This is a genomic window from Clostridium fessum (assembly GCF_003024715.1).
GTDB lineage: Bacteria > Bacillota > Clostridia > Lachnospirales > Lachnospiraceae > Otoolea > Otoolea fessa.
In genome coordinates, this window is record NZ_PYLO01000001.1 from 633601 (window position 1) to 690332 (window position 56732).

The following is a 56732-nucleotide window of genomic DNA, read 5'->3' on the forward strand; positions in this document are numbered from 1 at the left end:
CTGCTTTACCCCGTTGGCAATGGAAACGACCGTCTCGTCCGTAAATAACGACGGATCAAAGCCCTCATAATAGGTAACCGCCTCTGCCAGGTTATTGTTGCGGTATGCCTGCAGCATTTTGACGAGCTTCGCATACTGGTTCAGAACGCTGTCATTGCTGTTGAGCATCGTATCCAGCTTGTTCTCCGCCTCTTCTTTGTCCTTTTTCGAGGTCTCAATGCTCTCATTTAAACTGTCAATCTCTTCATTTTTCTGATTGAGCTGCTCGTTGTACTGGAGCATTTCCTGCGTATGTGCATTATTTGCCTGCTTAATCTTGGCTGGCATCACCAGGAAAAAGATAACTGCCGCGCCCAAAAGCAGTCCCGCGCCGATATTGAGCACCGACTGCAGTCCCGTATTCTCCTTGTACGTCGGCGGCATAATGACATCATCATCCTGCATCTGGCGGTGGGAAAATGCATTTTTCAGCTTTCTCCGCTCGATATCCGCCTTGCCGGTATGTTCCTTAACAATCTCCATATACCAGTTCGCCTTGGGATTGTTTTTATCAATCTTGAGTACCTTATACAGGGATTTGCCCGCTTTCGTATAATCCTCATGACTAATATGCAAAAGAGCCAATAGAAGATGCGCTTTTACAAATCTCGGATTAGCTTCTACAACTCTTGTAAGCTGTAAGGTCGCCAGATCGTCGCTTCCGGTCTGCGCCTGCAGAAGCGCCTGATTATATTTCTGAATCGTCGCGCTCGCCTGATCCAGACGATCCTGCTTGCGCTGAATCTGGTCTAAATAATAATCAGCCCGGTTATCCTGCTCCTTAAAGTTCATGCTGATAACCCACTGCACCAGCGCCTCCGACACCTCACCCATCTCATAATAGATAAGTCCGAGAAGATTTCTGGCATCAATATGATACTTGTTCAGGTTCAGGCATTTTTTCAGATACTCGACCGCCCCTGTTAAATCCCGTCTCTTTGCCCGTTCCAGCCCGGCATTGTAAAAGCTGTTGGAAATCAGGCGAATTTTTCTTGTTCGATCCATCATGTCCGCCTATTCCTTCATATGTTTTAAAAGTTCCATCATAATATCCGACATATCTGTCAGGTCACTCTTCACGATCGCCTCGCCGACCTCCTCGACCTCCAGACTCGGTTTAAAATGTTCGATTTCTTCTTCGAAATTGATTGTCATTCCTTCGCCACTCATGTTTTTCCTCCAGAGTTTCTTCCTTTATTACATGGATATACATTCCCGCTAATCTTACACCATTCTGGCGGTGCTGTCAAATCCAGTTCGGGAAATCTTTTTCTCCAGCTCTCCGATTAAATACAAAGAACCCACACAGAAGCAGGTATCCTCCGGACGTTTTTCCTGAACCAGTGTCTGATAAGCTGTTTTTACATCTGGTATACTTTGAACCTCACAGCCATCTGCCACCCGGTGTGCTGCTTTTTCCATCGCCTCCATCGAAAGTGCCCGCGATGTATATAAATGAGTCAGCACCAATCGATCCGGCTTCAGTTTCCGCATCAGTGTTTCCAGCATCGATTCATAATTTTTATCTGAAACGGCTGCAAACAGCAGAAAAATCCGACCATCTTTCCCGGACTCTTCTCTTCTGCGCGCTGCCACCTCTGCCGCCGCGCCCACAAACGCACGGATTCCGCCCTCATTGTGAGCGCCATCCAGATAAACTCCGTCCTGGATCTCCTCCATGCGTCCGTGCCATACCGCATTCCGGATGCCCGCTGCCGCTGTCTCCCCGTCCACTGCAAGAAGCCGCGCCGCCTGGTAAGCGATGCAGGCGTTGACTGCCTGATATTCCGCTTCGAAGGGAATAAACAGACGCTGGCTTTTCTCTTTTATCATCAGAATCATCCCGCCATGTTCCCGCCGAAGATCCGTATACACTGCCGGGCTGATCGGATATGCCGGACAGGAAAGTTCCGCCGCCCGATTTCTGATAACAGCCGAAGCCGCCGCATCCGTATCATCGTACACCACCGGCATATTTTTTTTCAGAATTCCCGCCTTTTCGCCCGCGATCTGTGTCACCGTGCCGCCCAGGTATTCCATATGGTCAAGGCTGATCGAAGTGATAACCGTAAGCGCTGGATGCTCGATGCAGTTCGTTGCATCCAGCCGTCCGCCAAGCCCCGTTTCCAGAATCACATACTCCGGCTTTTTCCGGCGCACCATCCACATGAACATCAAAAACAGATATTCAAAATACGTCGGATGCCCCAGTCCTTCCTGCTCAAAATGAGCATATGATGCCTTAACCGCCTCAAACGCCTCCAGGAACAGTGCATCGTCTGCTTCCTGTCCATCAAAAGAAAAACGCTCCGTCACGCGCACCAGATGAGGAGACGTAAACCGCGCCGTCCGCTTCCCGGCTTTCTGCAAAACCGCATCGAGAAACGAGCAGACCGACCCTTTTCCATTTGTTCCGGCCACATGTACGATTCTTTCCTCCTGCGGCAATGCATTCAGGTATGAAAGCATCCTGCGAAGCCCCTCCGCCGTATGTTTTTCACTGGTAAATTTCGGTATCTCATTCAGATATGCATCTGCCGCTTCTACCGTCCATTCTTCTTGTCTCATGGCATGAAATATCCTTTCCTGGAAAACGGAAGCGGCAGTACGAACTCTGCCGTCTGCCGCCTTGTCTTTTGTATGTTATTATTTTATATCATTTGCGGAGATCATGCAAGTGGTTATATGGAATAAAGACTGTACCGTTACTGTTCACAGATAGGGATTTTCTGAACTGGAATTTCCGTGCGACACAGTTCTGATTGCATATTTTACCAATTTAAAATGTGAAGCATCGGCAAAATCCAAGGTATTTCCAATTATACAAGAAACCCCTCTTGATAATCAAGAGGGGTTCCACTCATCAGCTCCCTGCCGGACTTGAACCGGCGACCTACGCATTACGAACGAGAAGAAAAGTCTTTCCATGCTCTGTAAAAAGTCTTGAAACCATTGATTTATAAGGGTTTTTCGAATCCCATTTTCTCTATCTTTTTCTAACTTTCGGGGACTTTTTACGATTTCAGTCCCCAAACAGTCCCTAAGAAACATCACTCTACCAGATGCAGCGCGGCGCGCTCGGTGCTGCTTGTCCATGTCCTCTGAAAGCGTTCCACGCCATTTCCTCGCAGTCCATCGCCGTATATTTCTTCGTACTCTGGCAGAAACCGCGCCAGGCGCTCCCGATAGTACCAGCTCCGCAGCCGCCGGATCGCCTTGCTCTGCTTTGTCCGTGCCTCTGATGCCGTCAGACCGCACAGCCGCCCCGCCTCTTCCAGCGTGGCGCTATATTGGTACCTCGCCCGGATGATCGCCGCCTGCTTCGGCTCCAGCTCATCCACACACGCCCACACCTCCCGGCTGCATTCCTCGCGCTGGATCCGCTCTATTACATCCTCTTCCAGACTTTCAGCAGATGCAACCAGTTCGCCCGCTGTGGCATCCTCTGAACCATCGCGCCCTGTTACAGGTGCTTCCAGACTTCGCAGATTCATCATACAGGCGTTTTCCCGAAGTCCCTCGACCTGTTCAAGGGTAAGACCCATAAAGCGGCAAATCTCGGCATCTGACGCATCACAACCATGTTTTCTGTAATATTCGGCTTGATATTTCTGCATCTTCTGAATCTGTTCCAGGCAATGCACCGGGAGCCGCACACAACCGCCGCTGTTCTGCAGATAGCGCCGCATTGCCTGCCGGATCCAAGGTGCTGCATAGGTAAGGAACTTACAGCCTGCATCCGGATCGAAGTTGTCTATAGCCGGATACAATGTAAGATAGCCCTCTTGCTCTAAATCTTCCATTTCTCCGCTGTCCCGGTACTGCCAGGCAATCGACCGAATAAAGTTTTTTACCTGTCCATACAGAAGCGCCATGTTGTTTCCCACATCCTCCCCGGCCTGGATCCGGATCACAATTTCCTCGTTCGTCATGTCCTTACCCCTCTTTGTTATTTATCCCATTTTCCTGCAATCCAGCGCCCCAGCCAAACCCCAAGTACGATCGCAAGCACCTTCAGAATCTCATCCACTCTCTTTTCCTCCTTTCATCCGGCGATCAACGTATTCTTTCCCGTACTCTTCCACCGCGTAATCATAGCCGTAAATATTCAGCTCTACATCAAACATATCTTCTATTTCGCAGCGCTGCAGGCGATTAAATCTCCTTTCAAGGCTTTCTATCCTATCCATTGCCCTCTCCTTCCTCGCTCTCTCTGATAAGCCGTTCAAGCTCATCAATCCGGCGTTTCTGTTCGTCTGTGCGAATGGATGACAGAACCGCATTACAGCCAACTATGATTGTATTTCCGGTCTTGCTGTCCATTTCTCCGTTCGCGACCATGTTGATTACCCGTGATATAGTCCGGCGCACCTCCGTTGCACTGTTTGTCCGTAATCTTATTTTTCCCATCTACCACCTCACATAAAAAAAGCGCCCCGAACAATCCAACAGGAAAGCCCGAAGCGCTCTTTTATTATTCCGGCTGTGCCTGATAATAAATAGCCTTTGTTTTATTATCCAGCACAAACGCATCATAGACGATATGCCCCTCTACCAGATCGCCACTGATTCCCGGCGGATCCTGGTGGATTTTATAGTCAGCCAGTTTGGTTGGTGCTACCGTCGCGGATGGATGAGCCAGCATGAAACCGAAGTGTTCCGGAAGTCTTACCGCCGGCACCTTGATCACGTTCGTGCCGTCAAGGTTGGCAATTACGCCGCGGATCCTTAAATCGTTCCCGATCTCCGTTTCCATTGTGATATCCTTACAACGCTTCATAAGCTGGTACACTTCCGGGCTGACAACAAGCTGTCTGTCAGTCTCCGGCACTTCCTCATCATCCAGCGCCTTGCTCGCTTTCAGAATCTCCGTATAGATATTTTCAGCGGTAAGCGCTACCGCATCCGGTTTATTGCCCGCTTTCGTTGCCATCGCTTTATATGTGTATGCGTCCACTTCCGGAATCACTACCTCACGGAGCTGTCTGGCAAGTGCCTTTGCCGCTGTGAGCTGCTGATTTGTTTCGTCCTCATCCAGTTTATCAATCGTGAATGTGAACGAACGATCTCTTGTCATTTCAAAACTTTCTGTAGTGGCGTCAAGGTCTTTTGCTGTTCCGTATCTGGATGCCGCATAGTCAGAAACCGGATGGCGGACATAATCGTTCATTTCCGCGGTACTGATTTTATAAATTTTGACAATGCGGGCACCTACGAAATCAAAGTCCTGGTTCGTAAGCAGTGAAATTTTACTTTCTGCCTTAAATTTTTCGTCCGTATACGGGGCGAACTTTGTTACTAAATCAATCGACATTCATTAACTCCTTTCAGTCTAAGCCGAAAGCCTTTCGAATATCCGCCTCCTCGCCATCTTTGAGAGCGCCCGGAGTAACGCCCACCACCCGCGGGATCGGTGCTGCGTTCGGCGCCTGGATCTGCATCGCTGCCAGTTTCCCGACATTCTCCATGAACGTTTCAGCGTTTGATGTATCAAGGATATCTAACAATTCTTTCGGATATCCTGCTTCCGTCAGCTTTTCAGCACATTTCATTCTATTTTCTCGCCGGGTAAGATCCAATTCTCTTTCCTCGATAGTCTGCCCGGTGCCTCTTCTTTCTCTCGCTAATCTGTCCTGAACGATTCTATTCACTTCTTCCTGTGTGAACGTCTTCGGTTCTGTGCTATCCCCCGCTGTCTGCTGGGTGTTGTTTCCCTCTGTCTGAGTGTTAGTGTTATTTTCCATTCCATTTCCTTTCCCGTTTTACGCCCGGTGGGCTATTTTAAGCAAACAAAAAGGCGCAGAAACAACTTCGTTCATTTCTGAACTAAGCTATTCCCGCGCCATTCTATCAAAGGCTTCCACAGTTTGGAGAGTAAACAGGCACACACATTTTTTCTGTGGGGTACTATCAATGTTTTGTTTGCTATGTCTATTATACCATAATAGGGGGATATATTCAAGAAAACCATTGATTTTACAAAGGATTCCGGCTGTTTTTCAAGCCATTTCAAAGAAAAAACAGGGGATAGGCTACCTTTTCCAAGTGCCCAGTCCCCTGCCAAAATCTTATTCCATTGTCACATATGCCTTTAAGAATCTGCCGTCCTGCTTCCGAGCTACCTTTAAATTCTTCACATTCGGCGCCAGCCTTTTGAGAACCTCCTGCAGCTCCTCCGGCCGCTCATAGGATATTTTTATCTTTATCATGCTTTCCCTCCTTTACCATCGCGGTTTCCGACCCTATTTCACGAAGCAGAACGCCAGCGCAAACAGAAAATTGATAAACAACGATGCTTTCAGAAACTCCCATGTCATTCTTTCATTCATTCCTATACCTCCAATGGGGTCGCGTTTCGCTACTCCATTTATTCCTCCAAGGGTGTCACATATCGTTACTTCCCGCACTATCGCAGCGGTCAGCGGTTCAGTCTGATTAAATCTATGTAAAGCCGTCTGTACTTTCGGACATTTTTGTCTAAAAGCCGTCCCACATTCCCAATTTGGGAAGCAGCTTGAAATGTCGGAAAATCCGACTTTAAAAAAAACAGTTCGTTATTGAGTTTCTAAACTCCGCCGCTTTCGCCTCGCCCGTTCTTCCCGGACTCCATGCACAAAACCTAAATTGTAAAATAAACTTGCATCAAAGGCATTACAAAAGCGCTCGTTTTTATCCGTCCATCTTTTCCGCATTGCCTCGTACAAATCCCCCAGTTCTGTCCCCTTTATGAATACCACGTTTTGATACCGTGAAATATTTACATCCCGTTCTATGCGCGTTCTATACGCTGCTTTCTGCCGCTTCCTTGACATCCTATCCACCCGATCCAGATACCGAAGCAACGCGCGAATCTTTTCGTTTCCATGCTCCGCCACCTCGCGGCGCTGCCAATATTCCAGCGAAAAATACATCTGTATCAATTCGGCAAGCTTTCCCGCCTGCGCCATATCCGCAGTTATAAGCAGCGTATTTCTCTTGTCATAAATAATAAATTTCCCGGTTTTGTCTATAATTTTCACATTCATTCTCTTGTCCTTTCCGCCGGGCTGTGGTATTATATTCCATAGCTTTGATTATATTCTTTTGTTTCACAGCTCCGGCTGTAAGCCTTGCCCTTATGGATGCGCCAACATCCTAAGGGCTTTTTTTATTTTACTTTTTCAATCGTTCGTACAAAGCCGCCCGCTTCCGCTGGTACTCTTCTGAATCCGTATAGCCAGTGTTCTTCTTTGCTGTCTGCCTGTCACCGATGCAAGGCGTTATAGCTGAATCTGCCGTCCTCTCTTCCAGCTTCTCCGGCTCTGCTGAACGCTGCAAAGCTTCCAGCGCTGCCTTTGGTATCGCCTGCCGTTTCTGTTCCCGCTCTAAAACAATCTTGTAATCATTCATAAAGTCCCTGCGGGCGAATGCTTCGGCACCCGGATCCTCCGCCTTTCCCCAGGTAAGCAACAGACCGAACGGAACCGTTTTCCGTGTCAGCTCCGGAAGAGCGTTGTAATCTTCCTGTGTTGCCACACTTGCCCGGCAAACAATCTTTTTCCATACTTCGCCCCATGCTTCTGCTGCTAACTCGTCCAGGTTGCCTATATTTCCCCGGATTCTGGCAATAATCTGCCCCGGCTTCGGCTCATACTGATGATCCTGTGACATATACGCCCGAATACCGGCTTGCACCTGCTCAAAGGTATAATCTTGAAGAATATCCCGGTAAATGGCCGCTTTCTGCTCTATCTCTTCCGGTGTAGAATCTCGGTAACTCTCTTTGTAAGCCGTCTGAAAGAGTCCGATAATTTTAAAAGCCTGTTCCCGTGTAATCATTTTCACTACCTCCACTTATCTGTTTCTGTATGTAATCGAACGCATTAAAAGCCGCCCCTTTCTGGCTGCTTCCTCTCTGGTAACTGCCGCCCTTGTCCTGTTCCCTTTTAAGCCAATTAGTGATAAAACGCACTACCCCGTTTCGGGTTTTTCGCCTTGTCGGGTTCGCATCCGCCCACGCTTCCATGTTCCGGATCTCCTGTTCCACATCCACAGCCGGATAGGATTCTTTCCAGAAATTCAGCTTTTCAAGCGGGATTTCATAAAAGCTCTTATCAAGCAAGATAATCTTGTAGCCACTTGGAACCGGTTCTACTTCTATTGTCTCCGACTTTTTATCAGTTTTTGGCGGCGGCTGGCGTTGAGGTGTCTCTGACAGCTCTACGCAGTATATACTCTTTATCTTACTCTTATCTTTATCTTTCTCTTGATCTATATCTTTATCTATATCTTTATCTATATCTACGTTACATTGTGTGCCGTCCGCGTTACACTCCGTTACATCCGCGTTACATTGTAACGCCTGCCGCTCTCTGAATCTTCGAACCCGTTCGGCTGATACGCTTTCAGAACCAACCAACTCCAACGCCTCCGGCAATATAAAACCGTGCTCCGTTCGTTCCAGTTTCTTGTTTGCCTCCAGAAAAGTGAGTGTTTTCTTTACCGCTTCCGCGTCCTCGCCTATTTCCTCAGCTATTTCATCTTCTACGGAATCATAAACCCCTTGAAAGATGATCTCCGCGTCCTTATCGATACAGTAAAGCAGCAACTTCAAATAAATCAGCTGCATTTCTGCCCCGTCCGGCTGCTTCCTCATTTTCTTCTGGATCAGCTGCCCGAAGTAGTCACTTGGTAGCTTCATCCAGTAAAAGCGTCTATTTGCCATCGTTCGCCCTTTCTCCTGCTGCCTGCTCCGGCTCTTCGCCGTTCAACTGACTTTCAGACAGGTAATATTCATAGCCGCCCGCATCTTCCAGTATGTAGCCGCCTGCTGCCAGCTTCCAGAAGCGTACAGCATCCAGCGTATCATTCGGCAGATTCGCAAAGCGACTTTTCATGAGCCACTGACGGAGCGCCGCCCGCCGTGCTGTTATCTGCTCCGCTGTCATTTGTATCGCCTTGAAGTCTAAACGGCCTTGTTTCTTCACACGTAGCGCCATAAGATCAACTATCTGCATCTTACCGCCTCCGCTCCGTTCTGAACACGCCCAAGCGCTCCATTTCGTAGTGAATGCTGTTTAGCTTCTGCAAAAACATCCTAGAAGCACGTTCTAAATCGCCCTCATTCCCGGACAAAAGCGGGACAACCTCCCACAGCCAACAATAGGCCGCTTTCAAGTCCTCTTTCCGCTGCTCCGTCCCTGTGATGCCTAGATCGCGCGTCTTAACGTTGCACACGATACTTTCCGGCGATACTTCCGGAGCGCCCGCCCAAGCTCCAACAATGTTCACAGCCTGGCAGAAGTCCCGCATCTGGTCGTATTCCGGGCAGTCCTCAACCTTGCCACATTCGACATACTGCCGCCGGAATTCCGGTATAAGCCATGATTCTGCAGATTGCCACATTTTCTCATAAAGCTGTTCATTCATAACCTCGCCCCCTTACTGTCTCGGATCGCCGTTGTTAAGATATTCAACCAGCTTTTCAAAGTTAATCAGATACCGGCATCCCGCCGTGATATACACGATCTTCTTTTCCAAGCATAAGCACCGCAACCGGTTATAGGAAATTCCGGTTTTTTCAGATGCTTCTTTGATTGTTACCATCGTTGGTACTGTCATAGTTCTGTTTTCTCCTTTCTGATGCCCTCTGTGCATCCCAGACGCCCCAGCCCGGATCGTCTTGTTAATCTTCGATAATTTCGGTTACATCCACGCCCAGAGCGCGGGCAATAGTGTCCGCCGTCCTTTTGCTGCAGCTTTTTCCGCCTTTTACTGCCGTTATAGTACTCCTTGACAAACCTGACTTTTTTGCTAAATCAATTAGTTTCAAATCTGCATCCATCAATGCAATAACAAATTTTTTTCTATCAATTCTCGCCATTTTTTCTCTCCTTTCTCAATCATTTGCTTTAATTAAAACACAATCATCTGCTTTAGTCAAGTCATTTTATCAATCTTTTGCTTTCTTTTTTGTTTTCATCATGTTATTATTAATTTATCCCAAAACAGGCAGGAGGTTTATGTAATGACATTCGGCGATACTCTCCGCGATTTAAGACAGCAACGAGGCATGACCCAAAAGGAACTCGGAAATACACTAGGGGTTTCAGCGCAGATGATTGCACAATACGAAAACGGGAAACGAAAGCCAAAACTAGGAACATTGCAGCAAATAGCCGCTAGTTTAAATGTACCTACCGACTATTTTATAAATAGATATGACGGCTTTCAGCTCACAGATGTTGAATTAAATAATAGAACAAGAGGCTCTTTTGAAAATTTACTCACGTTGTATAGAAATGCTCGAGACAACCTAAAAGAAGAGGTTATTTTTTTAACTGCAGAAATACAAGACTTAGACGAGCGTATTGAAAAACTTGAAAAAAAGCTTCGAGAAAAACCAGATACAACCGATCCGGATCACAAATAAATCTGACCGAACGAATCGTTCTGCACTTCCTCTGTTTGTCCCAGACGCCCCAGCCCGGCAGGAACAAAAAGGAGAGTAAACGATGGCATCAATTAAAAAAACAGGCGAAAACGCCTATCAAATCGTTGTGAGCTGTGGATATAACAGCATCGGCAAGAAGATCCGCCGGAAAATCACTTACAAGCCGGAGCTGTTGACGGCTAAGGGAAACCCAAAAAGCGCGGCATCTATCGAAAAAGACGTTGCCGCCTTTGCCGCCGATTTTGAGCGCAAGGTATTAACAGGTCAGTACACAGACGGGCATATTATGACGTTTGAGAAATACGCCGCCAAATATCTGGCAGAATACGCCGAAGAGAACCAGGCACCGCGGACGCTTCAATCTACAGAATCAGCTATCAAGGAATTTATAAGCGCGTTCGGGTATATGACATTGGAAAACCTCACGCCGCTCTATTTACAGGAATATGTGAATGCGCTGTTGAAACGTAAAAAGGCAGACGGATCCGGGGAAACACTTTCATGCGGTACCGTCAAGCGCAAGGCTGCTGTTCTGTCCGCCATGCTCTCGCAGGCTATCCGCTGGAATCTTCTATCCGCGAACCCGATGGAGCGCGTACAGATAAAAGCACCAGACACACCGAAGGATGAGAAGATCGTGTTCTTCTCACAGCCGGAAGCCGAACGCTTCCTTGAAGCCCTGGAGAATCCCGCCTATTACACCGCATCCGGTAGGCTGGCGCGACCACTCGACACCACAGCGCAGCGCCTCGATGATCTCCGGGCGAACCGGCGCAGCATGACACAATATAAATTTCTCTTTTATCTGGCAATCTTTACCGGCTGCAGGCGTGGGGAACTTGTCGCCCTCACATGGGACGATCTGGACTTTACGAACGCGACTATCAGCATAGTGAAAAGCGTTTGCCGTGTAAAGAAAAAAATCATCATAAAGAGTACCAAAACGAAAAAATCTGCCCGCACTATCTCACTTCCGGAGATCGTTATCTCCCTTGCACAGGAATGGAAGAAGGAACAGGAATATTACAGGCTTTCGATTGGCTCCCAATGGAAAAACGGCGGATATATCTTTACCCGCTGGAATGGGGAAATGATGGGGCTTGAAACACCTTACCAGATTTTACACCGTGTTATAAACAATTACAACGCCACGCAGGCAGACGAAAGCGCCCTGCTGCCGCTTATTCCTCTGCACGGACTCCGGCACACCGCCGCCACTCTGCTGATCGGCTCAAACGTCAACATCCGCACGGTTGCAAGCCGTCTAGGACATTCTGACGTAACAACAACACTAAATATTTACAGTCACGCCTTGAAAGAACTAGATCGAAAAGCCTCTGACGCTCTGGCTGATACCTTATCCAAAAAGGCTAATACAAAAAATTCAGTCCCCGAATAGTCCCCAAAAACACAAAAAGCCGCCCTTTTCGGACGGCATTTTTTATATCCAGATACAAGAAAAACCCTTGATTTACAAGGGTTTCCACTCATCAGCTCCCTGCCGGACTTGAACCGGCGACCTACGCATTACGAATGCGTCGCTCTACCAACTGAGCCAAGGAAGCATTTTAATTTGAAAAATGCTCTGGAAAACCCAAAGCAACTTTCGATGACCTGTCCGGGAATCGAACCCGGGTTTACGCCGTGAGAGGGCGTCGTCTTGACCGCTTGACCAACAGGCCGTATGTTTTATAATAGAATCGAGGCGACGTGATTCGAACACGCGACCTCTGCGTCCCGAACGCAGCGCTCTACCAAACTGAGCCACGCCTCGATTACATGACGTAGTATAATATAAATTCAGGAGAATGTCAACACTTTTTTTGAAGAATTTTTAAAAATATTTATTATGTTTAATATTTCGCTATAGTTGCTTGTGTTTGCTCAATTCAATAAATTTATATTTACTTCATCAGCTTCTGAATCGTCTTGCACAGCTCCTCAACCGCTTCTTCCCCATTTCCCGCCTCTATATCATCGACCACACAGGTTTTGATATGGTTGGACAGCAGGACTTTGGAAAAACTGTTCAGCGCCGCCTGAACCGCTGATACCTGGTTTAATATATCGACGCAGTATCGCTCGTCTTCCACCATCGCCTTCACACCGCGCACCTGTCCCTCGATCCGGTTTAAACGTTTCAGCAGATCTTTTTCTTCGGTCAGATTTCTGTGTTTGTGGCGTTCCGTCTCTCCTCCCTGACAGACCTGCGCTTGTGATTCACATTTACAACAGCCCATGCTTTTCTCCTATCTTTTATCAAAATGCTGCGAAATGGCATATTAATTCCACCATTTCGCAGCTTTTTTCATCCTACTGAATCGAGTCCACCTTATAATCCTGTGCCTCAACCGCCTCTTTCAACGTATCGTCCGCCACATCCGCACTCATGCTTACGACCGCGGTTCCTTTCTCATGGCTGACCTCTGCGCTCTCCACGCCTGCCAGTGCCTCCAACGCCTTCTTTACGCGTGCCTCACAGTGTCCACACATCATTCCTTCGATATTCATTGTCTTTGTCATCGTTATTCCCTCCATATTTATATGATTTTTTTGATTCTCACTTTTTTGCATTTCTTTTGAAACAGTTTCATTTTCATTTGCTGTTTGCCCAATTGACCGGGTGTCTTCTGCCCCCGTCCTAACTGCACCTGCGTTTTCTGCTTTATCTCCACCTTTATTAGCAGCCTTCTCAGCCCTCTTCCGCATCGGATGATCCTTCGATGCATCGTGCATCTTAAACAGATTCAGCCGCAGCGCGTTCGTCACTACGCAGAAGCTGGATAAGCTCATCGCTGCAGCGCCGAACATCGGATTTAATTTCCATCCAAAGATAGGATACCACAAACCGGCTGCAAGTGGAATACCCACAACATTGTAAAAGAATGCCCAGAACAGGTTTTCGTGAATATTTCGAAGCGTCGCACGGCTTAGACGGATTGCCGCCGGAACATCACTCAAACGGCTCTTCATCAGCACCACATCCGCGGCATCAATCGCGATATCTGTACCAGCTCCGATCGCGATACCTATATCGGCACGCGTGAGCGCCGGGGCATCATTGATACCATCACCGACCATTGCCACCTTACCCTGTTCTTTCAGGCTGCGGATGACACTCTCTTTCCCATCCGGAAGTACTCCGGCAATGACTTCATCCACACCAGCCTGTGCCCCAATCGCACGGGCGGTCCGCTCATTATCCCCGGTCAGCATGACCACACGGATTCCCATGTTCTGCAGTTCCTTGACCGCCTGCGGGCTGTCTTCCTTGATGACATCTGCCACGGCAATCATACCAGCCAGACGACCATTTTTCATAAAGCACAGCGGTGTCTTGCCTTCCGATGCCAAACGCTCAAAGGATGCCTGTTCCTGTGCGGACACCGTCGTATGTCCGCTGATATAGGAAAAGCTTCCGCCTGCCAGTGAAGCGCCGTCTAACGTACCAGAAAGTCCATTTCCCGGCAGCGCCTGGAAATCAGCCGCCTCCGGCGCATCCACCTGCTGTTCTTTTGCATAGAGAAGAACAGCTTTCGCCAATGGGTGCTCACTCTTCTTTTCCAGGGAAAGCGCCAGGCTTACCAGCTCCTTCTCAGTCACACCTCCGGACGGGATGACGTCGGTCACACGCGGCTCGCCGCTGGTGATCGTACCCGTCTTATCAAGCGCTACAATGTCCATTTTTCCGGTTTCTTCCAGTGAAACAGCTGTCTTGAACAAGATTCCGTTTTTCGCGCCCATGCCGTTGCCGACCATAATCGCAACCGGCGTAGCCAGTCCCAGTGCACACGGGCAACTGATAACCAGTACGGAAATACCTCTCGCCAGTGCGAATCCAAACGTCTGTCCTGCCAGCAGCCAGACAATCGTTGTCACCACTGCGATCGTGATAACCGCCGGGACAAACACGCCGGAAACCCGGTCTGCAATCTTCGCAATCGGCGCTTTCGTCGCCGCCGCGTCGCTGACCATGCGGATGATCTGCGACAGGGAGGTATCTTCACCGACTCTCGTCGCCTCACAGCGCAGATAACCAGACTGGTTGACCGTTGCCGCCGAAACCGGGTCACCCTGTGCCTTATCCACCGGAATACTCTCGCCGGTCAGTGCTGCCTCGTTGACCGCGCTCGTTCCTTCCAGGACCACGCCGTCCACCGGGATATTTTCACCTGGGCGTACAACAAATACATCACCCTTCTTTACCTCTTCAATCAGAACCTTTGTTTCCACTCCATCCCGGATGATAACAGCTGTCTTCGGTGCCAGTTTCATCAGTCCCTTTAAGGCATCCGTCGTTTTTCCCTTGGAACGCGCCTCCAGCATTTTTCCGACTGTGATCAGCGCCAGAATCATTGCCGCCGACTCAAAGTAAAATTCATGCATGTAGGACATGACTGCCGTGTCGTTGCCCTTTAACTGTGCGTCCGTCATCGCAAACAACGCATATGTGCTGTAAATAAACGACGCGCCAGAGCCAAGTGCTACCAACGTGTCCATGTTCGGGGCGCGGTGTAAAAGTCCCTTGAAACCACTGATAAAGAATTTCTGGTTAATCACCATGATAATTCCGGCCAAAAGGAGCTGCAAAAGTCCCATCGCCACATGGTTGCCATCCATAAAGTGCGGCAGCGGCCAGCCCCACATCATATGTCCCATCGACATATACATAAGGACTGCTAAGAATCCCATCGATGCGATCAGACGGTGTTTTAAAACCGGCGTCTCCCGATCTTTTAAGGCGTCCTCTGCCTCCGACGCGCTCTGCGCCTGCGCTGCAGTGCCCTGTCCTTTCAGGGATGCGCCATATCCGGCATCTTCCACCGCATGAATCACGGTCTCCGGGGGCACATCGCCCTCGACGCCCATCGAATTTGTCAGCAGGCTGACCGAGCATGCCGTGACACCCGGCACTTTCGATACTGCCTTTTCAACCCGGCTGCTGCATGCCGCGCAGCTCATGCCGGTTACTGTATATTGCTTCATGGTCTCCTCCTATCTCTTAACTGTCCTTATAATATACCCCCACAGGGTATATGTCAACCCCAATTTCATTTATAATCTGTAACGGTTCAGTATCTTCACAGTCACGCGCAAAAAGACCCTGTCCGGAGAATTTCCCCTTACAGAGTCTTTTATACATTCGCATCTATGCCGCCCTTTGGCGGGCATAGACATTATTCCATTTTTATCTGTGCATCATCCAAACAGCACGCCCAGCACGCCGTAGGACAGAATCGACATAATCACCGTCGCCAGCGCGATACCGACTAAAATCGCGCCAAATGCCTTGCCAAATTTCATGTGAAGCAGGGATGCCACCAGTGCGCCTGTCCATGCGCCGGTTCCCGGAAGCGGGATGCCGACAAAGAGCATCAGCCCCCAGAACTCATATTTCTCGATCTGCCCTTTTTTGCTCATCGCTTTGCGTTCCAGCCAGAGCGCAATACCACGGAAACACGGAACCCTCTTCATCCACTCCAGCACATGGCGGATCAGAAGCAGGATAAACGGGATCGGAAGGATATTTCCCACGATACAGATCGGGATCGCCCGCAGGATCGGCACATTTAAGAGTGCCGGTGACGCAGCCAGAAGCCCGCCTCGAAGTTCCAGAATCGGAATCATCGAGATAATGAAGATAATTGCCTCCTTCGATATGACTCCGGATAAATTAGCTGTAAACCATTGTACCAGTGAATCCATAAATTATGCCTGCTCCCCGCTGTTATTTTCATTCTGTGCCGCAGTATCGGTGGTGTTCTCCGAAACAGAGTCCGAAGCATCCGCGTCTGGGCCAGCCGTGCCTTCTGTTTCTGCGTTGTCAACCGCCTTATCTGCTGCAGCTTCATCCTTCTCTTCAAAGATAGTCTCCTGCATCTCCTCCAGTTCTTCCGGCTCATGCACATCTGCAGATGTCGTCGAATCCATCGGCGCACCGCACCGGCTGCAGAATGCCGCATTTTTCTCCACCTTTGCGCCGCACTCCGCGCAGACTCTTGTGCCCTCTAACTCGGCAATCTCATCCTCCAGGGACGCAATCTTCACAAGCCCAGCCTGGATAGTGTGGAACTCATCTGCAAATTTCCCTTCCAGCTCGCCCTCATGTCTGTCATAGTATGCTTTTCCCAGTGTGATATATGCCTTATTAATCTTATCTTTCTCGGCGGACAACTTCGATTTCAGCTGTAATACGCCTGTAATGTCCTTTACCCGGTTCGCAGCTTCCTTGCTCTTATCGCTGATCACCTTTCCAAGTTCATCGAAAAATGCCATATTTCTTCCTCCTCTGCGGGATATGTACGCCTCAAATTTTGTTCTGCCTGATGGGACAGCGCATCGCTGTTCTAAATCCAAAGGCAGGTTCATGCAAAACCAAAGCGTCTGATATTTTCTCATAACGATTCAGCCGGTTTTTGCATCAAATACATAAACCGGCTGAACCGCTACGTTTCCCTTTATTTTAGCCCCTACGGGGGAGAAAGTCAATCTTTTGCATCCCTGAATCAACTCCAGGCAGCTTTTTTAATACGCAAACACCCGGTTCAGCCGCATCAATTCCGGTGTCAGGCCGAAGGTCGATTTCACAAACTCCGGAACCTTGCCATAGCGGAATGAGCGCCGGTAGATGCCATACTGACCCGATTCATCCATTTCATAGTCCGCCGCATATTCCCCATCATACAGGGCATTCTGACCGGCATCCACCGTATATGTCTGACCTATCTCATTTTCCTCCATTGAATTTACCGAATCCCTCAAATCATCCTCTGAAACTGCCCCTGTGTCCTCTGTACTGGACACATATACTGCAATATTGATCCCCTGATATGCCTCCGCCATTTGATTGATCTGCACCATATCATCCGAAGCGGAGTTTGCAAGAATTTCTGCAATCTGTTCCGGATCTGTAATCGTTACCTCGCGTCTGCTGTCATTCTGAAGATACTCCCGCTGGCGTTTTCCAAGCTCTGTATCTGCCGGTGCCAGCTGATCCTCCGGAATCTTGCCGCCCTGATACTGAAGCACGATTTTTTCTGTGTTTTCCGGTGTCACCTTGCTGCCGACCTCGGTACCACACTGTTCCAGAATCGCGATCGTCTCCTGGAAGGACGGATAAATCGGATAATAATCAAACTGGTTAAATGTGTCATAATAGCCGCCATTTTTACGAATCACATCAATCATCGCCTGCATCTCATTTGTCTTAAACTGAATCTCCGCGATCGGCATCTCCTCCCGGCGCATATCCGGCGTCAGAGCCATCAGCTCTTTCTGGTATGCAGCAAGAAGTGCCGCCTTCGTCTGCTCATCCGGAAGCTTCACATGGCTGCAGTCCTCTTCCTCTTTGTAATTGATGCCTGCGGCATCGTCTGCCTGTAGGGACAGCACCGGGTACATTCCCAGTTTATAGCTCTGATTTTCATAAATGGAATCTAGCTGTTCCCGCAGCTCCGATACATTGATCGTGCGGTAATTACGGTAAACGGTTTTTCCATTGTTTAGATGCCAGGACAGCACGATCGAATCATAGCGTGAATCCAGATCCGCCTCACTCATCCAATCCTGTCCGCCGTTCAAATGCTTCCGCTGTCTGGAAGCTGTCTCGATGCCCTGCGCGCCAATTTCCCGCAGGACACGGATTCCATCCTCATCCGAGATCTGCATTTTATCTGCCACATCTCCCTGGGACGCCCATTCCATTCCAACACTGTAGCCATCCCTATACATTCTCGGAGTCACATGGTAAGCCCCTGCCGCATTGTTGTCCAGCGCATCACAGTAAATACCCGCGTATGCAACCTTGTCAGCATCCGGCAGATAGCTGTCATATCCTGCCACATCCAGGCGGAACCCTAAGAAAATGGCTGCCACTGCCACCGCACTGATGACAAGCTGTCTCTTATGCGCAAACAAGCTCTTAAAATCGAAATGATAGATAATTTCGATCAGGCAGCTGGTGATGAGCAGTCCGCAGATCAAGCCAAACACGGTCCAGATATCATCATTCAGGATTGACCGGAAAATCATTCCGGAAAACAGCGTGATCGGCACAACCAGAAGGAAACGGATCACCGGCTCACTTACCTTAAATGCCATCGCTCTTCCAGCCGCCTCAGACGGGCGTTTCCGGTACAGGAACATTCCCAGACCAAAGAGCAGGGCTGCCACTGCCAATGCAATGACTGCCATCCGGGTGGGATGATCCGAACCAGTTGCCGTGCCGTACCAGAAAACCGGTGAGGTCCGCTCGCACCAGCGCAGCAGAAAATTGCCATTGTCATAAAACGTCATGAAGTATTCGGAAAAATACGTCGATACCACTGCAGCCACACCCGGTCCCCAGCTAAAAAGCACGCCGGTTCCCAGTAAACCCACGATCAGATTGCCTGTCAGAATCACTGCCAGCACAACCGTCATGTACACCAGTGTAAAAAAGCACATATGCTGTACATACCCAATCAGCAGGGTTCCCCATGAAAATGGTGCGCCCTTTACCTGCAGCATCACTCCTGCCGCCAGCAGAAATACCAGATACGGGACTGCCAGATACAGGATACCGTCCAGGCAGGTCACAGTATAAAGCATTTCACGGCTGATCGGAAGGCTGTGAAAAAAATCCGTTTTCTTTTTCGAATGGAGATACGAAAAACCGGACGCTGCCAGCACCACCGCCGTCACAATCAGGATAAATACCAGCATTGCATTCTGGATCGAATACATATGCAGCATCTCATTGGTCAGCTTTAATTTTGCTTCTGCTAACGCCACTTCGACGCTCAGTTCTTTAGACAAGTTATCCGGACGCAGCATTATGCTGGTTTCCAGCGCTGTCAGGACCGGAAACAGAAAGAAGCACAAAAGTGCGGTAAGCGCCACGCTCCAGAGACGCTGCTTCGTATTTTCTCTCATATATTTAAAAAACAAGCCTTTTGATGTCATAACCAGCCACCTCCGTTTCACTGATAAAGATCTCTTCCAGGGAAAGCGGTATCATTTCAAAAAACACCGGATGATACGCCTGTAAAATTGTCTGAATCTCCTCCCGTTTTCCGCGCACAGTAAGCGTCAGGAGACTTCCCCTCTGTTCCGTCTTTATAATATCGATTCCCTGCAAATCGCTGCTCCCCACTCCCGCCGGAAGCACACACTGAATCTTGTGAATATTTAACTTCATATCGTCCAGATCTTTTGAGAGAAGCATTCCTCCCTTGTGAAGCAGACCCACATGGTCGCAGATATCTTCCAGCTCCCGCAGATTATGGGAGGCGATGACCGGCGTGAGGTTCCGCTCGTCGATATCATTGGCAAAAAGACTCTTGACCGTCTGCCGCATGACTGGATCCAGCCCGTCAAACGTCTCGTCGCAGAACAGATAATCGGTTCCCGCGCAAATGCCCAGCAGCACAGCGAGCTGTTTTTTCATACCCTTCGAAAAGGTCTGCACCTTCCGCCGGCTTTCCAGTTCAAAATTCTTTAGCAGTTTATCAAACCGGGCTGCATCAAACTTCGGATAAATTCCCTGATAAAACACCTTCATATCTTCCGCCGTTCCATTGCTTAAGAAATACGGCTCATCCGGGATATAAAAGCATCGTGCCTTTACCTTTGTATTCTCAAATACTGTCTCATCATCAACCGTAATGCTCCCTTCGTCCGGCTTTAAAATACCGGCTGCCATCCGCAAAAAGGTACTTTTTCCGGCGCCGTTAGTTCCGATCAGACCAAAGACACTTCCATTGTGAATCTCCGCATGGATATGATCGACTGCCACTGTATCATAAAAACGCTTCGTCAGATTCTCAGCCTTTATCATTCCTGTTTCCTCCTTCCTCACTTCCATAGCTCTGGATGACCTGCTCCTGGAACTCCAGCATCGTGATGCCGGTTCCTTTTGCATCCCGGATCAGAAGTTCCAGCTGATCCCAGATCTCCTGCCGCTTCCTCTCCCGAATCTGCCGGTTATCCGCCACAAAACTGCCCCTGCCCTTAACCGAATAAATATATCCCTGGCGTTCCAGCTCTGCATACGCCCGCTGGATCGTATTCGGATTCATCGACAGCTCCGTTGCCAGACTCCGCACGGATGGAAGCTGACTGTCCTGCTCCAAAATCCCCCGGACCATCAGATCCGACAGCTTCTCAACAATCTGCTCATAGAGAGGTCGTCGATCTTTATAATCAATCAGAATCATGCTCACATTCTCCTTTCCTCCATTCTGCCCTGTATCAAAAATCATAAGTGTATTAGTTCATTTAATACAGTTATAGTATACAAAAAGGGCAGCCGATTGTCAACCGACTGCCCTCTTACGATTTTCTTAACAACCTTTTCGGTTATATCCGAATAGAAACAAACTTCTACAATCAAAGATTGATTACTGAGCCTGTGTCTCCTCAGCTGCCTCAGTCTCTTCTGCTTCAGCCTCAGTCTCCTCAGCTGCCTCAGTCTCTTCCTCAGATGCCTCTTCGGTCTCTTCCTCGGAAACTTCCTCAGTCTCTTCTGTTTCAGCCTCGGTCTCCTCAGCTGCCTCAGTCTCTTCTGCCTCTACAGTCTCCTCTGCTGCTGCAGTTGTCTCCTCTGCTTTGCTGCCGCAAGCGGTCAGAGCAGATGCTGCTACCATTGCACTCATAACTAAGATTGCTGCTGTTTTTGTAAGATTCTTTCTCATAATTATTCTCTCCTCTTTAAAACATACGATTTATGTTTTCTTGTACCTCATCGGTACGTGACCTATAATAAAAACAAATTATGTCCAAAATATGAACAGATAATTAACATTCACTAAATAAATCCCGTATTTCTTACAAAAATCGAAAGTTTTCGTAAGAAAAGTCCTTGTTTCTGTTGACTTTACATTGTTTTTTAAGGTCTTTAAATCTTAATATATATGCAGCAGTTTTCTCGTTTCAATGCTGTTTTTTTCCGATTTCCGGCTTATTTTTATTCTTTTTTCGTTTCTTTATGAACAAGGTTCTCGATTTTGTGTTTACGATTTGTTCACAATTTAGCCAAATTTGAACGGTTGGAACCGAACTGAAATTCCGTCATATATTTCCGGTAGCGAAGCGGCAGATGCATCCGCTGACAGGCTGGATTTTCCCGCTCCTTAATTCCTATCTGATGAAAAAATGCACTCCAGAGCGCCGCATATTCGCTCTGATCGGTTCTCCCGGAAAGCGCCTGCAGGGGTTCTGTCTCAGCCCCACGCATCATATACCACCGCCCCTTTCCTGTCCAGACTCCCGCTTCCTGGTGATTTTTATCATAGATAATAAATGGTTCCGAGGGCAGGCGATCTGTAAAATACGGCATCAGCAATGCCGTCACCCGGTTTTTCGGACCAATCTCAGAAAATAGTACATGATCGGAATATTCTGCAAACCGCAGAAATTCTGTCTGCAAATGCGCTTCATTGGCAACCGCACGGTTGATCTGAAAGACTGTCTGCACCGCCGGTATCTGTAAATTTTCCGTGATACGTCTCCCTGCTGCCCCTGCGCTAAACCCACAGACCAGAAAGCGGTAGACCGCCTCTGCCCGATCCTCCCGCTCACTCAGCGCCGTGCGGTAAATCCAGCTGTACGCCAGTTCTGACAGGGATCGACGCACCGAGCGCACGACTTTCTGTGCCTTGAGCCGATCCACCGCCACCTCTCGGTACTCCGAAAACAGGCTGTAATTATATTCGCCCTGTACTTCCAGCCGCACGTTCTCATGCCCTAAGCGGCTGTTCCAGGCATCATATACTCCTGTGAATATACCTTCTGGACTGTCTTCGCATACAAATACAACCATTTTTCTCTCCTCCGTCTGCTTCATGCCTGCGCCATATGAAAATCATCAAACAGCGACATCTGGCGGTACAGCCCGCTCTGTGACAACTGCCACTGCTTTCGCTTCTCTTCACTGATTAGCTGTGCCGCGATCGCATCCTCATGGATCTGCACCGGGTACATCATCCGCCCTGAACAGGTAATGAAGTATACTGCCCGCTTCAGCACAACTCCCATCTTCTTCAAATCTTCAAACCGAAGCGCCACCTGTTTTCTCGTTGCGACAATCCGCATCGCAGACTTTACCCCGATGCCCGGAACACGCAGAAGTGTCTCATACGGTGCCCGGTTTATCTCCACCGGAAACTCACCCAGATTCTGCAGCGCCCAGTCGCACTTCGGATCCAGAAACACATTAAAATTAGGGTGCTTTTCACTCAGAAGTTCCGATGCCCGGAAGCCGTAGTAGCGCATCAGCCAGTCCGCCTGGTACAGACGGTGTTCCCGCAGAAGCGGCGGTCCGTCCGGAAGATCCGGAAGCAGGCTGTCCTCATTCACCTTGATAAACGCCGAATAAAAGACCCTCTTTAATCCAAAATTCCGATACAGCGCTTCCGCGACCGCAACCATCTGATAATCACTCTCCAGAGTCGCCCCGACAATGAGCTGTGTGCTCTGACCGCCGGGGACGAAATAATTCTTGCGGTTTGAGATATTTCCCAGTCCGAAACTGCCATAGATCGATCGTCCTGGGATGACACGGGGGATCTCCGGTGTATGTGTCCTTCCAACCCTTTCATCCATTTCCCCCGGCTCTTTCGACCTCATAAATCCTTTTACCTTGTCTCCATTCCGCCCCCAATCCATCTTTGTCTCTGTCTGATTCGGACTCAGAATTCCCTTATCAGCCTGCAGACATTCCCTTTCCCCTTTTCCTATCGCTTTACCACCAATTCCATATCTCCCGTCTCCCGGAATCTGAATTTCTCCGCGCTCTTTCTGCGGAAGCCATGCCCCTCTGCTCTCCAGACGCCCTTCCTGCTCCAGCTGTCTCGCGATCCCAGTCTGGATCTGGCGCATCGGGCGCAGTATCTTGTCCCGCGTCTTTCCCGGTGCCAGGCGCGCCAGACCATCAGCCGTCGGAAGCTCCAGATTCACACTCATCCGGTCCGCCAGAAAGCCCACTCTCTCAATCAGCTCCGGATCTGCCCCCGGAATTGCTTTCACATGGATGTAACCGTTAAATCGATGGACGCGCCGAAGGCGGTACAAGGTCTGATACAGCAGTTCCATCGTGTGATCCGGTGTCTCCAGCACACCGGAACTTAAAAACAATCCTTCTATATAGTTGCGCCGGTAAAATTCCATCGTCAGACGGCAGACCTCCTCCGGCGTAAAGGAGGTACGGACCGTGTCATTGCTCCGACGGTTGACACAGTAATGACAGTCATAGATGCACTGGTTCGTAAATAAAATTTTCAGCAGGGAGATACAGCGCCCATCCGAGGCAAAACTGTGGCAGATGCCGTCCACCCGGCTGTTTCCAAGAAAGCCTTCCTTTCCCTTTCTACCCACGCCGCTGGAGGTGCAGGCGGCGTCATACTTCGCCGCATCCGATAAAATTCTTAACTTTTCTTCGATTGAAAGATTTTCCTGTATCAGCATGAGGTTCTGCCTCCTCCCGTTTCTCGAACATCCGTTCTGTATTTATCATATCACACCCTCTTTTTAAATGCAAGCTGTTTTTCGAACACACATTCTATCATCACGCACACTGTATCCGAGTCTTTCCAATTCTACGCAAAGCATTGTTAAACTTCCTCTTAAAATATAATTTCGATAACACATGACAATATTTCCGATTGTTTTCCTCGCAAGCCGCGTTTATAATAAAGAAAGATTGAAGGTATAGAATAAATTATTCTTATAGGTAGGATGAAGGAGGAGTTTACAATGGCTATTTTAGTTACTGGAGGCGCCGGTTACATCGGCAGTCATACCTGCATCGAACTTTTAAACGCCGGATATGAGGTTGTTGTCATGGACAACCTTTACAATGCCAGTGAGGAAGCGCTGCGCCGCGTGGAGAAAATCACCGGCAAGCATGTAACCTTTTACAAGGCAGATATGCTGGATCGCGAGGCAGTCAATGAGATTTTTGAGAAAGAATCCATCGATTCGGTCATTCATTTTGCAGGCTTAAAGGCAGTCGGGGAATCCGTTGCGAAGCCACTGGAATATTACCACAACAATATCACCGGAACCCTGATTCTCTGCGACGTAATGCGCAATCATGGCGTCAAGAAAATCATTTTCAGCTCCTCCGCTACTGTATACGGAGATCCGGCATTCGTCCCGATCACCGAAGAATGCCCGAAAGGCAAAATCACAAACCCTTACGGTCAGACAAAGGGAATGCTTGAGCAGATTTTAACTGACCTGCACGTGGCAGATCCGGAATGGAATGTCGTTCTGCTCCGCTACTTCAACCCAATCGGTGCACACAAGAGCGGTCTGATCGGCGAGGATCCGAAGGGAATCCCGAACAACCTGGTTCCTTATATCGCACAGGTTGCTGTCGGCAAGCTGAAATGCCTAGGTGTTTTCGGCAATGATTACCCGACTCCGGACGGAACCGGTGTGCGCGATTACATCCACGTAGTTGACCTTGCAGTCGGTCATGTAAAAGCACTCCAGAAATTTAACGATAAGCCAAACGTATATATCTACAACCTCGGCACCGGCAAAGGCTACAGCGTACTCGATGTTGTCAAGGCTTACGAAAAAGCCTGCGGCAAAACAATTCCTTATGAAATCAAGCCACGCCGCGCCGGCGATATCGCAACCTGCTACTCCGATGCTACCAAAGCGAAAAATGAACTCGGCTGGGAAGCTCAGTACGGCATTGAGGAGATGTGCGCTGACTCCTGGAAATGGCAGTCGATGAACCCGAACGGATATCGGGACGCTGAGGACTAAGAGATGAAAAAGAATGTGCTTGGCACATTCTCGCGCCGAGCGCGGTCGCTTGCGACATGTTTCTGCTTCGCGCGAGTGCGCATCATTGGCACGTTAGTGCCTTTTTGTGTAATAGGGAATTCCAGAAAATTTCCTATTACATGACAAAAGCGGCTGACAGATGTCCATCCTAACATCTGCCAGCCGCTTTTTCTGTTCTTTATTTGTGTTCCGCAAATCCCCGCCGCATTTTTTCCAGCGCCCGCTTCTCGATCCGGCTCACATAAGAACGCGAAATCCCAAGTCTGGCGGCAATCTCCCGCTGCGTCTGTTCCTTTCCGCCAAACAGCCCGTACCGGCTGCGTAAGACGATTTTCTCTGTTTCTTTTAAACACGCTTCATAGGCGCGGTAAAGCTGTTCAATTTCCTGCTTTAAAATAATGGTTTCCAGAACTTCTTTTCCTTCTGCCTCCAGCACATCCATCCGGCTGACGGTTTCTCCGTCTTTATCTACCCCGATCGGGTCATATAACGAGATATCCTTTGCATATTTTTTACCAGCACGGAAGGTCATCAGAATCTCATTTGCTATCCTCCCCCCAATGCGTTTTTGATGCACTGAGGGGATTAGTTTTTCCCAGGCGGTCATCCTCCGTATCATCATCTTCGTAATCTACATCGGAAAATGCCACCAATTCATCATTATCGTCCTCATCGTCTGTATTATCAGAAGCAGCAGAAGCGATTTCCGGGTATTCGATTTCATCGTCCTGCACACCGAACAGAACCACATGGGCATTGACTCCGTCCCAGATAACCTTACGCACGATGGTGCGGATGGCTGCTCGTTTCTGTTCTATGGTCATTTCATCAATGCCGTCCTTAAAGACAGTCAGCAGCTGGCGCATCAAGTCAAATTCAACATCACTGAGAGCGTGCTGCGTAGTCAGTCCTTCCAGCTCCTGAATACGTTTTTCAAGGGACTGGTATTCTTCGTTCAGTTGCTCAATTCGCTTTGTTACATGAGCCTTGGCAGGGCTGTCACCCATTTCCACGAGAGAATCCACCAGTGAATTGATTTTCTTCTCTGTTTCTGCCTTCTCTTTTCTCATATCGGAAATCCGCTGTTCGTAGTCCATGCGATTGCCGGTATAGAATTTTCGGCTCTGCTCCAACTGACTGACAAAAGTCTCCTTATCATCTGCAAGCATTTTTACCTGTTCGATGATTGCCATATCCAGTGTATTGCCGTTTGCGTTTTTGCTGTTGCACACGGTACGCTGGCTGCGCTCTTTCATTTTGCACACATAGGTGTAAATCACCTTGCCGTCAGCAGTTTTTCGCTTGCTCATCTTCGGATACATACGCTCACCGCAGCTGCAGAACAGCAGACCGGTCAGCAACGCTTCGTTACTGCGTGGTTTTCTGAAAGACTTGGACTTGTTGCGTTCCAATGACTCTTGAACCTGCACCCACACCTTGCCGGGAATTAGTCCGGGATGTTTGCCAACGGACACAATCCATTCACTCGGCGGTAACGAGATACTCGCTCTGCCTTTTTCCTGATCGGTACGATTATATGCCATCATGCCGTGAACACCGTCAAAGGCATCATGCTCGGAGAACAGGTCTGTATCATTCTTTATAAAGAAATCATACGCCTCTTGGTCAGCGACCATGTAGACCGGATTCTGCAAAATCGCTTTGACCGAGAAACGGGTAAAATATTTTCCGTTCTTTGTCTTGAACCCTTGCTTAATCAACGCCGCTTCTGTCAAAGTCAAAGAATCCGTTTCCACATACAAATCAAAAATCGTTTTGACTATATCTGCTTCTTCCGGAACAAGTTTCAACTTGCAGGCTTTCTTTGTCTTTCCGTCCACTGTAATGCTTTTTATAGCTTCGGATTCAAAGCCGGTAGGGGTTGTACCACCTAACCAGCGTCCGGTCTTTGCCAGCTCATGCATATTGTCACGGATACGCTCGGCAATGGTTTCACGCTCCAACTGAGAAAAAACAGATGCAATATACATCATGGCTCGTCCCATCGGGGTGCTGGTGTCAAACTGCTCCTTGATGGAAATAAAAGAAATATCCAAACGGGCAAGTTCTTCAATCAATCCAGAGAAGTCGCTGACATTACGGCTGATACGGTCAAGACGATAGACAATGATTGCCTTAAACTGTCGCTTTTTTGCTGCATCCATCATTCGTTTGAATGCCGGACGGTTCAGATTCCCTCCGGAAAATCCCTCATCTTCATATACTACGATTTTATCTACAGCGGCATCACCAAAATGCACACGAACATACTCTTTGCCAAGTTCAACCTGATTGCCAATACTCTCGCCTTTCCCTGTAAATTTTGATTTACGGGAATAGAGGGCGATAACATCTTCATTTTGTCGCATCTGCTTTTCCTCCTTCTCTTGCTATGTGATGTATCATGTGCTATTATAACATAAAGTAAGCACCAAGTAAACATGACAGGAGGGTTTTCTATGAAATCGATTTTTGAAGAATTAGGCGGCACCTACACTTTAGGCGAGGACGGAATGTATTATCCGAACCTGGAGCTTCCGGTTGAAGAAGAACCACATTACGGTAAGTATGGTCGTATGCGAATGAATTACATAAAAGAGCATCGCCCGGGGTTGTATACGGAGCTTTTGTTCGACGGAAAGCTGGTATCACACTTGAACGACATTGATGATACGGCTCGTCAACGGATGGAGCTGCTGACTCGACAAATGCAGGAGCAGCATGGTGTAAACGAGGAATTAAAAGCTCTTGATCAGATGATCTGGGTAGGTGCCTGCAATAACATCCGCAATGCTGCGGAGGAAATTGTTTTGAATGAACTAATATATTGCTAACGCCAAGGGAGAGAGCTTGTACACATCATGGGTACAAGTTCTCTCTTTTCCCTTGAATCCGAGTTGGACAGAAGTTGTTTTGACATCCCACCAGCTTGTCGGAAAGTTAGAAAATGCAGAAACCCAAATACTTGTGAAACTATTATGAACATGACTGTTTCCTATTGACATTCCAGTTTATTGAGAGTAAACTATAATTAGTTTATTGACTATCAACTGGAAGGAGAAATCTTTATGGCTGAGATTAAAATGGGCGTAGTGGAATCCCACTTCGCTGATATTATTTGGGCGAATGAGCCTTTGCACTCCAGAGATTTGGTAAAGCTCTGTGAGAAGGAACTGAATTGGAACCGTTCTACCACTTATACCGTGTTACGCAAACTCTGTGAGCGTGGGATTTTCCAAAACAACGGAGGAACTGTTTCCTCTGTGCTGACCAAGAACGAGTTCTATGCTGTTCAGAGCGAGCAGTTTGTAGATGAAACCTTTGAAGGCTCCCTCCCTGCTTTCATTGCGGCTTTTACACAAAGGAAGGGTATTTCTCAACAGGAAGCTGCGGAGATTCGACACATGATTGATGCAGCCGCCGGAAAGGAGTAATCTATGAGTTCACTCTTTTTGAAAATTGTAAATATGAGTATCGCCGCATCTTGGCTGATCCTTGCGGTCGTACTTTTGCGTGTAGTTTTGAGAGAGGCACCTAAGTGGATCAATGTTCTGCTTTGGGGTGCTGTTGCAATTCGACTCTTATGCCCGATTACCATCGAAAGCAATTTGAGCATGGTGCCAAGCGCAGAGGTTTTTCCGAATGAGGTCGTTTCCGGACCATCCTTTGATGTGAATACAGGTTTCAATATCGTAGATACACAAATCAATGATTACCTTGGCGACCGCTACTTTGAAGGTGTGACGGTTCCTGCAAACAACGGAGCTAACATAACAACGATTCTCAGTGTTGCATGGATAGTTGGCATTTTCACTTTTGCTGTATTTGCTCTTGTGAGCTACCGAAAAATCCACAACAAGGTTCGTCCATCGTTAAATGTGCGGGACAACATTTGGATTTGCGATGATATCCAAACACCATTTATCCTAGGCTGCTTTAAGCCAAAAATCTACATTCCGTCCGGAACGGATGAAGTGCAGCTTCCCCATATCATCGCCCATGAGAACGCTCATTTAAAACGCTGTGACCACTGGTGGAAGCCGCTGGGGTATCTGGTTTTAGCAATCCATTGGTTCAATCCGCTTGTATGGATTGCGTATATTTTACTTTGCAGAGATATTGAGTTGGCTTGCGACGAGAAAGTCATTCGAGAATTAAATCAGAGCGAGTCTATTTCCTATTCCGAAACATTACTCTCTTGTAGCGTAAATAGAAGAACGATTTTGGTTTGCCCGCTTGCCTTTGGCGAGGTTGGCGTAAAAGAAAGGGTGAAGCGTGTGTTGAATTATAAAAAGCCTGCGTTCTGGATTGTTGTCGTAGCAATAATTGCTGCTATCGTTACGGCGGTTTGTTTCCTGACAAATCCCAAAACGATTGGTGATTCTATAACACTTGTTGAACAGTCTACACCCGGAAATGGTAATACTTTTACCTATGATACTACCTTTGGTCAAAGTGTAATGAGCGGCACTGTTTATGCCGAGCAGTGGAGTAATGGCACTTGCACAAAATCTACGCCTGCCGTATTAACGAGTGAAGTCGATGAGATAAACATCTTATTGGATGTTCGTCGTGAAAACGGTCATTCAGTAGGTGTTGATATTCAAGTCGATACCAACGAACATGGTGGTTCCTTCATCACATATTTTGCATTCCCTGAGAATTATTCCATCCTCGGATGGAGCTGCAACGGTTATGAGTTGAATAAACCTATTCTAATCCAATCCGAGGCGGAAAAAATTTTGGCAGCTATGGTATTTGATGTGGGAAATGGAGTGAGGGTATTTAGTCCCGAAGTGCTTGTCAATGAACCTGAAAGATTGGAAAATGTAGATTATGCAATCGTGATTCGTGCTTCATTTGATAGTACCAACTTGGGCAATGAAAATTCGGAACATACTTCTCACTCAGCAGATAGTGGTGCTGTGATTCCGATGGTTATGGTGAATGACACACTCTATCTGTACACAGGATTTGAAAATACAGATGCTCACCACGATGTGATGAATGGCAAGATCACATCCTCTGTTCACGGGAACACCAAGCCTACCGTAAATGATCAATCGAATTTTGGCGAGGGATACGCATATCAGTACGGTGCTGCCGAAGGAACCATTGAAATCTACATGGATGGTAAATGGTGCATCTTTGCTACTGAAGAAGTGCGACAGGATATTCAATTTCCTGTTGCTGATGGAGATGTTAACGGATCAAACGGAGCTGAGTCGGGAGAAACTACATCAGTAGTGGCAGGAGTTTCAATGGTGGATGCTTCTAAGATTGCCAGCATTGCTGTAACCAACGGCAATACCGGAGAACAGAAAACAGTTACTGGAAAAAAGGCATATAGCGATGAATACCTTGCCTAACGTGACTATGATGATGGAAAAGTATAAATCCCGGGAAGGCGATATTGAAATTTCAAATCAAAGTGGAAAAGGACTGAAAACCTGGGAATGGTATGATATTCAGAAGTGGGAAAACGGTGAATGACACAGGCTGGATCAGCTGACGGATGGATTGTAGACAGATACTCTATACCAGATTCCAGCGGGAGAAATTACGGCTTTTTCTACGAATTGGAAAACGTGGTATGGCGACTTGTCAGACGGTAAATATCGCATCATAAAGAAAATATATGAAACGATAGAAGATGAAATCCATACTCATTATCTGGCAGTAGAATTTGAAATTCGATAACTGTCCAAGTACAATGTCAAATATAATTATTGCATCCTTAGTAAAGGAATACCATCGCAGATACTTCCAAAGTAGCAGCGATGGTATTTTTTCTGTTGAAAATACTGTGTAGTACGATATGTACACAGGAAGGACAGTATATTTTTCACTGGCTCAGATATATTGTAGAGCAGCAATCCACCACTACCATTCCAAAATCGGAGTGGTAATGGTGGATTTTGTTATCATCGCTCGTAATCTTTTTGCTTTCTTTTGGGAGGTTTTTGCATCTGTGATTCTGGTTCTTTGCGCTGAAGCATTTGAGTAATAGAAGGCTTTCTGGTAACTTCCCCAAGCATTTTCTTCACTTCCAGCTTGCTCTGACGCATCATATCATAATCATATTTAACGCCGTAGATTTTTTGAAGCTGACTGGCTGCGGATTGCTCTTTGCCAGTGCGAAGCTCCATTCTGGTGTCGGTCAATTCGCCTGCATCCACATCGGCAACGGTTTTTTCCAAATCCCTGTATCTCTCCAGTGTTCTGTCCAGTTCGGCAGTGAATTTATTTTCTGCCTGTTCCAGTGCGTCCATCTGTGTATCAAGATTCTTGACTTCCTTTTTGAATTTGGAGAAGGCTGCATCATCCGCACATTCCATACTGTTCAGAAGCATGGACTTTTCGGATTTCAATTCCTCCAAATCCTCAGTCAGCGTAGCAACCTGCTCCGACAATTTCTGATGCTTTATCACATGAATAAAGGGTAGAGAATCCTGTTCTGCACGGAGCTGCTTTCGCTCTGTGTTTTTCTCTTTGATTTCCTGTTTGATTTCCGTATATCGTTCCACGACCGGTTTTACAGCATCCACATAGTCAGAGATTTTCTGCTTGCTGATACGGATATGGCTGATGCGGTACATAAGAACAATCATATTCTCACGCAGGGATTCCAGTTCATTTGCCAGCTCCGGAATCGAAGTTTTTACTGCAGCAGCCAGCTTTTTGACCTTCGCTTTCAGCTCCCGGAGAAGGGCGTTGTCCGCCTTGATCTGGCGATTAATTTCGCAGCGGTCAGAAACGATACCCATCGCTTCCAGCTTTCGTGCGTGATAGCCCTCGTGGATGGTTGGCAGTTCATCCAATCCCCGTGCGGCGTGACTGCGGTGATCGATCCGGGCATCTATCTCCGGATACTGTGCCAAATGCCGATTGGTAACGGTTGCCCATTTTTCCCGCCAGATGAGTAGCTGTTCATCGCTGTTCCAACGCTGAGAAATTGGATTCTGTCTGCCATACTTTGTACTTTTGGGATACTTGTTGGCTCGTTCATAACCTTGCTTCTCAGCTTCTGAAGGTGCCATATACACCTTTCGCTCGCCAACCAGATATTGATACTGTTTCTCCCAGCCCTCCGCCTGTGCGATCTTATATTCAGCAGAGGTAAATCCCCATTCTGCGCCATCCCTCACGCACAGATATTCTTTTTCGGTTTTATGCTGCCATTTACCGTTTTCCTGTAAGGGGCGAATCGTCAGCATAATGTGGGCGTGTGGATTGTGTCCGGGCGGATATGGGTCATGGATTCAACATCCGCACACATTCCCTCGGCCACAAAATTGTCCTGAATAAATTCTGTGAGAAGGCTCTGCCAGTCTGTCTTTCCCAGTTCTATGGGAAGTGCTACCACAAATTCACGGGCAAGGCGGCTGTCCTTGGTCTTTTCGTTTTCCTCCACCGCATTCCACAGAATGCTTCGGTCACTCCACGCAGCCGGAGCGATTGGCGGAAGAAATACTTCCTGCCAGACAAGCCCTCGTTTTCTGGTGTAATCATGCTGAATCCCATCGTAGTCGTTGTATATCTGTGAACAGCTCAGATATGCGGAAGCCGCCACAGCGGAGCGCCCGGCTCCACGGCTGATGACCTTTGCTTCCAGATGATAGATTGCCATTCTTCATCACCGTCCTTTCGCTTTTGTTTTTGTTGCTTTTTAGAAAAAGCAAATGGGGCTTGGCAACAATGCCCATCTCTGCAACAAAGCTGCCGGTGGCAGGTTTTTGCAGACAGTTGGTGGAATACCGTCGGTTAAAGCGACGGTATTTTTTATAGGTGGTAACACCGACCACCAGCTGCGTGGACAATGACAGCAAGCTCGCAGGATTGTGGCATTGTCCATAAGGCTCCCGCAGGAGCCGCATCCGCCTCGCAGAGCGCACGGCCCCGAAGGGGATACCACCGCCCGATGTTATCGGGTGGTGAGTAAGTGCGCCCTTCGGGAATAGAGATACTTTCGTACCTCAATGTTTTTCCGTAACTTCTGCACTTAATCGTCTTTCCAGCTCCATTTTTAGATTATCCAAGTCCATTATCTGTGCTTCCGGGAATACGTTTTCCAGAATAGCTCCCTGCTGAATCAATCTTCTTGTGCGCTGTTTTCTCTCTTTCTGACGGTTTCTGGCTTCAACCGCTTCCTGTCTGTGTTTCGCCTGCAATAATTTCTTTTCATCCTCGGTCATATTTACGTCCTTTCTGACCATATCCGGTCTAACTGATTTTTATTTGGTACTTGTTTTAGAAAAGAATGGTGCCGGGATTGTTGCTGCATGAGCGGAATTATCAATGCACCGCTGATTAGGAGACAATCCGGCACCGCCGGTCTTACGTTCCAGTACCGCTTTCCAGTATTTTCCGTGCTTCTTTCATGCTTTCAGCGGCATTTCTCTGCCGGATATTCTGATTGTTGATTCTCAGCGGCACACACCGTTCCAATACTCGGTCATAGATACGGGAGCGAGTCAGATCCTGCGGATTTTTCAGTTCCTCCAAGGTCATATTAGTTGTCACAATCAGTGGCAATTTGCTGCGATATCGGCTATCAATGACATTGAATACCTGTTCCAAGGCAAACTCCGTACTGCGCTCAATTCCCAGGTCATCAATAATCAGCAGACTGTACTGGTTCAGGCTGTCGATATATTGGTTCTTCTCCTCGGAATACAGCCCGGACAGGGCGTTGAGAATCCGGGAGAAATTGGTCATCAGCACCGGAACACCCTGCTCCAGCAGAGCGTTGGCGATACATCCGGCAAAAAAGGATTTTCCGGTTCCCACATCGCCCCAGAGAAGCAAGCCGATGGATTTTGCCTTCATTTCGCTCCAATGGACAACATAGTCATGGGCTTTCTGCATTTCCGGGTTGTAACCCTTATCATTGGCAAAGGTGTATTCCCGCAGGGACTTGTCCTGTAAGCCGTTGGCTTTCAGACGGGACACCTGATCCAGAAATTCACGGTGCTTTCTCTCCGCTTCCTCTTTATCCTGGACTTCCTGCTGACAGCGGCAGCGAATGGGAACCACCATTTCCTTTCCAAGAACAACCACATGGTGCTGCCTGGGTGTTTTACATTTGGCGCAGTGGATGAGGTTGTCTGATTCATTGCGGTATTCATCTTCCTGCAAAGGGCGGTCAGAAAAGATATTCTGAATGGTGCCAGTGATTTGGTTCATAGGCTTTCATCCTCCTTACATTCATAGCTGCGTCTTACGGGAGCCGGGTGATCCTGCGTATACCAGCTGTGAATCGTAGCAGCGTGGTCTTGATACCGCTTCCCGCTGGAACGTATATAGCCAGACAGCTTTTCGATATATTCCCGGTATAATGGTATTTCCTTTTGAAGCTGTGCCAGCTCCTTTTCATTCAGGAAAACATTTTGATATTTTCCGTAAGCGGTGCGGTCAGCCTTACTCCCTTGTTTCTTTATCTTGTTATTGTTCTTTTCATTATTACTTCCGGACACTTTTCTTTCCCTTACAGAGACAGTTTCCTGTCCGTCAGACGGATAGGTTTCTGTCTGTATCAGGGAAAGATTTCTGTCCGTCTGCACCAGATATTCCGGTGGGACTTTTACATAGATTTTGTTTGGCAATCCCGGTCCCTGACGCTTGCGGAAAATCAAATCCGTTTTTTCCAGAACTGCCAGAGCGGTCTTAACAGACATTTCGCTTTTGTGCATGGTTTCTGCCAAATCCTTGATTGGAAAGAATATGAACGCACGCCCACGCTCATCTACCCAGCCTTCGTTTTTCTGTGAAAGTCTTGCTCTATCCAACAAAAGTACATACAGTATTTTTGCGGTTTCACTCAGCTGCTCCATATCCAGTAAAAATCGTGGAAATGCCATATACGGCGGTATCAGGGTATCCTTTATTAGAAACTGTGTCATGCGTTCACCTCCTTCCGTTGTCAGAATAGATACCGGTTATTCCCCAAGAAAATCCCAGTCAAGGTCTGCATCTTCCGGTTCGGATGTTGCAACAGCTACCTGCGGTGTAATCTGAGCAATACCAACCATACAGCCTGCCAAATATACCGGTAGGGTCCTGTTCATGGCATTTTCCACCGCTGTTACAATCTGCTCCACGAAGCGTTCCTCACGCTCTCTGGTTTCCAGATACGGCTCATCTTGCTTCTTGTAGTAACGGTCAAAGTAGTCCACCAGAGAAATGGCGATAATCTGGCTGTAGGATTTGAATTTCTTTTTATCCATCGTTTGCAGATACTGCCACGCCCGGTTCTGCACATCCTTGTCCAGATTGAAACGAAGATTTGTGCTGCGGATATTCTCACTCATGCTTACTCCTTCCTGCGAAGGCTGGCATGGGCGAGATATTCATATCCCTTAGCAGTCGCACAAATATCATCCAGAATGGTTACACGGGTTTCATCGTACTGCCCGAAGTTTCTGACCAGACAGCCACCACCGCCAACAATATACAGTCGCATCAGTTCCGGATTGTATTCATAGCGGCGGAGTGTGGCGAAAATATCCGCTACATACCTTTTCGCAATGGCAGTGATACAGTCCAGATAAGGCTTGCCGATGTCCGCTGTTCCATAGCGAAGCACCTGCTCAATGGTGACTTCTTCGATTTTGACACCAAAGCTGTCCAGCACGGCATTTTTAGCAGCGATCATACACTGGTTCACACCAAACTTCTCTGTCCAACAACGGCTCTCCACCGCCTTTTTATTGTTGATATAGAGAATGTTCATGGTGCCGTTTCCGATGTCTGCAAGGAGATTGGTTCCCTTGAAATCGCCCAATCTGCTGACAATAGCGGGATAACCTTGAGGGAACAAACTGCATCCGACAAAATGGAGCTTGTACTCCTTACCATTGAAATGGAAAGATACATATTCATTGCGGAGCAGGTAAGTTCGGAAATCTTCACGCTGTTTGCGAACCCAGGTCAGCGGCAGACCGGCAGCCAGATGAACATCTGCTTCACGGATGCCATACGCATTCAGCTCTCTGGCAACTGCCATCAGAGTCAAAAGATAATAGTCCTCATCCATGGCTTTGTCCGGAATAAATTCCTTGTGTCCCTCTCCGATGCGGTAATAGGTGCCGTTGTATTCCAGAATGTTACCGGAGAAAATCGGTTCTGTGTCATAGGCAGTAATGCCGGTAGGGGTGACGGTGTTTGCTGTTTTGATGTTGCCGTAGCCATGATCTACGGCGATAATTTTGATGCTTTTCAGTTCTTTCATTTGCTTAATTCCTCCTCAAAAAATTTGATAGTCATAAAAAATGCCCTCTTTTCAGTAGATTTGCTTTGAAGTGGCACCGGATTTTTGAATTTGGTGCTGTTTTCATTGCAATTTCATTCTACTGGAAAGAGGGCAAAAGCACATTGAGCGTGGATTGAGTGGAAATTGAGCAAAAAAAAGAAGCAGCCACACGCCGTAGTGCATGACTGCTATACAAAATCATTTTTCCTTTTATTCTTTTGGCAAATAACTTTTGTCTATTGAAAGATTAACACAAGTTGCTACTGCAATATAGATTACTAAAATAATAGCCTCTAATACCAAAGTATTATACGGACGAGGGTAGAATCCTGCCGCAACACTTACGATAAATCTAATCGGGAAATAAAGTCCCAACCAAGCAGAAATTTTGTAAAACTTTCTACGGAAGTTCTTTGTTTTTTCTGTTGCACTGGATACTTTCTTCTGATACGCATATTCAAACCCGCCAATGGCTGCAACAAACGGCAGGAAACTTAGAAATGCAAAAAACACATTTTGAAGAATGAACATTGTCATAAACTGCATCAAAAGTATCATCACTTCAAGTGTCACCAGATAGATCATAATCTGACCGAGATTATCGTTTTGAACTTCTTTTATCTTCGGCAAGTCATTATCACTTTGGTAATCATCGTTCAGTAAGTAATCTGTTGTAACATCAAACAGCTTGCTAAGTTGAAGAATGTTATTTGCATCAGGCATCGCAGCTCCTGATTCCCAACGAGAAATAGCTTGTCTTGATACATCCAGTTTTTCAGCCAAATCCTCCTGAGACATTCCATTGGACTTTCTCAGTCCTACAATTTTATCAGATAGTTTCATATGAAATCCTCCTTTGCTTGGTGACTTCATTGTACTTAAAATCACTATAATTCACCACCACACCGACTTTGCATATCCGCAACAAGAGTTTACATTGTACTATTTTTCAAGAATTTGCGGGTCAAGAAGGAAATCATAGATATTCACGGTCAAAATACCATAGTTATCATAGTACGGCTGTACAATATCTTTTGTAATAACAATCTTCTTGAAAGAATCGTCTATCTTTCTAAACGGTCTGATTTCCTGAGTACGTTTCGCTTCATCAGGTAATGAATAAGCTGACTGGATATAATATCTGGAAGAACCGAGATTGCATACAAAATCAACTTCCAGCTGTTTACGGGTTACCTTTCCTTCTTGGTCTTTTTCCGCAATAATAACAACACCAACGTCCACGCTGTATCCACGCATACGCAGTTCGTTATAAATCACATTTTCCATGGAATGTGTCTGCTCAAACTGACGGAAGTTAATCCTTGCGTTGCGAAGCCCAAGATCAGAGAAATAGTATTTCTTTGGAGTTTCAATATATGCCTTACCCTTGATGTCATATCTCTGTGCTGATTCAATCAGGAAAGAATCCTCAAAACAATCCAGATATTTCTTGATCGTTTTTGAAGTGATTTTAGATTTTTTTACAGTCTTAAAGGTATTCTTTAACTTCTCAGGATTGGTCAGAGAACCAATAGCAGAGGAAAGGATATTCAGCAGGTCTTCCAGTTCTCCAATATTTTTAATCCGGTTACGTTTGAAAATATCTCGAATATAAATTTCGCTAAACAGGTTTTGCAATGCTGCCGCCTTATCGCTGCTACTTTCACGAAGAACGACCAGCGGGATGCCTCCGTAAAGCATATATTCAGACAATCCCATATACTTGTCGCCTTTGAAAACCGACATAAATTCCGAAAAACTCAGTGGATACATATGGACTTCATCTCCACGTCCGGCAAACTCCGTAACAATATCTTTGGACAGGAATTTTGCATTACTTCCGGTTACGAATACATCCATATTATCTTTGCGAAGATAACCATTCAATACAGATTCAAAGCAGTCCATCAGCTGAACTTCATCCAAAAGCAGATAATACATTCCATCCGTGGTAACTTGGGAACGGATATATGCCATAAATTTCTCCGGATCAACTCCACGTTTTTCTTTTTCAATTTTGATAAGGCTTTCTCCAATCAAATACAGGTCATCTGCGGAATCAAACGCAAAACGAATAATATGGTCAGCAGGGACACCGGACTCTAACAAGTGATTATAGAAAATATTATTCAGCAGATAGGACTTTCCACATCTGCGAATACCTGTAATTACCTTAATCAATCCATTGTTCTTTCTTCTAATCAATTTGTCTAAGTAAAAATCTCTGCGAATCTCCATACGATAACCTCCTTAGGAAAGATTTTTGCAACTTAATACAGTTTTCTGTTCTATATTACCATATCGCAACCTTCAAATCAATATGTATAACCGGTTTTAGGAAAGATTTTTGCAACTTAACACAGTTTTCCGTTCTAAAGCCTATTATATGCTTCAATCAGGATATTATCCCTGTATTCTCTCATTGTTTTATTCTGTTTCAACAAAGGAAAAGCAGCCACACACCGTTAAGTACATGGCTGCCCAAGGCAGTTCTTTATTTAATTTGAGGCTACGACAGACTGCGATTTGAAAAATGATGATTTTATAAACTATATACCCACTAATCCCATTGTAACTTAATCTTGCCATCTGCTTTTTCAAATTTAAGTATTAGATCTATAAATGAGTAAATCCTAAATTTTGCACAAAAGAAAGACACCCTCTGCTGAATGATGTATAATTGAAGTGCGACCAACAACCTACTCATTCAAACAAGGGGGTGCCTATTGCAAACATTATACATCATTCCAATAAGATTTACAATTACTTTAAAGTTCTCAACCTCAACTGTTTTTTATCCGATATTTACCTGCAGCATTTTATGGCTATCATTCTTTCTACCTTTTTGCGTGGATACCGTGGCAAAACAACGGATTTCGCCTTGACCAGCCAACATCATAGAACGATTGTGGCTCACTTCCTGAATCAGGGAAAGTGGAATGATTTCCTTTTTCAGGATGCCCTAAGAAACAGCGTTGCATATTTGATCTACCGGGAGGCGACTATTTCCGGTCAGCCTATCTTTTGCATTGTGGATGATACGATTGCTTCCCATACAAAGCTTTCGTCACAGGCTTTGCATCCAATCGAAGCTGCGTATTTTCATCAATCTCATCTGAAAGGCAGACAGGATTATGGGCACCAGATCGTGTCCGTCATGCTTTCTGCAATGGAATCACTCTGAATTATGCCGTTATTCTGTATGATAAAACAAAATCAAAGATCCAGATCATACAGGATATTGCTGCAGAACTTCCTATTGCACCGATAGTTTCCTACTTCCTTTGTGACAGCTGGTATACTTCAGCCAAAGTCATGGATTGCTTTGCTAAAAAAGGATTCTACACCATAGGGGCTTTAAAAACCAACCGAATCCTCTATCCTTGCGGAATCCGTCAGAAAGCCAGTGCATTTGCCCTTCACTTGCGGAAAACAGATCCAAACATCAGCCTTGTGACCGTTGATAAAAGGCAGTTTTACGTATATCGGTATGAAGGGAATCTGAATGATGTTCCCAATACAGTGGTTCTACTGAGCTATCCAACACCATGTTTTGGGATTCCAAAAGCACTGCGGATCTTTGTTTCAACGAATGCAGCATTATCCACGCAGGAAATCCTGAGACTTTATACCCAACGCTGGCAAATTGAACTGTTTTTCCGACAAAGCAAGAAAAAGCTTGGTCTGGATAAATATCAGCTGCGTTCCCAAAAAGGAATCCAGAGATACTGGCTGATGATGTCATTTGTCCATTATATGTGTTGCACTTGCAAAGGAACCTATATTTTTTTACATATAGAATAACCAACTTCTTCCCAAACAGGATCCTTTAGATAATCTATTGCATCCGAAATAATAATAAGCAAATCCATATAGCATTTGGGTGATGATTCCTCTTTTTTATATAAACTCAAAATATACTCAAAATAGCCATCAATAAAGTTGACAGACCATTTCTGCGACTCACTACCTTTCATGAAATAACACCTACCTTTATAAATTTAGTCCAAAAGAAACCAACGATATCAGCCATGAAACTCCAAAATAAAAAACAAATGACATAATTCCAGCTGTATTAAAAAAAACTACTAATCTACTTTTTTCAGAAATAATTTTTTCTAATAATTTCTTTTTACAATAATACAAATGTAAAAGTATATTCTTCTTACTACAGAGCAATAGCAGGATTAAAAGCATTAAAAAGAGTCCTGCATTTAATAACATGGTTAAAACCATATTCATTGAAAAGGAAAACAATTTATTTTCCCACAAGAAAATCCCCAGATTATGAATAACATGAAAAGTAATAGCATACCATAAATTTCCTGTGAGGCAGACCAAAACACCTGAAAAAAAACCAATCAAAAGAAATATTAATAATAACCCCTGACCATGCATTATAGCAAACAGTATAGTTGTTGCTAAAATTGCAAATCCCTCCCCATAAGACTTCAGCTTAGACCATAGAATTCCCCGAAAAATCCATTCCTCTACCAGAGGTCCCAGTATTACACCTGTGAAAATATCTAAAACACTGTGTAAACTTTTATCATTCATCATTACGATGTCTTGAAATACTTTTGCATACAAAAACAAAAAGAATGCACAAAAAACATGGGATAAAAATATTACAAATGCCGTTAATAAACCTTTTTCCAATACGGATAATTCATATTTGTTTTTAGAATAACATGTATCCAGCAAAGACAACCTTCCCCATTTTTTCATTCCCACCCATACGATACCAGCCCAAAATATATAAAAAGCCATATTTTCAGCAAAAATCGGCATTATTCGCATAAGTATTAGCGAACCCAAATACGCAATCAATAAGATCCATCCTATTTTGCCGGCAATTATTTTTAATTCACATTTCCTTTGTTCGTCCATCGTGCATATATTCTCCATATAAAAATGTCCCATAATTATCCTCCTGGTTTTAATTTGCTCCTTGCAACTTTTAAGCAAAAATTATACTATAACTTATTAAAAAACTCTTCACGTTTCTTTAATGTTCGAATAGCAATCCTGATTAGTTGCAGATATTTTGCTTCTAAATTTCTCTTTCCAGTTAAGCGGTTACAGAGCATGTGGCATATTGAAAGCAAAATGTGTTGTTTTGTCTCAGTTAATGTAGGTGCAAAATACAATGCTTTTTTCAGGAATTGTAACTTTTCTTTTCTTTTTAAATAAATTGACAAACTTTCTTTTAATCGCTCATCAATATTTTCTATAGCTCCCTTATCCAGTTGGAAAAGTATCATTATCTTTTCCGATGTGCAAAGGAAAGTCATGACTTTAGCACTTTTATGAAATCTATAGCGTAGTTTTGTGCAATTTTTCAAATTTGCTCATTTATAGTATTAGAAAATATCTACATTTTTCATCGACAGTCAACATACCGGTTTTTATCTCTGGTGTCAAATCTAATATGGTCTCTTTATTTTCATTTTCTACAATAACATGGATACTTCCTTTTGAGACATCGCCATCCAACTTAAAAGTATATTAACGACTTTCGTTAAATTTTATTACCTTTTTTACATATCCGCTACAAGATGAAAAAGAAACTTCGCATTTATTTTTCCCTCTGAGTGAAACAACAAATAATAAGGCTCGTTTTGCGTTCAAAATCATATATCCGTTGACCCATAAAAAATAAAACAAAACTAACATTGAAATAAATACAATCGCTAATTTCATGAATTCACTCATGCCAACACCTCACAAAATTCAATTTTTCGCATCCAACCACTGTCTACCTAATTGCACCCCAGCCTGAGTATAAGTTTCTAATATGTCCTGCTTCTTTTCTTCAATCAGTTCCGGTTCAGCATCAAACAGCACCTCATAGATAGCCAGAGCGTTCTTAAAGTGTGTGGTAGCTTGCAGCACATCGCCGATTGACAGACAGATATTGCCCATAGCTTCTTGTACAACGGCATAATCACCGGACACATCAGAGTTAGATTCTTTGATGACACGAGACAGCCTTTGTAATGCAGATAACCCGAGGTACGGCTCACCCATATCCGTCAGCAGTACCGCATAATTGGTGATTTGCGGAATACTGTCATGATAAGGCGCCAAGCCGTATTGCTCAAGCAAGTGAATACCCGTTTCCATATGCTGCTTTGCCAGTTCCAACTTACTGGTCTGCTTATACAGACCGCCAAGGTTTGCATGGAGATTCGCTGCAAGAAGGGCGTTCTCTGCGGTCACTTCGGAGATCAGCGTCACAGCTTCTTTTTCCAGCTTGATTGCCTTTTCCGGTTTCTTCTCATTAGCGGCACGGAAGTCCAGAAGCAAAGCACGGTCAGAAACAGAACCAATGGTATTGTCTTTCAGCATAGAAGCCAGTTCTGTCAAAATCAATTCCATTCCAGATTCATAGCCATACTTCTGCATATACGGAAAGGAATCTTCCAAAAACCGGAGATAGGATGCAGTATCGTCATTTTCAATCGAAGTCACGATATTATTGACCGTCTGGAACAACTGTTTGTAATAGGAAACTTCTTCGCCATGCCGTAGACAAAGTTCCTGCAAGCTGTTGAGCAGGGTGTGGCAGTTCCGGACAGAAGGCTTGGTTTCTGTAATTGCTACTTCCTGAATCATCGGATGCAAGGCAATCGAATGACAGGACTTTGTCTGTATGAATCCTTTTTCCACCAGATCGTTGATGGTATTCATATTCCGAAGCATCAACCAGCCTGCAAACACACGGGAACTGATACCGGTTGTCGGTACAAACGCCATGCTCCGCATAATATCCTGTTCATCACCGGCAAGCTGATACAAGGAAAACAATGTATGGATATGGTCATAGTAAGTTGCCTTGCGGCTCTGACCGTCCTTGGTGATGCCGATTTTATCATCAGCATCCAAGGATGTTTTTTCTTCTTTCAGCTTTTCCAGCAAATCCATCGGCTCCAGAATACCCGTTTCAAGCAGTCGAGCTGCCAGTTCTACCGCCAACGTGTGACTGTGAACCGTATCAATGATTTGTTCCAATACACTCTGGTATTTTTCTGCGTCCGAGAAAAAGCAACCGGCAATGGATAATAACGCCTGCTTGCCTGCAATTTCGGTTACTTCCATGGAATCGTAGTTATCAAATCTGCTGCGGGTCGTGAACAACATACGGCAGCGATATTTCATCACAACAGAAAGAGTGCTGTCCTGAGAAGCCGTAGTATTAAAATTATCTACAATAAACAGCGTATCTTCTTTCAATGTACGCAGGAAGCGATTGTGTTTGCGGAAGCGTTCCTGCTCGCTGTCATCCGGAAGGTCATCAGCAAAATCCATATCCGCTATATCCTGCATCAGATTACCGGTATAGGTCAGATACAGAACATTGGTGTATTCCTTGCGGTGCTGCTTTGCATAGGCTTTTGCCAGTTCGCTCTTACCGATACCGGCGATGCCATGAAGAAATACCTTTCCATGCTCCAATAACAATTCGTGAAGCATTTCCAGTTCTTTTTCACGTCCGCAGAAATGTCGGCAAGGCTTTGGTGCTCCTTCATCAGCAATGAAATCACTGAGAATTGGAGAAAGCTTTCCGTCAGCAAGGAGATTCTTTACCTTTGGGTCACGCTTGATAAACTCACGCTCCATGCCGAAGCAAAGAACATCCGCTATAAACGATGCTTCATCCTCTCGGCTATCACAAGGATAGTGCCGGGAGCATTCTTTTTTTACTCGTTCCGAAATGGTATCATCCTGCATTAGCAGTCGGTATACTTCCTGTGCAGCCATAGAACTATCATACATTGAAAGCAGTACATTGTTTTCCAAATCTGCTGCCAGTTTTTCACGATTGCCATCTCTGGAATAAAACTGCGTTATTTTCGGACTGATTTTTGCCTGCCCGGTGAACCAGCGGCAGACCAATGCCATATCAAATGTAATCGTTTCCTTTGTTTGGGTAAACAAGGAGCTAAAAACATCTTCTAACAATGCAGTTTGGTTTGTATCGTAATCGTCGCTGATAAAGCGTCGAACAATGGTCATGACTGAACTGAAATCACATCTTTCCATAAACAGCCCTCCCTTCGAAAAGTAGTCAATTTATGGTCAATTGGCACTCAATGTGCCTTTGACAGTTTCTTGATAGAATGATATCACGAAAGAAGTTCCGAATATCTTACCTTTTATTATAGCATCAATTCCTATTTTTTGAAGTAGCAAAGCGGCTGCAGTAATGTGGTTATAGCGGACAACTTCTCTCTCATAAACTGAAATACCGAGGGAGGTGCGTGGTATCGCAAGAAAGAGTGCTCCAATCAATGTAATTGTCCATTATCCTAAAACAGAACAGGGGAAACGTGAATTGGCAGAGCGAGTAGCCGGTGTCCACGCAGATATGGTCAATCAGTATATCAAAAAATTAAATTGTCCATCCGATCAAAAGGCGGAGTTGCTGGGTGCGGTTATCGCATCCGCAAAAAAGGAAGCAGGTGAGCAAACCGATTAAGGCCCCCTCACCTGCTTTTCTTATGCTTTTATTTTCCCTTTGAAATACTTGTTCCAGGAATTGATGTTCATTCGCTTTTGATGATCTTCCCATGCTCGAAGCAGATTAGGTGAAATTCCCATCAGCCGAGCAAACGGTTTCTTTTTTAGTCCCAAACTTTCACGATATTCTCGTATCATCTTTCCTTGTCCTTTATATAAGAAGCGATTGTAATCATCCAGCAGGTCATCCACCGGTACTCCATATAGCTCTGCCAACTTGTCCACAATCTCCTTTGGATAGTAGTCAACATATCCGACTTCAAAATCTATGTAATGTCCACGGCTGATACCGATCAGCTCTGCAACTTCCTTTTGCATCAGGCCCATGTGATGACGGCACCAACGGAGCCTGTCCGGTACATTGGGAATATCTTCGTAGTTCTGATACTGCTGATTGAACAGCTGTGCTTCCAAGATCTTGCGAGGGGCGATCGGTCGGAAACTATGGATATACATAGGTGCATACCTTACGCAGCCGTCCAAAGCAGAGCAAAGGATATACATATTCTCGGATACCTGTGCCAAAATACGCCATCTCGGTTCTTTTCGGCTCTGGGGATACTGGTTTGGAACCATAAACGCATCCGTGAGAGGATAGCATTCTCGATACATTTCGCCGCATATGTCGCCAACCGCGATCCCCGCTCCGGATGAAACGTATTGACCGCTTTAATGAGCCCGATGGTGCCGATCGACAGGAGATCTTCCATTTCATAATCTGTACCCTGATATTTTCTGGTCACATGCGCCACCAGCCGTAAATTTCGCTCTATCAGAGTATTGCGTGCCTCATGGTCTCCCTCTTTCATGCGTTCCAGACAGGACCGTTCCTCTCCAGGTGTCAAAGGCTTTGGAAATGTATGCAAAGAAAAAGCCACCCTGAAGCTTACTTACTGATAGTTTATGCTTCGGTGGCTTTTCCAGTGCACCACTTGCTTTTCCGATTTTAGAAAGGGCGCTAAAAATCATGCCATCCAGCCGGTTATAAATCCGCTGCGTCTAAAAATATTGATACCTCCTTCTCTTCGCCACCAAAAAGATAACTGACACCGTCACGGACATATATTCCGCCACGATAATTGCACCCCAGATTCCGTTCAGGCCCAGGAGCAGTGGCAGAATGATAACCGATGCACTTTCAAACACAAGAGTACGCAAAAAAGCTATCAGCGCCGAGGTCAGTCCATCTCCCAGCGCCGTAAAAAAGGCGGAACTGAAAATGGAGAAACCGCAGAATAAGAACGAAACCGCATAAATGGAATACGCATGTACCGTCATGTCCAGAAGCCCGGCATCATATCCTACGAAAATAGCTGCCAACGGTGCCGCCATCACCTCGGACAGCAGCAGCATGCTCAGAGACGCTGCCGCGATCAGAACCACACTGCGCTTTAGCAGGTTATTTAACTCCTTTTTATTTCCTGCGCCGTAGTGATAGCTGATAACCGGAGCTACGCCGGTCGCATAACCGATGAAAATCGCAAGGAAAATAAAGTCCACATACATGATGGTTCCGTAAGCTGCGACTCCGTTTTCTCCCGCGTAGCGCATCAGCTGCGCGTTATACAGCATGCCGACAATGGACATGGAAATACTGCTCATCAATTCCGATACACCGTTGGTGCAGGCACGTCTGAGCGCTCCTCCATCCCACTTTGGTCTGCGAAGGCGGAGGCTGCTGCTGTTCTTCCGCAGGAAATAAACCAGCGGTATCGTTCCGCCTATGATCTGTCCCATCGCAGTCGCCATCGCCGCTCCGGCAATTCCCCAATGGAACACCCCCATGAACAGAACATCTCCCGTCATATTGAGCACACCCGAAATGATCGTTACAATCAGCCCCAGCTTCGGCTTCTCCGCCGTCACGGAAAGGCTGCCAAACGCATACTGCAGCATTAAAAACGGAAGCGCCACCAGAATGATCCGTCCATACCGGATGCAGTCCGCCAGCATCCCTCCCTTAGCGCCAAGAAAGGCAGCGATCTGCGGTAAAAACAGAATACTGATAACCGCAATTACCAGACCAGAAACAACGGTCGCAGCGATCAGAAGGGAAAAAATCTCCTGGGCCTTCTCACGCCTGCCCTCGCCCATAATCCGGGCAATCAGGGCACTTCCACCCGTGCCGAACATAAATCCCATGGCACCTACGACCATCAGAAACGGCATAATGAAATTGACCGCCGCAAACGGCGTTTTTCCTACAAAATTCGATACAAAATATCCATCTACCACTCCGTAAATGGAGGTAAAAATCATCATTAAAATAGATGGAATTGTAAACCGGATCAATCTCCCAAAACCGAAATGATCCGATAACTGAATCCTCTGTTCCATAACATTCTCCTGTCAAATTTTTAAGTAATTCTGCCATTATATCACGATTCGCATCTTCGATGCTTACCGCTGCTGACGCAGCTATCGTGATCGCCATTCGCCGTTCGCCATAAATCTGCAAGCAGCTTTCTGGCTCACTTGCGCTCATTATATCATAATTCTTCACATCACGGAACATCACCTGCACCTCTTCTCCCTTGAGCCAAATAAATATTATTCCTACGGTTGATTTTTTCGGAATTATTCTATATAATGAAAATAAATTTACAATTTAACGCGTTAAACCTCAACGCATTAAATTCAAAAAAGCACGACTTTCACATTAGGGAGGAACTATGTTATGAGCGAAGACAAAAAATTAAACATGCCTCAGTCGCTTCTGCTTCTGCTCCTGATCATCGGAGCGGTTGCAGTCTGCATCCGGCTGAAAACGGGCGGACCGATGATTGGACTATTTATGAGCTGGATCATCATCTATCTGTTTTGTAAGGTATTACGCATAAATTATGAGCATGTTGTAAACGGCGCTTACGACGCGATCCGGGTTGTCGTTCCTACCCTGTGCCTGCTCATGGCAATCGGCGTCATGATCGGTACCTGGCTGCAAAGCGGCACGATTGCAACCATCATTGTCGGCGGTTTAAAACTGATCAACCCGACCTGGCTGCTGCCTCTGACCCTGATTTTCTGTGCCGTATTAAGCCTTGTGACCGGAACCTCCTACGGTTCCGTCGGCAGTGCCGGTGTTGCCATGATGGCAATCGGCAACGCGATGGGCATCCATCCTGGCATGGTGGCAGGTGCTGTCATCTGCGGCGCGATGTTCGGTGACAAATTAAGCCCGCTTTCCGACACAACCAACCTGGCTCCAGCGGTTGCTGGCTCTAAATTAAACGACCACGTGCGTTCCATGCTCTGGACCACGCTTCCGACCTTTGTCATCAGCCTGGTTCTCTTTGTAATTCTTGGCATCAGCCAGACTTCAGGGAACTATGAAACTGGAAATCTTCTGACATACATCGATGCCCTGCAAGGTGAGTTTAAACTTGGCTTCATCACTCTGCTGCCAGCCATCGCAATCATTATTCTGCTTTTATGCAAAGTAAACGCGGTTGTCTCCCTTGGTCTTTCCGCCATCTGCGCCGGAGCTGTCTCTTTCTTCTATCAGGGCGCAACTTTGCAGAGTATCATCCGTGTTGCTTACAACGGATACAGTACCAGCATTGAGGAAGGTATTTTACAGACCATCTTAAACCGCGGCGGTATGAGCAGCATGCTTCAGTATGTGGCAATCATCTGCTTTGCAGTTGGTATGGGCGGTATGCTGGATCGCCTTGGCGTTCTCGGCAATCTCTTAAACGCCATCGTAAATCACATCAACAGCGATGGCAGCCTGATTGCAGCAAGCCTTTTAGTCGGCTATGTAACCAGCTTAATCAGCTGTTCCCAGCCGATGTCCCACGTCCTGACTGGAAATATGATGAAACCGCTGTTCAAATCCAGAAAAATCGCACCGGAAATCCTTTCCCGTACCCTTGAGGACGCAGGTACTTTATCCGGTCCGATGATTCCGTGGCACGGTTACTGTGTATACATGTCTGGAACCCTCGGCGTTGCCTGGTCCGTATTCTTCCCGTACCTGTTCTTACTGTACTTAACTCCTTTGTTCAGTATTTTCTATGGATTTACGGGAATCTCCATCCGGCATACAGACGACGCTCAAAATTAAACCTTTCACTTGATGAAAACAAAATGATCGAAACATATATGCAGCCTTTGACACGGTGTTTACCTGTGCAAAGGCTGAACACATCTAATTTGCCCGAACTATTTTCATGATTTCGCGCAAAATATATTACATATGAATTTAGGAGATGAATATTTATGATGGAAACAAAGCTTGTACTTCTCGGAACCGGCACCCCGAATGCCTGCCCGAATGCCAGCGGTCCTTCTTCCGCAGTTGTCGTAGGCGACCGCGCTTATCTTGTAGATTTTGGTCCTGGCGTTGTCCGTCAGGCGGCGAAAGCATACCAACAGGGAATTGATGCCCTGCGCCCGGACCGGCTGATGATCGCATTCTGCACACATCTGCACACCGACCACACGGCCGGCTATCCGGATCTCATTTTTACCCCGTGGGTGCTGGAACGCCCGAAGCCGCTGAAAGTATTCGGTCCAAAAGGCATCCAGAACATGACCGAACATATTTTAAAAGCATATGAGACGGACATCGACTTCCGTATCCACGGCTTTGAAAAAGCCAACGAAAATGGCTACAAAGTCGAAACTACCGATATCCAGCCTAGTATCATTTATCAGGATGACCGCGTGACGGTTGAGGCATTTCCAGTCAGCCACGGTACGCTTGAAAGCTACGGATTTAAGTTTACAACACCGGATAAGGTGATCGTGATCAGCGGTGACACGGCTCCGCTTGAGATCGTGGCGCAGAAAGCGGAAGGCTGCGATATTCTCCTCCATGAGGTCGAGTACACCGCCGGACTCTCCGCCAGAGAGCCAAAATGGCAGAAATACCACCAGGAAGTTCACACTCTCAGCGTTGATCTGGCAAAGATTGCCGCCAAAGCGCACCCGCGGCTTCTGGTTACCTACCACCGTATCTATCACATGGAAATCCAGGACAACACCCGCGATGTCGAGGCTGAGATGGCGCGCAGAAACACCGCCATTTTGCAGGAAATCCGTGATGCCGGATATGAAGGTGCCGTTGTAAATGGACAGGATTTAGATGTATTCTAAGAAAAATTTAAGGGGATGCGCATTAAGTCAGTCGCTGCCACCCCTGTTCTCAGATCTTCAAGCCTTATATATAAAAAGCAGATATTCTCACACAATGGAGAATATCTGCCATCCAGTCTGACTCATTCTACGGTACGGAAAACATAGATCTGAAGTTTCAAACGTGCCAATTTGTGAGGATATATTAGAACAATACTTCTCCGATAATCTCCACCGCATCGCTGATGCAGTCCGGACAGGCACGCAGCACATTTCCTGTTTCCACACCCTTCAAATCCCTACAGACCACGCTCTGGTTCTTCTCAAGGAAACGCGCGATGCACTCTCTGGCATCCTTATAAGAAACCGCCTTCGAATTCGCCAGCTCCAGATCCCCGGTACTATCCTTCAGCCCCGCCAGCACAGCCGCCGCCGAAATGGCCCCGCAGGTACCATTCATGCCGCCCATGCCAAGACCAAGCCCCTCCGTCACCTTAAACAGCGCCACCTTGTCCAAATCCACCTTATCCGCAAACGCACACGCCACCGACTGGGCACAATTATACCCCATTGCATGAAACTGAGCCGCCTGCTGCTGACGCGCTGAAATCTCCTCTTTTGTCATACTGATACCTCCTGAAATTTTCTTAATCTGCTAAATTTTTTATATTGTACTATTTATGCCAATTATAACATACATTTCCACTTTTTAAACACCCCAAAAAGCATACAACATACAGCGCCAGAAGCCAAATGCCCTCCGTTGCATTTGCAGGAGTCTTGGTAACTCTTGGCTCGCAGAGATTTGTGTTAGAGTTCAAAATACACCTGTCTGAGCGAAGCGAGTTTGTATTTTGGACTCTGCTTTTAACAAATCTATGCAAGCCTAGTGTTACCGGCTCCGAAACCGCAACGGAGGGCATTTGGCTTCTGGCGCGTCACCTTGCCATTTTTATGCATTTCTATATATTTCTATTTCATCAGCGTAACCATAACCGCCTTCTGGGCATGCAACCGGTTTTCCGCCTCTTCAAAGATCTCTGACGCATGTTCTTCAAAGATCTTCTCGGTAATCTCCTGTCCACGGTAAGCCGGCAGACAGTGCATTACCATCGCCCCCGGTTTTGCCGCAGCCATCAGTTCATCATTGATCTGATATCCCTGGAATGCCTGCTGGCGGATCTTCTTCTCTTCTTCCTGACCCATGGAAGTCCATGTATCTGTGATGACAACGTCTGCATTTTCCACTGCCTTGATCGGATCATTTACCAGTGTAAATGCGTCATTGCCAGCTGCGAAATCCAGCACTTCCTTCGCCGGACGGTAATTATCCGGAGTTGCGATAGATACCTGCATATCCGATTTCAGACCGCCTACGATCAGGGAGTTCGCCATGTTGTTGCCGTCGCCGATGTAACACATCTTGAGCCCTTTCAGTACGCCGTATTTCTCACGGATCGTCATCAGGTCAGCCAGTACCTGGCACGGATGGCAGAAATCAGTCAGACCGTTGATGATCGGGATAGAACCGTATTTTGCCAGATCCTCCACTTCTTTCTGCTCATAGGTACGGATCATGATGCCGTCCAGATAACGGGACAGTACGCGTGCGGTATCCTGTACCGGCTCACCGCGTCCGATCTGTAAGTCGCGGGAGGAAAGGAACAGTGCCTGTCCGCCGAGCTGGAACATACCTGTCTCAAAGGAAACTCTGGTACGGGTGGATGACTTCTGGAAAATCAGGCCGATAGATTTGCCCTCCAGAAGACGATGTGAAATGTGATGTTTTCGTTCATATTTTAACTGATCTGCCAGATCCAGGATCGAGGTAATCTCCTCCGGTGTGCAGTCTAACAGCTTTAATAAATGCTTCATGTCTAAAATACCTCCCTCATAGCAGCGATTGCCTCGTCCATCTCCTCTTTCGTGATGACAAGTGGCGGAAGCAGACGGATCGCCTCTGTACCGGCTGTCAGGACCAGGACGCCTTTTTCCATCAACTGACTGACCATCGCAGCTCTCTCATCTTTGTCCACTACGATGCCTAACATCAATCCCATGCCGCGAACAGTCTTTACCTTTGGAGAACCGATCGCTAAAATCTCCTTTTTCAGGTACTCGCCCTTTTCCTGAACCGATTTCAGGAATTCCGGCTTATTTACGATATCTAATACGGTATTGGCAGCCGCACAGCAGAGCGGATTGCCGCCGAAGGTTGTACCGTGCGTACCGGCGCCCAGTACATCCTGGCATTTCTTATCCGCCATGACAGCACCGATCGGAACACCGCCGCCGAGTCCCTTGGCCATACTGATGATGTTCGGCTGAACGCCGTACTGCTCATAGCAGAACAGGCTTCCGGTACGTCCGATGCCCGTCTGAACCTCGTCAATCAGAAGCAGGATGTCCTTCTCCTTGCAGAACTCGGCAGTTGCCTGTACAAATTCCTTATCAAGCGGAAGGACGCCGCCCTCGCCCTGAATCATCTCCATCATGACAGCGCAGGTCGTACCATCGATCTTGCGCTTCATGTCTTCGATATCATTGGCTGCTGCATAATCAAATCCTTCCGTAAATGGGAAGAAATACTGATGAAACTTGTCCTGTCCGGTTGCCTTTAATGTCGTCACGGTACGTCCGTGGAAGGACTGTTTCAGCGTGATAATCTTATTTCTTCCCTCGCCGTATTTGTCAAAGGAATACTTTCTTGCCAGCTTGATCATGCCCTCGTTGGCTTCCGCACCGGAGTTTGCAAAAAAGATTTTTCCCATTCCGGCTGCATCGACCAATTTCTTTGCTGCCTGCACCATAGGCTCGGTGTAATACAGGTTGCAGGCGTGCATCAGCTTATGTGCCTGCTCCGATATCGCAGTCGTCAGCGCATCGTTGTCATGGCCAAGACTGTTGACACCGATGCCGGAGGTCAGATCAATGTATTTCTTTCCCTCCGTATCCCACAGCGTCGCGCCTTTTCCGTGATCCAGCGCAATCGGAAAGCGGCCGTATGTATGCATGATATATGTTTCTTCGCCCTGCTTGATTTCTTCAAATGTCATAAAAAACCTCCTAACGCCCACATCTGCCCGCAAAGCTTCCAGCATCCGTCCTGCATTTCAGCTAAAACAGCCCGGATTCGTGCAGAATCTAGTTCATCTGCTGTTTACGAGAACATGGTTCCTACACCGTCATCGCTCAAAAGCTCGACCAGAATCGAGTGCGGCACACGACCATCCTGGATATTGGCACGTTCTACGCCCTGGCGCACTGCCTCAACGCAGCAATCTACCTTCGGAATCATGCCGCCGGAGATCACGCCCTCTTTGATGAGTGCCGGAACCTCGGAAACTTTCAGTCTCGGAATCAATGTCGAATCGTCTTTCGGATCGCGCATCAGACCGCATACATCCGTCAGAAGAATCAGTTTTTTCGCTTTCAGTGCCACCGCCAGCTTCTCCGCTGCCGTATCTGCATTGATGTTATAGTTTGTCTCCTCGTCCATGCCTGCTGCCACGGAGGAAACAACCGGGATAAAGCCCTCATTTAAAACATCGAGAACGACTTTCTCATTGACTTCTTTAATATCTCCCACATAGCCGTATTCCGTTCCATCCGGATCGACTAACTGGATCGCCTTGAAGAGTCCGCCGTCCATGCCGCCCAGACCAACGGCATGTCCGCCTGCTTTCTCAAACAGGGAAACAAGGTTTTTGTTAACCTTGCCGCAGAGAATCATCTGGACAATATCCATCGTCTCGCGGTCTGTGTAGCGCAGACCTTTGACAAATTTAGACTCTTTTCCGGTTTTTTTGAGCATCTCCGAAATCTCCGGACCGCCTCCGTGTACCAGCACGACCTTGATGCCTACCAGATTTAAAAGGACGATATCCTCAATCACCGCCTGCTTTAAATCTTCATTAATCATGGCGTTTCCGCCGTATTTTACAACGATAATTTTACCTGCATATTCCTGAATATAAGGCAGTGCCTCTACCAGGACTTCTGCGCTCATTTTTGATCCTGTTTTCATCACGTCCGATAATCTCCATTAATCTTCACATAATCATAGGTCAAATCGCATCCCCAGCAGGTAGCGCTTCCGCTGCCTTCCTGAAGCGTTACATTGATCTCCACTTCATCCTGGCTTAAGATTTTCTTTGCCAGATCTTCATCAAAATCAAGTCCTCTGCCGTCCTCACAGACCGCAATGCTGCCCTCTTTGGAAGCAAACTCGACTAACACTTTCTCCGTGTTAAACTCAGCTCCGGAATAGCCCATCGCGCAGAGAACGCGTCCCCAGTTCGCATCGGAACCGAACATTGCTGCTTTGGTCAGGGAAGAACCGGCGATGGATTTTGCCAGTACCTCGGCTGTCTCCTCGTCCTTCGCTCCCTTCACGGTACAGGTCATCAGCTTGCTTGCGCCCTCGCCGTCTGCCGCAATCTTACGAGCCAGATCCTGCATAACCGTCTGCAATGCCTCGCGGAATGCCTCGTATGCCGGATCTTCTGCAGTAATCTCCGCATTGCCAGCCATACCATTTGCCAGAACGGTACACATATCGTTGGTGGAAGTATCGCCGTCAACAGTCACACGGTTGAAGGTACGTTTTACATTGAATAACAGCGCCTTGCGGATCATCTCGCTGCTGACTGCACAATCGGTTGTGATGAAGCACAGCATCGTTCCCATATTCGGGTGAATCATGCCGGAACCCTTACAGATACCGCCGATGTGGCAGGTTGTTCCATCTACATCAAATTCAACAGCGATCGTCTTCACTTTTGTATCGGTCGTCATGATCGCTTCTGCAGCTACCAGGGAGTTGTCATATTTCATCTCCATCTCGCCTGCATGAGCCTCGATCGCCTCAACCGGAAGCGTCTGACCGATGACGCCGGTCGATGCTACGATTACATTTTCCTCCGAAACGCCCAGCGCTCGCGCGCCTGCCTTTGCCTGTCTTCTTGCATTCTCCATGCCAAACGGAGCGCACGCGTTCGCATTTCCGGAATTGACAATAACCGCCTGTGCCTTTCCGTCGGCCAGATGTTCCTTTGTCAGTAAAATCGGTGATGCCTTGACGCGGTTGGTCGTATAAACCGCCGATGCGTTGCAGACACAGTCCGAAAGGATCATCGCCAGATCCTTTTTTGTATGAGATTTACGGATTCCACAGCGCATCGCGCCCGCTTTAAATCCTTTTGCAGCACAAACACCGCCTTCGATTATCTTCATATGACATTCCTCCTGTCATTTTTAATGTACTCTCGGAATCTTTCTGTGCTTGATTTTGTGAGATGTTTTTTTGTCAGTTGTGCCCAAATTTCTGAGGCGTACGCGGCGCGTACGTTGATGAAATTCGGGTGCGGCTGGCGGAAAATCAGCCACAAAAGCAAGTGCAGAAAGACTCCGAGAGTACATTTTTATATAACTTCGTGTCTATAGTCCCCCGCAGCTAATTTATGGTTTTATCTCTCAACCCCTCTATAGTGCCAGTCCAGCTGTCTCCTCAAATCCAAGCATCAGGTTCATGTTCTGAACGGCTGCGCCTGAAGCACCCTTTCCAAGATTATCAAAGAGCGCCGTCACCATGGTCTGTTCCCCGTGACCATTGACAATCAGCTCCAGACTGTCTCGGCCTGCCATATCTGCCGCCGCGATCATACCGTCATATCCAAACGGATGTACCTTAATGAGCTTCTGTCCGTCATACCAGCCAGCCAGCTTCTCGTAGATATCTTCCGCGGTCGGCTTCCCCGGAAGCAGGCGGTTCTGAAGCTGAATCGTGACTGCCATTCCTTTATAGTAGTCATCCACGATCGGACTGAATACCGGCGGGAAGTCCAGTCCGCAGATTTTCTGCATTTCCGGCAGATGTTTATGTTTCAGAGTCAGGCCATAGATACGGGGTGCAAAATAACTCTGCGGCTTCTCTGGGGATTCATACTCGGCAATCATCTTTTTGCCGCCGCCCGAATAGCCAGTCAGCGAAAATACCGTCATCGGATAATCCTTCGGAATCACGCCCTGTGCAACCAGCGGATACGTTGAAGTGATAAATCCGGTCGCATGACAGCCTGGATTCGCTACGCGGTTCGATTTCTGAATTGCCTCGCGATGTGCATTCGAAAGCTCTGCCATACCATACGTCCATCCGGCTGCCGTCCGGTGTGCGGTAGAGGCATCGATGATACGTGCCTTGGAACCTTCTGCCAGCGCAACCGCATCGATCGCCGCCATATCCGGCAGACACAAGAATACAATATCTGCTGCGTGAATCAGTTTCCGCCGTTCTTCACTGTCTTTCCGCTTTTCTTCATCAATCAGAAGCAGTTCGATATCCTCTCTCCCGGCCAGACGATCATAAATCTGCAGTCCGGTTGTTCCTTCTTTTCCGTCTATATAAATCTTCGGTTTCGCCATTGTTCGTCCCCCGTTTCCTATCCGTCTTTCTTATGTCACATTTCCAACGCCCGTCATTGCTTACGCAGCCATCACCATCCGCATCCGGCGCTGACCAGAATGCACTAAACCGTTTCGTGCTCGCTCACAAACTTCTCAATCACCAAAATCTGACGGGTTACTTCCTCCGGAGCCGGTCCACCAATCACCTTACGTCCACGTACACAG

General features: G+C 46.8%; 59 protein-coding genes, 3 tRNA genes and 2 pseudogenes (2 of these 64 only partly in view). 12 read left to right on the forward strand and 52 right to left on the reverse strand.

What is annotated here, in order from left to right; all coding sequences use genetic code 11:
* The 16 genes from C7U56_RS02905 to C7U56_RS02965 all read right to left on the reverse strand — a co-directional run.
* Positions 1-1047 carry the 5' portion of a tetratricopeptide repeat protein gene (locus tag C7U56_RS02905; protein ID WP_233430161.1) on the reverse strand. It extends 375 nt beyond the left edge of the window, so only the first 1047 of its 1422 coding nucleotides appear in the window; it begins with the start codon at positions 1045-1047; its stop codon lies off the left edge, out of view.
* A 6-nt stretch (positions 1048-1053) separates the two neighbouring features.
* Positions 1054-1209, reverse strand: a complete 156-nt coding sequence (locus C7U56_RS15540; RefSeq protein WP_022358683.1) for a hypothetical protein — start codon at positions 1207-1209, stop codon at positions 1054-1056.
* 54 nt (positions 1210-1263) lie between these two features.
* Entirely contained in the window at positions 1264-2607 is a 1344-nt protein-coding gene (locus tag C7U56_RS02910; RefSeq protein ID WP_107000059.1) for a bifunctional folylpolyglutamate synthase/dihydrofolate synthase, read from the reverse strand.
* Between the two features lie 482 nt (positions 2608-3089).
* Positions 3090-3971 carry a sigma-70 family RNA polymerase sigma factor gene (locus tag C7U56_RS02915; RefSeq protein WP_107000060.1) on the reverse strand — a complete coding sequence of 294 codons (882 nt, stop codon included), beginning with the start codon at positions 3969-3971 and terminating at the stop codon, positions 3090-3092.
* Between the two features lie 90 nt (positions 3972-4061).
* On the reverse strand, positions 4062-4229 hold the full coding sequence (locus tag C7U56_RS15545; RefSeq protein WP_181357150.1) for a hypothetical protein: 168 nt from the start codon (positions 4227-4229) through the stop codon (positions 4062-4064).
* Positions 4222-4449 (reverse strand): hypothetical protein, encoded by a 228-nt coding sequence (locus C7U56_RS02920; RefSeq protein WP_107000061.1) that lies wholly within the window; start codon positions 4447-4449, stop codon positions 4222-4224. Before C7U56_RS02920 ends, C7U56_RS15545 begins: the two co-directional genes overlap by 8 nt.
* A 64-nt stretch (positions 4450-4513) precedes the next feature.
* Entirely contained in the window at positions 4514-5353 is an 840-nt protein-coding gene (locus C7U56_RS02925; RefSeq protein ID WP_107000062.1) for a hypothetical protein, read from the reverse strand.
* Between the two features lie 13 nt (positions 5354-5366).
* Positions 5367-5783 (reverse strand): hypothetical protein, encoded by a 417-nt coding sequence (locus tag C7U56_RS02930; protein ID WP_107000063.1) that lies wholly within the window; start codon positions 5781-5783, stop codon positions 5367-5369.
* Positions 5784-6107: 324 nt separating this feature from the next.
* Positions 6108-6248 (reverse strand): hypothetical protein, encoded by a 141-nt coding sequence (locus tag C7U56_RS15550; RefSeq protein WP_181357151.1) that lies wholly within the window; start codon positions 6246-6248, stop codon positions 6108-6110.
* Between the two features lie 345 nt (positions 6249-6593).
* Positions 6594-7058 carry a hypothetical protein gene (locus C7U56_RS02935; RefSeq protein WP_146143893.1) on the reverse strand — a complete coding sequence of 155 codons (465 nt, stop codon included), beginning with the start codon at positions 7056-7058 and terminating at the stop codon, positions 6594-6596.
* Between the two features lie 133 nt (positions 7059-7191).
* The gene (locus C7U56_RS02940) at positions 7192-7857 is read right to left on the reverse strand and encodes a replicative helicase loader/inhibitor (protein WP_107000065.1); all 666 of its coding nucleotides are present in this window, start codon (positions 7855-7857) and stop codon (positions 7192-7194) included.
* Positions 7832-8743: a phage replisome organizer N-terminal domain-containing protein gene (locus C7U56_RS02945; RefSeq protein ID WP_107000066.1), complete on the reverse strand. Its 912-nt coding sequence runs from the start codon at positions 8741-8743 to the stop codon at positions 7832-7834. The genes C7U56_RS02940 and C7U56_RS02945 overlap by 26 nt, the downstream gene beginning before the upstream one ends.
* Complete coding sequence (locus C7U56_RS02950) at positions 8733-9035, reverse strand: hypothetical protein (RefSeq protein WP_107000067.1); 303 nt, start codon at positions 9033-9035, stop codon at positions 8733-8735. The genes C7U56_RS02945 and C7U56_RS02950 overlap by 11 nt, the downstream gene beginning before the upstream one ends.
* 1 nt (position 9036) lies before the next feature.
* A complete protein-coding gene (locus C7U56_RS02955) occupies positions 9037-9447 on the reverse strand; it encodes a hypothetical protein (protein ID WP_107000068.1) in 411 nt (136 codons plus the stop codon).
* Positions 9448-9459: 12 nt separating this feature from the next.
* On the reverse strand, positions 9460-9639 hold the full coding sequence (locus C7U56_RS02960) for a helix-turn-helix domain-containing protein (RefSeq protein ID WP_233430162.1): 180 nt from the start codon (positions 9637-9639) through the stop codon (positions 9460-9462).
* 64 nt (positions 9640-9703) lie between these two features.
* Complete coding sequence (locus C7U56_RS02965) at positions 9704-9901, reverse strand: helix-turn-helix domain-containing protein (RefSeq protein WP_107000069.1); 198 nt, start codon at positions 9899-9901, stop codon at positions 9704-9706.
* Between the two features lie 144 nt (positions 9902-10045).
* Between C7U56_RS02965 and C7U56_RS02970 the strand changes: the two genes are divergently transcribed.
* Positions 10046-10450, forward strand: coding sequence for a helix-turn-helix domain-containing protein (locus tag C7U56_RS02970; RefSeq protein WP_107000070.1), 405 nt, complete (start codon positions 10046-10048; stop codon positions 10448-10450).
* An 82-nt stretch (positions 10451-10532) separates the two neighbouring features.
* Positions 10533-11870: a tyrosine-type recombinase/integrase gene (locus tag C7U56_RS02975; RefSeq protein ID WP_107000071.1), complete on the forward strand. Its 1338-nt coding sequence runs from the start codon at positions 10533-10535 to the stop codon at positions 11868-11870.
* A gap of 93 nt (positions 11871-11963) precedes the next feature.
* Here C7U56_RS02975 and C7U56_RS02980 read toward each other — a convergent pair.
* The 13 genes from C7U56_RS02980 to C7U56_RS03040 all read right to left on the reverse strand — a co-directional run bounded on the left by C7U56_RS02980 (position 11964) and on the right by C7U56_RS03040 (position 23914).
* A tRNA-Thr gene (locus C7U56_RS02980) sits at positions 11964-12036 on the reverse strand.
* A 45-nt stretch (positions 12037-12081) separates the two neighbouring features.
* Positions 12082-12153: transfer RNA gene (locus C7U56_RS02985), tRNA-Glu, on the reverse strand.
* An 18-nt stretch (positions 12154-12171) separates the two neighbouring features.
* Positions 12172-12245, reverse strand: a tRNA-Pro gene (locus C7U56_RS02990).
* Between the two features lie 130 nt (positions 12246-12375).
* On the reverse strand, positions 12376-12711 hold the full coding sequence (locus C7U56_RS02995; RefSeq protein WP_022358560.1) for a metal-sensing transcriptional repressor: 336 nt from the start codon (positions 12709-12711) through the stop codon (positions 12376-12378).
* A gap of 73 nt (positions 12712-12784) precedes the next feature.
* Positions 12785-15457 carry a heavy metal translocating P-type ATPase gene (locus C7U56_RS03000; protein WP_107000072.1) on the reverse strand — a complete coding sequence of 891 codons (2673 nt, stop codon included), beginning with the start codon at positions 15455-15457 and terminating at the stop codon, positions 12785-12787.
* A 213-nt stretch (positions 15458-15670) separates the two neighbouring features.
* Entirely contained in the window at positions 15671-16177 is a 507-nt protein-coding gene (locus tag C7U56_RS03005; protein ID WP_107000073.1) for a COG2426 family protein, read from the reverse strand.
* A 3-nt stretch (positions 16178-16180) separates the two neighbouring features.
* Complete coding sequence (locus tag C7U56_RS15840) at positions 16181-16747, reverse strand: zinc ribbon domain-containing protein (RefSeq protein ID WP_233430163.1); 567 nt, start codon at positions 16745-16747, stop codon at positions 16181-16183.
* A 249-nt stretch (positions 16748-16996) separates the two neighbouring features.
* Positions 16997-19414 carry a DUF6449 domain-containing protein gene (locus C7U56_RS03015; RefSeq protein ID WP_107000074.1) on the reverse strand — a complete coding sequence of 806 codons (2418 nt, stop codon included), beginning with the start codon at positions 19412-19414 and terminating at the stop codon, positions 16997-16999.
* Positions 19389-20288, reverse strand: a complete 900-nt coding sequence (locus tag C7U56_RS03020; protein WP_107000075.1) for an ABC transporter ATP-binding protein — start codon at positions 20286-20288, stop codon at positions 19389-19391. The genes C7U56_RS03015 and C7U56_RS03020 overlap by 26 nt, the downstream gene beginning before the upstream one ends.
* A complete protein-coding gene (locus tag C7U56_RS03025; RefSeq protein WP_107000076.1) occupies positions 20275-20667 on the reverse strand; it encodes a GntR family transcriptional regulator in 393 nt (130 codons plus the stop codon). Before C7U56_RS03025 ends, C7U56_RS03020 begins: the two co-directional genes overlap by 14 nt.
* Before the next feature lie 183 nt (positions 20668-20850).
* Positions 20851-21144 carry a hypothetical protein gene (locus tag C7U56_RS03030; protein ID WP_107000077.1) on the reverse strand — a complete coding sequence of 98 codons (294 nt, stop codon included), beginning with the start codon at positions 21142-21144 and terminating at the stop codon, positions 20851-20853.
* 329 nt (positions 21145-21473) lie between these two features.
* On the reverse strand, positions 21474-22271 hold the full coding sequence (locus tag C7U56_RS03035; RefSeq protein WP_107000433.1) for a TIGR03915 family putative DNA repair protein: 798 nt from the start codon (positions 22269-22271) through the stop codon (positions 21474-21476).
* Positions 22272-22291: 20 nt separating this feature from the next.
* A complete protein-coding gene (locus C7U56_RS03040; protein WP_107000078.1) occupies positions 22292-23914 on the reverse strand; it encodes a putative DNA modification/repair radical SAM protein in 1623 nt (540 codons plus the stop codon).
* A 288-nt stretch (positions 23915-24202) separates the two neighbouring features.
* Between C7U56_RS03040 and galE the strand changes: the two genes are divergently transcribed.
* A complete protein-coding gene (gene galE / locus C7U56_RS03045) occupies positions 24203-25228 on the forward strand; it encodes a UDP-glucose 4-epimerase GalE (RefSeq protein WP_107000079.1) in 1026 nt (341 codons plus the stop codon).
* Positions 25229-25427: 199 nt separating this feature from the next.
* On the opposite strand, the gene C7U56_RS03050 is transcribed toward galE, so the two are convergent.
* Both C7U56_RS03050 and C7U56_RS03055 read right to left on the reverse strand, forming a co-directional pair.
* The gene (locus C7U56_RS03050; protein WP_333718284.1) at positions 25428-25781 is read right to left on the reverse strand and encodes a sigma-70 family RNA polymerase sigma factor; all 354 of its coding nucleotides are present in this window, start codon (positions 25779-25781) and stop codon (positions 25428-25430) included.
* A 7-nt stretch (positions 25782-25788) separates the two neighbouring features.
* Positions 25789-27618 carry a recombinase family protein gene (locus C7U56_RS03055; RefSeq protein WP_107000081.1) on the reverse strand — a complete coding sequence of 610 codons (1830 nt, stop codon included), beginning with the start codon at positions 27616-27618 and terminating at the stop codon, positions 25789-25791.
* 90 nt (positions 27619-27708) lie between these two features.
* Between C7U56_RS03055 and C7U56_RS03060 the strand changes: the two genes are divergently transcribed.
* The 4 genes and pseudogenes from C7U56_RS03060 to C7U56_RS16260 form a co-directional block, all read left to right on the forward strand.
* Entirely contained in the window at positions 27709-28083 is a 375-nt protein-coding gene (locus C7U56_RS03060; RefSeq protein WP_107000082.1) for a TnpV protein, read from the forward strand.
* Between the two features lie 234 nt (positions 28084-28317).
* Entirely contained in the window at positions 28318-28683 is a 366-nt protein-coding gene (locus C7U56_RS03065; protein ID WP_107000083.1) for a BlaI/MecI/CopY family transcriptional regulator, read from the forward strand.
* 3 nt (positions 28684-28686) lie between these two features.
* The gene (locus C7U56_RS15845) at positions 28687-30618 is read left to right on the forward strand and encodes a M56 family metallopeptidase (RefSeq protein WP_233430164.1); all 1932 of its coding nucleotides are present in this window, start codon (positions 28687-28689) and stop codon (positions 30616-30618) included.
* Between the two features lie 169 nt (positions 30619-30787).
* Positions 30788-30949 (forward strand): annotated as a pseudogene (locus tag C7U56_RS16260) (immunoglobulin-like domain-containing protein); the annotation flags it as partial.
* A 224-nt stretch (positions 30950-31173) separates the two neighbouring features.
* Here the strand turns inward: C7U56_RS16260 and mobQ are convergent.
* The 8 genes and pseudogenes from mobQ to C7U56_RS03110 form a co-directional block, all read right to left on the reverse strand.
* Positions 31174-32879: pseudogene (mobQ, locus tag C7U56_RS03075) on the reverse strand (MobQ family relaxase).
* A gap of 346 nt (positions 32880-33225) precedes the next feature.
* Positions 33226-33444, reverse strand: a complete 219-nt coding sequence (locus C7U56_RS03080) for a DUF3847 domain-containing protein (RefSeq protein WP_107000084.1) — start codon at positions 33442-33444, stop codon at positions 33226-33228.
* 142 nt (positions 33445-33586) lie between these two features.
* Positions 33587-34435: an ATP-binding protein gene (locus C7U56_RS03085; protein WP_107000085.1), complete on the reverse strand. Its 849-nt coding sequence runs from the start codon at positions 34433-34435 to the stop codon at positions 33587-33589.
* Positions 34432-35151: a replication initiator protein A gene (locus C7U56_RS03090; RefSeq protein WP_107000086.1), complete on the reverse strand. Its 720-nt coding sequence runs from the start codon at positions 35149-35151 to the stop codon at positions 34432-34434. Before C7U56_RS03090 ends, C7U56_RS03085 begins: the two co-directional genes overlap by 4 nt.
* Before the next feature lie 36 nt (positions 35152-35187).
* Positions 35188-35559 carry an adenylate cyclase gene (locus tag C7U56_RS03095; protein ID WP_107000087.1) on the reverse strand — a complete coding sequence of 124 codons (372 nt, stop codon included), beginning with the start codon at positions 35557-35559 and terminating at the stop codon, positions 35188-35190.
* Between the two features lie 2 nt (positions 35560-35561).
* A complete protein-coding gene (locus C7U56_RS03100; RefSeq protein ID WP_107000088.1) occupies positions 35562-36479 on the reverse strand; it encodes a ParM/StbA family protein in 918 nt (305 codons plus the stop codon).
* Between the two features lie 231 nt (positions 36480-36710).
* A complete protein-coding gene (locus C7U56_RS03105; protein ID WP_107000089.1) occupies positions 36711-37343 on the reverse strand; it encodes a helix-turn-helix domain-containing protein in 633 nt (210 codons plus the stop codon).
* 99 nt (positions 37344-37442) lie between these two features.
* On the reverse strand, positions 37443-38738 hold the full coding sequence (locus tag C7U56_RS03110) for an ATP-binding protein (RefSeq protein WP_107000090.1): 1296 nt from the start codon (positions 38736-38738) through the stop codon (positions 37443-37445).
* Between the two features lie 583 nt (positions 38739-39321).
* Between C7U56_RS03110 and C7U56_RS03115 the strand changes: the two genes are divergently transcribed.
* Both C7U56_RS03115 and C7U56_RS03120 read left to right on the forward strand, forming a co-directional pair.
* The gene (locus C7U56_RS03115; protein WP_117566377.1) at positions 39322-39684 is read left to right on the forward strand and encodes a hypothetical protein; all 363 of its coding nucleotides are present in this window, start codon (positions 39322-39324) and stop codon (positions 39682-39684) included.
* Between the two features lie 14 nt (positions 39685-39698).
* Positions 39699-40304, forward strand: a complete 606-nt coding sequence (locus tag C7U56_RS03120; RefSeq protein WP_233430194.1) for a transposase — start codon at positions 39699-39701, stop codon at positions 40302-40304.
* 189 nt (positions 40305-40493) lie between these two features.
* Here C7U56_RS03120 and C7U56_RS03125 read toward each other — a convergent pair whose 3' ends face one another.
* The 3 genes from C7U56_RS03125 to C7U56_RS03140 all read right to left on the reverse strand — a co-directional run bounded on the left by C7U56_RS03125 (position 40494) and on the right by C7U56_RS03140 (position 44546).
* On the reverse strand, positions 40494-41423 hold the full coding sequence (locus C7U56_RS03125; protein ID WP_107000093.1) for a CPBP family intramembrane glutamic endopeptidase: 930 nt from the start codon (positions 41421-41423) through the stop codon (positions 40494-40496).
* A 53-nt stretch (positions 41424-41476) separates the two neighbouring features.
* Positions 41477-41764 (reverse strand): hypothetical protein, encoded by a 288-nt coding sequence (locus C7U56_RS03130; protein ID WP_107000094.1) that lies wholly within the window; start codon positions 41762-41764, stop codon positions 41477-41479.
* A gap of 469 nt (positions 41765-42233) precedes the next feature.
* Positions 42234-44546, reverse strand: coding sequence for an NB-ARC domain-containing protein (locus C7U56_RS03140; RefSeq protein WP_107000095.1), 2313 nt, complete (start codon positions 44544-44546; stop codon positions 42234-42236).
* Positions 44547-44838: 292 nt separating this feature from the next.
* Here C7U56_RS03140 and C7U56_RS03145 point away from each other — a divergent pair, with 292 nt between their 5' ends.
* Positions 44839-44982: a hypothetical protein gene (locus C7U56_RS03145; protein ID WP_233430165.1), complete on the forward strand. Its 144-nt coding sequence runs from the start codon at positions 44839-44841 to the stop codon at positions 44980-44982.
* Between the two features lie 20 nt (positions 44983-45002).
* On the opposite strand, the gene C7U56_RS03150 is transcribed toward C7U56_RS03145, so the two are convergent.
* The 3 genes from C7U56_RS03150 to C7U56_RS03160 all read right to left on the reverse strand — a co-directional run bounded on the left by C7U56_RS03150 (position 45003) and on the right by C7U56_RS03160 (position 47360).
* Positions 45003-45599, reverse strand: coding sequence for a helix-turn-helix domain-containing protein (locus tag C7U56_RS03150; protein ID WP_117515772.1), 597 nt, complete (start codon positions 45597-45599; stop codon positions 45003-45005).
* Complete coding sequence (locus C7U56_RS16265; RefSeq protein ID WP_420867019.1) at positions 45491-45832, reverse strand: sigma-70 family RNA polymerase sigma factor; 342 nt, start codon at positions 45830-45832, stop codon at positions 45491-45493. The genes C7U56_RS03150 and C7U56_RS16265 overlap by 109 nt, the downstream gene beginning before the upstream one ends.
* A 190-nt stretch (positions 45833-46022) precedes the next feature.
* Complete coding sequence (locus C7U56_RS03160) at positions 46023-47360, reverse strand: MATE family efflux transporter (protein ID WP_107000098.1); 1338 nt, start codon at positions 47358-47360, stop codon at positions 46023-46025.
* 340 nt (positions 47361-47700) lie between these two features.
* Between C7U56_RS03160 and nhaC the strand changes: the two genes are divergently transcribed.
* Complete coding sequence (gene nhaC, locus C7U56_RS03165) at positions 47701-49089, forward strand: Na+/H+ antiporter NhaC (protein ID WP_107000099.1); 1389 nt, start codon at positions 47701-47703, stop codon at positions 49087-49089.
* Between the two features lie 155 nt (positions 49090-49244).
* Positions 49245-50123, forward strand: a complete 879-nt coding sequence (locus C7U56_RS03170; RefSeq protein ID WP_107000100.1) for an MBL fold metallo-hydrolase — start codon at positions 49245-49247, stop codon at positions 50121-50123.
* A 184-nt stretch (positions 50124-50307) separates the two neighbouring features.
* On the opposite strand, the gene C7U56_RS03175 is transcribed toward C7U56_RS03170, so the two are convergent.
* The 7 genes from C7U56_RS03175 to argH all read right to left on the reverse strand — a co-directional run.
* Positions 50308-50727, reverse strand: a complete 420-nt coding sequence (locus tag C7U56_RS03175; RefSeq protein ID WP_107000101.1) for a C-GCAxxG-C-C family protein — start codon at positions 50725-50727, stop codon at positions 50308-50310.
* 347 nt (positions 50728-51074) lie between these two features.
* Positions 51075-51977 (reverse strand): ornithine carbamoyltransferase, encoded by a 903-nt coding sequence (gene argF, locus C7U56_RS03180; protein WP_022358782.1) that lies wholly within the window; start codon positions 51975-51977, stop codon positions 51075-51077.
* Between the two features lie 2 nt (positions 51978-51979).
* Positions 51980-53158 carry an aspartate aminotransferase family protein gene (locus tag C7U56_RS03185; protein ID WP_107000102.1) on the reverse strand — a complete coding sequence of 393 codons (1179 nt, stop codon included), beginning with the start codon at positions 53156-53158 and terminating at the stop codon, positions 51980-51982.
* Positions 53159-53262: 104 nt separating this feature from the next.
* On the reverse strand, positions 53263-54129 hold the full coding sequence (gene argB, locus C7U56_RS03190; RefSeq protein WP_107000103.1) for an acetylglutamate kinase: 867 nt from the start codon (positions 54127-54129) through the stop codon (positions 53263-53265).
* Positions 54129-55337, reverse strand: a complete 1209-nt coding sequence (gene argJ / locus C7U56_RS03195) for a bifunctional ornithine acetyltransferase/N-acetylglutamate synthase (RefSeq protein ID WP_107000104.1) — start codon at positions 55335-55337, stop codon at positions 54129-54131. Before argJ ends, argB begins: the two co-directional genes overlap by 1 nt.
* Before the next feature lie 249 nt (positions 55338-55586).
* Positions 55587-56525: an N-acetyl-gamma-glutamyl-phosphate reductase gene (gene argC / locus C7U56_RS03200; protein WP_107000105.1), complete on the reverse strand. Its 939-nt coding sequence runs from the start codon at positions 56523-56525 to the stop codon at positions 55587-55589.
* A gap of 104 nt (positions 56526-56629) precedes the next feature.
* Positions 56630-56732, reverse strand: partial view of an argininosuccinate lyase gene (argH, locus tag C7U56_RS03205; RefSeq protein WP_107000435.1) — the end only. Its footprint extends 1286 nt past the window's final position; the window shows 103 of its 1389 coding nt (coding positions 1287-1389); the start codon falls outside the window, past its right edge; it ends in the stop codon at positions 56630-56632.

Excerpts from the sequence above, each read along its gene's own strand:
- C7U56_RS02945 (WP_107000066.1), bottom strand. The coding sequence starts at position 8,743 with ATGGCAAATAGACGCTTTTACTGGATGAAGCTACCAAGTGACTACTTC.
- C7U56_RS03170 (WP_107000100.1), top strand. The coding sequence starts at position 49,245 with ATGATGGAAACAAAGCTTGTACTTCTCGGAACCGGCACCCCGAATGCC.
- C7U56_RS03080 (WP_107000084.1), bottom strand. The coding sequence starts at position 33,444 with ATGACCGAGGATGAAAAGAAATTATTGCAGGCGAAACACAGACAGGAA.
- argJ (WP_107000104.1), bottom strand. The coding sequence starts at position 55,337 with ATGAAGATAATCGAAGGCGGTGTTTGTGCTGCAAAAGGATTTAAAGCG.
- C7U56_RS03025 (WP_107000076.1), bottom strand. The coding sequence starts at position 20,667 with ATGATTCTGATTGATTATAAAGATCGACGACCTCTCTATGAGCAGATT.
- C7U56_RS03160 (WP_107000098.1), bottom strand. The coding sequence starts at position 47,360 with ATGGAACAGAGGATTCAGTTATCGGATCATTTCGGTTTTGGGAGATTG.
- C7U56_RS02955 (WP_107000068.1), bottom strand. The coding sequence starts at position 9,447 with ATGAATGAACAGCTTTATGAGAAAATGTGGCAATCTGCAGAATCATGG.
- C7U56_RS03100 (WP_107000088.1), bottom strand. The coding sequence starts at position 36,479 with ATGAAAGAACTGAAAAGCATCAAAATTATCGCCGTAGATCATGGCTAC.
- C7U56_RS03130 (WP_107000094.1), bottom strand. The coding sequence starts at position 41,764 with ATGATACTTTTCCAACTGGATAAGGGAGCTATAGAAAATATTGATGAG.
- C7U56_RS03095 (WP_107000087.1), bottom strand. The coding sequence starts at position 35,559 with ATGAGTGAGAATATCCGCAGCACAAATCTTCGTTTCAATCTGGACAAG.
- C7U56_RS15840 (WP_233430163.1), bottom strand. The coding sequence starts at position 16,747 with ATGGCATTTTTCGATGAACTTGGAAAGGTGATCAGCGATAAGAGCAAG.
- C7U56_RS02970 (WP_107000070.1), top strand. The coding sequence starts at position 10,046 with ATGACATTCGGCGATACTCTCCGCGATTTAAGACAGCAACGAGGCATG.
- C7U56_RS15540 (WP_022358683.1), bottom strand. The coding sequence starts at position 1,209 with ATGAGTGGCGAAGGAATGACAATCAATTTCGAAGAAGAAATCGAACAT.
- C7U56_RS03150 (WP_117515772.1), bottom strand. The coding sequence starts at position 45,599 with ATGGTTCCAAACCAGTATCCCCAGAGCCGAAAAGAACCGAGATGGCGT.
- C7U56_RS02965 (WP_107000069.1), bottom strand. The coding sequence starts at position 9,901 with ATGGCGAGAATTGATAGAAAAAAATTTGTTATTGCATTGATGGATGCA.
- C7U56_RS03110 (WP_107000090.1), bottom strand. The coding sequence starts at position 38,738 with ATGGAGATTCGCAGAGATTTTTACTTAGACAAATTGATTAGAAGAAAG.
- C7U56_RS03035 (WP_107000433.1), bottom strand. The coding sequence starts at position 22,271 with ATGGTTGTATTTGTATGCGAAGACAGTCCAGAAGGTATATTCACAGGA.
- galE (WP_107000079.1), top strand. The coding sequence starts at position 24,203 with ATGGCTATTTTAGTTACTGGAGGCGCCGGTTACATCGGCAGTCATACC.
- C7U56_RS03085 (WP_107000085.1), bottom strand. The coding sequence starts at position 34,435 with ATGAACCAAATCACTGGCACCATTCAGAATATCTTTTCTGACCGCCCT.
- C7U56_RS03050 (WP_333718284.1), bottom strand. The coding sequence starts at position 25,781 with ATGACCTTCCGTGCTGGTAAAAAATATGCAAAGGATATCTCGTTATAT.
- nhaC (WP_107000099.1), top strand. The coding sequence starts at position 47,701 with ATGAGCGAAGACAAAAAATTAAACATGCCTCAGTCGCTTCTGCTTCTG.
- C7U56_RS03125 (WP_107000093.1), bottom strand. The coding sequence starts at position 41,423 with ATGGGACATTTTTATATGGAGAATATATGCACGATGGACGAACAAAGG.
- argB (WP_107000103.1), bottom strand. The coding sequence starts at position 54,129 with ATGAAAACAGGATCAAAAATGAGCGCAGAAGTCCTGGTAGAGGCACTG.
- C7U56_RS02920 (WP_107000061.1), bottom strand. The coding sequence starts at position 4,449 with ATGGGAAAAATAAGATTACGGACAAACAGTGCAACGGAGGTGCGCCGG.
- C7U56_RS03040 (WP_107000078.1), bottom strand. The coding sequence starts at position 23,914 with ATGCTGATACAGGAAAATCTTTCAATCGAAGAAAAGTTAAGAATTTTA.
- C7U56_RS16265 (WP_420867019.1), bottom strand. The coding sequence starts at position 45,832 with ATGAAAGAGGGAGACCATGAGGCACGCAATACTCTGATAGAGCGAAAT.
- C7U56_RS03175 (WP_107000101.1), bottom strand. The coding sequence starts at position 50,727 with ATGACAAAAGAGGAGATTTCAGCGCGTCAGCAGCAGGCGGCTCAGTTT.
- C7U56_RS15545 (WP_181357150.1), bottom strand. The coding sequence starts at position 4,229 with ATGGATAGGATAGAAAGCCTTGAAAGGAGATTTAATCGCCTGCAGCGC.
- C7U56_RS03140 (WP_107000095.1), bottom strand. The coding sequence starts at position 44,546 with ATGGAAAGATGTGATTTCAGTTCAGTCATGACCATTGTTCGACGCTTT.
- argC (WP_107000105.1), bottom strand. The coding sequence starts at position 56,525 with ATGGCGAAACCGAAGATTTATATAGACGGAAAAGAAGGAACAACCGGA.
- C7U56_RS03115 (WP_117566377.1), top strand. The coding sequence starts at position 39,322 with ATGGCTATCATTCTTTCTACCTTTTTGCGTGGATACCGTGGCAAAACA.
- C7U56_RS02910 (WP_107000059.1), bottom strand. The coding sequence starts at position 2,607 with ATGAGACAAGAAGAATGGACGGTAGAAGCGGCAGATGCATATCTGAAT.
- C7U56_RS03185 (WP_107000102.1), bottom strand. The coding sequence starts at position 53,158 with ATGACATTTGAAGAAATCAAGCAGGGCGAAGAAACATATATCATGCAT.
- C7U56_RS02940 (WP_107000065.1), bottom strand. The coding sequence starts at position 7,857 with ATGATTACACGGGAACAGGCTTTTAAAATTATCGGACTCTTTCAGACG.
- C7U56_RS02915 (WP_107000060.1), bottom strand. The coding sequence starts at position 3,971 with ATGACGAACGAGGAAATTGTGATCCGGATCCAGGCCGGGGAGGATGTG.
- C7U56_RS03090 (WP_107000086.1), bottom strand. The coding sequence starts at position 35,151 with ATGACACAGTTTCTAATAAAGGATACCCTGATACCGCCGTATATGGCA.
- C7U56_RS02975 (WP_107000071.1), top strand. The coding sequence starts at position 10,533 with ATGGCATCAATTAAAAAAACAGGCGAAAACGCCTATCAAATCGTTGTG.
- C7U56_RS02950 (WP_107000067.1), bottom strand. The coding sequence starts at position 9,035 with ATGCAGATAGTTGATCTTATGGCGCTACGTGTGAAGAAACAAGGCCGT.
- C7U56_RS03005 (WP_107000073.1), bottom strand. The coding sequence starts at position 16,177 with ATGGATTCACTGGTACAATGGTTTACAGCTAATTTATCCGGAGTCATA.
- C7U56_RS03105 (WP_107000089.1), bottom strand. The coding sequence starts at position 37,343 with ATGAAACTATCTGATAAAATTGTAGGACTGAGAAAGTCCAATGGAATG.
- C7U56_RS03060 (WP_107000082.1), top strand. The coding sequence starts at position 27,709 with ATGAAATCGATTTTTGAAGAATTAGGCGGCACCTACACTTTAGGCGAG.
- C7U56_RS02960 (WP_233430162.1), bottom strand. The coding sequence starts at position 9,639 with ATGACAGTACCAACGATGGTAACAATCAAAGAAGCATCTGAAAAAACC.
- C7U56_RS03020 (WP_107000075.1), bottom strand. The coding sequence starts at position 20,288 with ATGATAAAGGCTGAGAATCTGACGAAGCGTTTTTATGATACAGTGGCA.
- C7U56_RS02930 (WP_107000063.1), bottom strand. The coding sequence starts at position 5,783 with ATGGAAAATAACACTAACACTCAGACAGAGGGAAACAACACCCAGCAG.
- C7U56_RS03015 (WP_107000074.1), bottom strand. The coding sequence starts at position 19,414 with ATGACATCAAAAGGCTTGTTTTTTAAATATATGAGAGAAAATACGAAG.
- C7U56_RS15550 (WP_181357151.1), bottom strand. The coding sequence starts at position 6,248 with ATGATAAAGATAAAAATATCCTATGAGCGGCCGGAGGAGCTGCAGGAG.
- C7U56_RS03030 (WP_107000077.1), bottom strand. The coding sequence starts at position 21,144 with ATGAGAAAGAATCTTACAAAAACAGCAGCAATCTTAGTTATGAGTGCA.
- C7U56_RS15845 (WP_233430164.1), top strand. The coding sequence starts at position 28,687 with ATGAGTTCACTCTTTTTGAAAATTGTAAATATGAGTATCGCCGCATCT.
- C7U56_RS03065 (WP_107000083.1), top strand. The coding sequence starts at position 28,318 with ATGGCTGAGATTAAAATGGGCGTAGTGGAATCCCACTTCGCTGATATT.
- C7U56_RS02995 (WP_022358560.1), bottom strand. The coding sequence starts at position 12,711 with ATGGGCTGTTGTAAATGTGAATCACAAGCGCAGGTCTGTCAGGGAGGA.
- C7U56_RS03000 (WP_107000072.1), bottom strand. The coding sequence starts at position 15,457 with ATGAAGCAATATACAGTAACCGGCATGAGCTGCGCGGCATGCAGCAGC.
- C7U56_RS02925 (WP_107000062.1), bottom strand. The coding sequence starts at position 5,353 with ATGTCGATTGATTTAGTAACAAAGTTCGCCCCGTATACGGACGAAAAA.
- argF (WP_022358782.1), bottom strand. The coding sequence starts at position 51,977 with ATGAAGCATTTATTAAAGCTGTTAGACTGCACACCGGAGGAGATTACC.
- C7U56_RS03055 (WP_107000081.1), bottom strand. The coding sequence starts at position 27,618 with ATGCGACAAAATGAAGATGTTATCGCCCTCTATTCCCGTAAATCAAAA.